This window comes from Streptomyces sp. NPDC002784 (genome assembly GCF_053592135.1).
Map to the genome: position 1 here is coordinate 56,188 of NZ_JBSFVD010000022.1, position 57,671 is coordinate 113,858.

Consider the following 57,671-nt stretch of genomic DNA (forward strand, 5'->3'; position numbering starts at 1 on the left):
TCCAGCAGATCGAGCTGCTCCGGCGTACGGGCCGCGGCCGCGAAGGCGCGCGCCCACGCGAGCTGGTGGTCGCTGCCCGCCTCGGCCGCCCGCAGATGCGCGAGCGTCGCCTCGGTCCAGCGGGACAGCAGGGAGTCCCGGGCGGCCGGGTCGGCGTACAGGTCGATCGCCAGCTTCACCTGCCGGTGCAGCGACTGCACGACACCGATGTCCGACTCCTTGCCGATGCCGGACAGGACCAGCGAGAGGTAGTCGCGGGCGGCGAGTTCGGCGTCCCGCGTCATGTCCCACGCCGACGCCCAGCACAGCGCGCGCGGCAGAGACGACTCGAAGTCGCCGAGGTGCTCGGTGACGAAGGCCAGCGACTCCTCGTCCAGCCGGACCTTGGCGTAGGACAGGTCGTCGTCGTTGAGCAGCACGACCGCCGGACGGCGCTTGCCCACCAGCTGCGGTACGGCCGTCAGCTCGCCGTCCACGTCCAGCTCGACCCGCTCCCGGCGCACCAGCTTGCCGCCGGCCTCGTCGCGCTCGTACAGGCCGACCGCGATCCGGTGCGGGCGCAGCGTCGGCTCGCCCTTCGCCCCGGTGGGCAGGGCGGGGGCCTCCTGGCGGATCGCGAAGGAGGTGATCAGGCCCTCCGCGTCCGTCTCGATCTCCGGGCGCAGGACGTTGATGCCGGCCGTCTCCAGCCACGCCTTCGACCAGGACTTCAGATCACGGCCGGAGGTCTCCTCCAGCGCGCCCAGCAGATCGCTCAACCGCGTGTTGCCGAACGCGTGCGCCTTGAAGTACGCCTGCACGCCCCGGAAGAACTCGTCCATGCCGACGTACGCGACCAGCTGCTTCAGGACGGAGGCGCCCTTGGCGTAGGTGATGCCGTCGAAGTTGACCAGGACGTCGTCCAGGTCGCGGATCTCGGCCATGATCGGGTGCGTGGAGGGCAGCTGGTCCTGGCGGTAGGCCCAGGTCTTCATGGAGTTGGCGAACGTCGTCCACGAGTGCGGCCAGCGCGAGCCGGGCGCGTACGCCTGGCAGGCGATGGAGGTGTAGGTGGCGAACGACTCGTTCAGCCACAGGTCGTTCCACCACTCCATGGTGACCAGGTCGCCGAACCACATGTGGGCCAGCTCGTGCAGGATCGTCTCGGCGCGGATCTCGTACGCCGCGTCCGTCACCTTGGAGCGGAAGACGTACTGGTCGCGGATGGTCACCGCGCCCGCGTTCTCCATCGCGCCCGCGTTGAACTCCGGCACGAACAGCTGGTCGTACTTCTGGAACGGGTAGTCGTAGTCGAACTTCTCCTGGAACCAGTCGAAGCCCTGCCGGGTGACCTCGAAGATCGCGTCCGAGTCCAGGTACTCGGCGAGCGAGGGACGGCAGTAGATGCCGAGCGGGACCGACTGGCCGTCCTTCTCGTAGGCGCTGTGCACCGAGTGGTACGGGCCCACGATCAGCGCGGTGATGTAGGTGGAGATCCGCGGGGTCGGCTCGAAGGCCCAGACGTCGTCCTTGGGCTCGGGCGTGGGCGAGTTGGAGACGACGGTCCAGCCGGCCGGCGCCTTCACGGTGAACCGGAAGGTGGCCTTCAGATCCGGCTGCTCGAAGGAGGCGAAGACCCGGCGGGCGTCCGGCACCTCGAACTGGGTGTAGAGGTAAGCCTGGTTGTCGACGGGGTCGACGAACCGGTGCAGGCCCTCACCGGTGTTGGTGTAGGCGCACTCCGCGACGACCCGCAGGACGTTGCGGCCCTCCAGCAGCCCGCGCAGCGCGATCCGGGAGTCCTTGAAGACCTCGGCCGGGTCGAGCGCGTCACCGTTGAGGGTGACCTCGTGCACGGCGGGAGCGACGAGGTCGATGAAGGACTCGGCCCCTCCCTCGGCGACGTCGAAGCGCACCGTGGTCGCGGACCGGTAGGTACCACCCTCCTGCGCGCCGGAGAGGTCGAGATCGATCTCGTACGAGTCAACGGTGAGCAGCTTCGCCCGCTGCTGCGCCTCTTCGCGAGTCAGGTTTGTGCCAGGCACGCGGTCATCTCCTCGTTATGTGTGGGTTCGGTCATCCTTCCATGGGATCTGTGTGGAAGGCGATGTCCGTTTACCGCCGGTGAACGGGGCCGGGGGACGGCAGCGTGGAGGCATGACGATCTACCGCGTACGACCCGTCCCCGCCCTGGCGCTCAAGGAGCTGCGCTCCCTCGACGACGCGGGGCGCCCGGCCGTTGCGCTGACCGACGAGGAGGGCGGGGCGCCGCTGCGCTGCTGTCTGCGCCGCAGCGCGCCCGGCGAGCGGATCGCGCTGGTCAGCTACGCGCCGCTGCGCCGCTGGGCGGCGCAGACGGGCGCGGACCCCGGCCCCTACGACGAACAGGGCCCGGTCTTCCTCCACGCCGAGGAGTGCGCGGGCCCGGACGAGGGCGGCGGCTATCCCTTCGCCCACGCCCACCGCACCGTCCGCCGCTACTCGGCCGACGGCCGCATCCTCGGCGGAGCGCTGGTCGCCGCCCCGGACGACGACGCCTTCCGCGACGCGTTCGACGACCCGGCCGTGGCACTCGTCCACGTCCGGGCCGTCGAGTACGGCTGCTTCCTCTACGAGGTCAGGAGGGCCTAGCCCTTCAGCTCGGCCGCCACCAGCTCCGCGATCTGCACCGCGTTCAGCGCGGCGCCCTTGCGGAGGTTGTCGTTGGAGATGAACAGGGCCAGACCGTGCTCCACCGTCTCGTCCTCGCGGATGCGGCCGACGAAGGAGGCGTCCTTGCCGGCCGCCTGGAGCGGGGTCGGGATGTCGGAGAGGACCACGCCGGGGGCGCCGGCCAGCAGCTCGGTCGCGCGCGCCGCGCTGATCGGGCGGGCGAAGCGGGCGTTGACCTGGAGGGAGTGGCCGGCGAAGACCGGGACCCGGACACAGGTGCCGGAGACCTTCAGGCCGGGGATCTCCAGGATCTTGCGGGACTCGTTGCGGAGCTTCTGCTCCTCGTCGGTCTCGTTCAGGCCGTCCTCGACGATCGACCCGGCCAGCGGCAGCACGTTGAAGGCGATGGGGCGCTTGTAGACCTGCGGGTCGGGGAAGTCGACCGCCTCGCCGTCATGGGTCAGCCGGTCGGCCTCGGCGACCACCTTCTGGGCCTGGCCGTGCAGCTCGGCCACGCCCGCGAGCCCGGACCCGGACACCGCCTGGTAGGTGGCGACGACCAGCGCCTCCAGGCCCGCCTCGTGGTGCAGCGGCCGGAGCACGGGCATCGCGGCCATCGTGGTGCAGTTCGGGTTGGCGATGATGCCCTTGGGCCGGTCGGCGACGGCGTGCGGGTTCACCTCGGAGACGACCAGCGGGACCTGGGGGTCCTTGCGCCAGGCGGAGGAGTTGTCGATCACGACCGCGCCCTGCGCGGCGACCTTCTCGGCCAGCGCCTTGGAGGTCGCGCCGCCCGCCGAGAACAGCACGATGTCCAGGCCCGTGTAGTCGGCCGTCGAAGCGTCCTCCACCGTGACACCGTCCAGGACCGTCCCCGCGGAGCGGGCCGAGGCGAACAGGCGCAGCTCCGTGACGGGGAAGTTCCGCTCCGTGAGGATCCTGCGCATGACCGTGCCGACCTGTCCGGTGGCTCCGACGATTCCGACCCTCACGGTGACTCCTTCGCTGTGGCGCATTGCGTGGCCTGGACGTTTCCATGATGCGTCCCCTCCAGGCCGTTGTGTCCAATCGTTTGCCCGAGGGATGGGACGCCATTCGCGTCAGGGCCGCAGTTCGATCACCCACCCGCCCAGCGCCCGGACGTGCAGGATTGCGCTCTGGATCCGGTACGGCCCGGAAGAACCCGTGATTTTCCGCTTGGGGAACAGGTTTTCGTCCAGTTCGTAGACGTGCGTGATCCCGCTCGACCCGGCGACCACCATCTCGGCCTCGGGCCCGGTGTGACGTACGACTCCGTATCCCTCGCCCTGGTTCCGCGGGCCGAGCCCGGTCGCCGCGCCGAGCGCCTCCGGCTCCAGCCGCCATTTCGTGCCGTCGGTGGCGTAGACGGACACGAAGCAGGAGCCGCCCGGGTCGACGAAGACGGGACCGAGCGAGGGGCGCCGGCGGCCGTGGGTGTCGACGACGATCACCGGCCTGCCGAACGGGTGGTTCACGGCGTACACGGACAGCTTCTCGTCCTTGCCCAGGGAGGTCTTGCGCACGGTCATCAGCGTGGGCGGCCCCGGGTACCGCAGGACCGTGGTGCCCTTGCCCTCGGCCGGGCCGGTGAGCAGCGGCGCCTCGTCACATGGTGACAGTGAGGACGATGTGAAGAAAAGATTCCGCGGTGCGGGCCGAACGTTTCCGCTCGGACCGGCGTCATAGGGGAAACGCGGCGAGGGGAGGGGTGGCTGTGCTGCGCGGAAAGACCCGCCGCGGCCAGGGGGACCCGGTGCGCGACGCACTGGACGATCCCCTGGACGCGGCTCAGGAGCGCAGGGTGCGGGCGGTGCTCGCGCTCGGCGGGGTGCCGCAGGCGGACCTGCCGGACGGGGTGCAGCAGGTCCGCCTGCGGCTGCTGGAGCGCGCCGCGAGCGGCCGGGAGGCGCCGCGGGACGTCTCGGCGTGGGCGGCGGTCGTCGCCTCCAACCTGGCCATGGACTGGCACCGGGCCAAGAAGCGGCAGGAACGGCTCGGCGAGCGGCTCGCGGCCCTGCGCCAGAGCGAGCACCCCTCCGGCGAGGACACCAGCCTGCTCTCCCTCGCCGTGGCCCAGGGCCTGGACGAACTGCCCGACGCCCAGCGCCAGGTGGTCGTCCTGCGCTTCTACGCCGACCTGCCGGTACGGGACATCGCCGAGCAACTCGCCGTCCCCGAGGGCACGGTGAAGAGCCGGCTGCACACGGCGGTACGGGCCCTGCGCGCCCGCCTGCACGAGGACGAGGTGGTGTAACGTGACCGCCGAACACGACGGCGTCGACGCGCTGATGGCCGCGCTCACCGGCGAACCCCTGCCCGAGGACGCGGACGCCGCCTGCCGCGCCGAACACCGCGCGGCCACCGCCGACATCACCGCACTGCGCGAGCAACTGGACCTCATCGGCCGGGCTTTGGGAGGGGATGCGCCCAAGCCCGCACCGGCGCCCGTACCCGTACGGCCGGTGCGGCGCCGTGCCTTTCGGCTCGCCGTCGGCTCCCTCGCGGTGGCCGCCGCGGCGACCGTGATGGCGGGGCTCGGCTGGCTGGTGGTGCAGGCCGACCCGGGGGCGGGCAGCGCCGACTCGGCCTCCGGCGCCGCGCAGGAGGCGCAGCAGGACACCAGCGAGGGCGTGCTGTTCGGCAGCCCCCGCTATCTCGCCTGCGCCTACCTGGTCGCCGAGGGCGAGGTCGGCTCCGCCGAACCGGTCCCCGCCACCGACCCGCGGCTGATCCGGGTGAGCGTGGAGCTGACGCGGGTCTACCAGCCCGAGAAGCCCGGACCGGAGAAGGGCGACGACCTCAGCTGGGTGATCGAGGAGAACACCGCTCCCGGCCTGCGCGCGGGCGACCACGTCCTGTTCGGCGTCCCGGAGAAGGGCGCCCCGCCGGACATGTGGGTCATCGGTGGGACGGAGGTCGCCCGGGAACGGGACCGGATCAACGGCTCGCTGGCCGAGGCCCGCTCCCTGGGCTGCGGATGAGAAAGGGCGGGCGCCCGTACGGACGCCCGCCCCTGGTACAGCCGTAGCGCTACGGCGTGACGTTCTCGATCTTCACGCTGCCGGTGCCCGCGACCGTGCCGCGCGCGTTGAGCAGTTCGACCTGGCCGAAGAACTCACGGCCCTCCGGCGCGGCGGCCGCGACGGTGACGCTCGCGGAGACCGTGGCGGAGTCGCCCGTGCCCAGCTTCACCGGCGCCGACCCGTCGACGCTGACCGAGCCGAGCGCGGCGGAGAAGAACACGTCCAGGTAGTCGTAGGCGGTGGAGCCGGACGGCACCGCGTAGCCCACGACCTCGATGGTGTACGTGCCGGCGGCCGGCTTCGGGAGCGAGACCGCCTCCTCCGAGTCGCCGTCCGCGGCCTGCGCGACCTGCTTGCCGTCCTTGTCGTAGACCGTCAGGTCCAGGTCGGCGGCCGTGTCGGAGACATTGCCGATGGCGACGTCCAGGGACGCGGCGCCCGCGGGCACCTCGACCGTGGTGGTGTGCGTCTCGTGGTCGGCGATGGTCGGCCGGGCCGACTTGGAGGAGCCGAGCGGACCGCCGGCCAGCTTGCCGTCGAGGGCGGCGAACTTGTTCGTCACCTTCCAGGACGCCTCGACCGGGGTGCCCACCTTGGCCTCCGGCACGGTCACGGTCTCCGGGTCGAAGACCGCGCCGAGCACGGTGACGTCCAGCTTGTAGGGGTTGTCGAGCAGCGGCGACGTACGGCGCGACTCGACCTCGATCTCCCAGACGCCGGGCTGCGGGTCGGCGTAGGAACGCACGTCCGGCCGGCAGCCGTTGCCGTCGAGGTAGTTGTTGTAGCAGTTCGGCGTGGACGTGGTGTCCGACGGAACGCCGTAGGGGTGGATGGCGATGAAGCGGGTCTGGCTGGTGGCCTTCAGCCCGCCGATCGCGACCTCCAGCGACTTGGCGCCCTCGGGCACGGTCACGAAGTACGACTTGTGGCTGTTGCGCTGCACCGAGCCGGACGCCGAGTAGGTGTACCGCAGCGGCGCGGAGACCACGACCGTGGACATGACCTGCTTGTCGATGCCCTCGGTGCGCGGGTCGTCGACCTCCAGGATCGCGCTCTTCAGCCCGGCGGACCTCGGCGCGGCCTGCACCTTGACGGTGACCGGCTGGTTCAGCGGCAGGTTCACCTCGTCGGAGCCGACGATCCGGAAGGTGTCCCCGGCGTTGTTCTCGAAGTGCAGCTCGTGCCGGATCGCGCGGTCGGCGCCGGACGTACGGGTCAGGGTGATCTCGTACGTCTTCTTCTGGCCGGCCTTCAGACCGCCCTCACGGTCGTACAGGCCGGTGCCGAAGCCCGGGGTCTTCAGGAACTGGTCGAGTGCGGTGTCGACCGGCGCCTTCACCGTGTAGGTGTGCGCGGTGGCGCCGTCCTTGATGGCGTCCCAGGCGTCCTCGACGTTGATCAGGCCCGCGCCTTCCTCGTACGCCTGGACCCCGCTGATGTGGTCGGCGGTCGAGGTGAGCGCGGTGCGCAGCTTGGCCGGGGTGAGCGCGATGCCCTTCTGCTCGGCGGCGCTCAGCAGCAGCGCCGAGGCGCCCGCGGCCTGCGGGGAGGCCATCGAGGTGCCCTGGAGCATGCCGTAGCCGGCCGGCAGCGAGTAGCCCGCCTCGGCGACCGGGAGGCCCGGCAGCCAGGTCTGGATGGTGTTGACGGAGGCACCCGGCGCCACGAGCGTCGGGGCGAAGCCGCCGTCCTCGCGCGGGCCGCGGGAGGAGAACGGCATCATCGCGTACGACTTCTGCACCAGCGAGCCGTAGTTGGACGCCCAGGTCTCCTTGGAGACGGACGCGCCGACCGAGATGACCTTGTCGGCCAGGGCCGGGTCGCCGATCGTGTTGGTGCCGGGGCCGGAGTTGCCCGCGGAGATCACCAGCTGGACGCCGTAGGTGTCGATCAGGCGGGTGTAGAGCTCGGCGCGCGCGTTGTTGCCGTCGTTGAGCGCCGGCAGACCGCCGATGGACATGTTGACGATGTCGACACCGCGGTTGACGACGAGGTCGATCATGCCCTCGGTCAGCGCCACGTTGGTGCAGCCGCCGGTCCAGGTGCAGGCGCGCGAGGAGACGACCTTCGCGCCGGGCGCGGCGCCGTTCATCTCGCCGCCGAACAGGCCGTTGGCGGCGGTGATGCCGGCGACGTGGGTGCCGTGCTCGGACTCGATGACACCGATGTTGACGAAGTCGCGCTTCTGCCCGACCCAGTCACCGCCGTAGGGGTCCATCGGGACGTCCTTGCGGATCTCCACGACGAACGGCTGGCGCTCGGCGACCTCGGTGCCGGGGTTGTCGGTGCCGAACCAGCCGATCTGGAAGCCGTCCTTGTACGGCTTCATCGGGGTGTCGTCACCGAAGTCGGCGTTGTTGTTCAGGTCGACCCGGACCGTGCCGGCCGCGGCGTCGTACAGCACGCCCCAGACGTCGGTGGTGTCCCCGTCCCGGTTGGCGTCGCCCTTGGCGTCGCCACCCGCGGTCACCGACTCGCGGAACACGTTGACCTGGTACGACCCGGCGGGTGCCGTCCAGGTGCGGCCGGAGTAGGTGAAGCTGGGCCCGGAGACGCTGGTGGTCATCGCGCGCCAGGTGGCGTCGCTGTCGACGATCGGGTCGGTCGCGGTGACCCAGTCGACGATCTTGCGCTCACCGGTGGTGGTCTTCTGGAGCGCCGGGTGGGAGAGGTCCACGCCCGAGTCCAGGACACCGATGGTGATCCCGCGGCCGTCCGCCTTCGGGTGGTCCTCGACGAAGTCGACGGCACCGGTCTCGAAGGAGGGGTTGTACGGGTTCTCGGCCGGGGTGTTCTTGCCGGGGGCCGGATAGGCGGCCGCGGTCGACGCCGACTCCTTGGTGTCGACGGCCGGGTCGTCCAGCGGGATCTCCTCGCGCAGGTCGATGCCGTGCACGGAGGAGAGCTTCGCCGCGGCGGCGATGGCGGCGTCCGCCCTGGCCGTCGGGACGGTGGCGCGGACGTAGCCGAGCTTGTCGTAGGCGCGGCCCACGGAGCCGCCCTTGACCGCGTCCAGGTCCGCGGCGACCTGCTCGGTCCGGCCGGGGGCGGTGGCGATCATCATCGTGACGTTCTTGTCGCCGGCCGCCTTGGCGTCGGCGAGCAGGTCCGCGTCGTCCGAACCGAGTTTGTCGTGCGCGGACTTGACGGCGGGGTCGGCCGCGGCCGGGGCGTCCTCGGCGAAGGCCAGGGGGATCGGTCCGGCGGCGGAGAGCGCGGCCACGAGCCCCGCGGCCACGGCTATCCGGGCCGCGCGTCTGGCACCCGATATGGGTTCGCGCTGGGGGGTGTGGGTCATCAGCATCCCTTGTAGGTAAAGGAACGAGCGTGGAGCGATCGCTCAGCCTTACCCAGGGGACAGATGTTTGGGGAGAGTTGACTCAAACGAAATCGAGGGATGGGGAAAACCCGCTATCCCTTTCCGGGTGATCCGTGGCGAACGGTACAAGTCGCCACGGCGCCTTCGTCCTCTTCGGGCCTTCTCGGGCCCTCAGTCCTCTTTGGTGCGCGCGTAGTGCCGGGACGCCTTGGCGCGGTTGCCGCAGGTCGCCATGGAGTGCCAGCGGCGGGTGCCGTTGCGTGAGGTGTCGAAGAAGTACAGGACGCAGGCCTCGTGGGCGCAGGCCCGGATCCGGTCCGGCGCGGTGGTGAGCAGCGTCAGGTAGTTCCGGGCGGCGAGCCAGGCCGGACCCCAGGCGGGGGAGGGGAACTCGGGCAGCTCCCCGGGCCCCTCGGCGGTGAGCGTGGCCCGGATCCGGCCGTGCGCGAGGACGGCGTCGACGAGCGGTGCCGCGTCCTGCGGCGAGCCGTCGACGGCCGCCTTCACCGCGTCCCGGGCCTGGAGGAGGTGGCGCAGGGTCGTGGCGTCGGCGTCGAAGGTGCCGTCCAGGCCGTTCGCGGCGAGCCAGATCGCGAGCCCCTCGGTGTCCGTCAGCAGGTCCTGGGGGGCTCCGTCCTGCATCCAGCGCGTGTTCAGCAGGTCCAGCGCGAGCGGCTCGCCGGTGTGCGGGCGGGGGTCGGGCCGGTGGGGGCGGGGGTCGGACATGCGGGGGGGGCTCCCTTCCGTGCTAACCGGTCAAGAGTAGATGACTGGTTGACACCCGCTGAATCTAACCACTAACCTCACTTACACAGGTTAGACACAGTGGAGGGAAACCCATGGCACTGCGCACCGGCCACACCGGCCTGAACGTCACCGACCTCGACCGCTCGCTCGCCTTCTACCGGGACGTCCTCGGCTTCACCCCGCTCGCCGAGGGCAAGGAGGAGGACCGGCGGTTCGCGCTGCTGGGGGACGGCGAGACGCTCGTCCTCGCGCTCTGGCAGCAGGCCGCGGGACCGTACGACGACAGCCGTTCCGGCCTGCACCACCTCGCCTTCCAGGCGGACTCCGTCGAGCGGGTCCGCGCCTACGAGAGCGCCCTGCGCGAGTACGGCGTGCGGTTCGCGCACGAGGGGGTGGTGGCCCACGCCGAGGGCGCCGGGTCCGGCGGCATCTTCTTCTACGACCCCGACGGCATCCGGCTGGAGATCTCGGTGCCGAGCGGCGCCGAGGGCGCCCCGGCGCCCTACGGTTCCGCGCCGACCTGCGGCTTCTTCTAGTCATGAGCGTCTACCACGCGGGCTCGCTCGCCGTGCAGGACCGGCTCGGCGTGCGGGACCTCGCCGACCACGTGGGCCGGTCCATCGGGGAGGGCATCAAGCCGGTGGCCGCCGCCTTCCTCGGCCTCCAGCCGCTGCTGGTGGCCGGCGCCGCCGACCCGGCGACCGGCAGGGTGTGGGCGGTGCCGCTGGCCGGCCCGCCCGGGTTCGTCCGGGCCACCGGGCCCCGGCGGATCTCCGTCGCTGGGGGTGTCTCCCACGCGTCGAGCAGTGGGGGAGGGGTCTCCCCGGCCTCCCCGCTCGCCGCGGCCCTCGCCACCGAGGGCGCCCCGGTCGGCACCATCGCCCTCGACCCGCGCACCCGGCGCCGGATGCGGCTCAACGGACGGCTCCGGCCCACCCCCGGCGGGCTCGCCATCGACGCGGACCGCGTCTTCGCCAACTGCCCGAAGTACCTCCAGCGGAGGGAGACCTACGAGATACTGCCCGACCGCAGGCCGGGGGAGCCCCTGACGGCCACCGAACTGTCCGACGCCCAGGCGCGGTTCCTCGCCGCCGCCGACACCTTCTTCCTGGCCAGCGTCCACGAGGGCGGCGCCGACGCCAGCCATCGCGGCGGCAACCCCGGCTTCGTACGCGTCGACTCACCGCGCGAACTGAGCTGGGCGGACTACCCGGGCAACTCCATGTTCCTGTCCCTCGGCAACCTCGCCGCCGACCCGCGCGCCGGACTGCTCTTCCTGGACTGGACGACCGGCACGGCACTGCACCTCACCGGCGAGGCCCGCACGGAGTTCGCTCCCGAACGACGTGTCCGGTTCACCCTGTCCGAGGCGACGGAGATCCCGGCCGCGGTCCCCCTGCGCTGGTCCGCGCCGGAGTACTCTCCCGCGAACCCGGGGCGGCCCTGAGCAGGGCCCGACACCCCCCGGTTACCCGCGAAGATGAACACGGAGCAACCGCCTTCCGGCCGCCCGAGGAGCGGCCGGGGGCGCACAGGGTAGCCCAAGATCCACGTACGGTGATCGGCGCTGCGCGTTGCCGCCTCGTTCACGCGCAGGTCATTCCCGGTGCCAACGATCCAGAGCGAGCGGGTTGTTCGCGTCAGCGACGCCCCGCGACCACTGCCGACGCGTCACGCACTCGGGGAGACCGCGCCATGTCGCGCATACGCTCTGTCGCCAGCTCCGCGCTGGGCGTCCACCGCCGTACCGTCCTCGCCGCCGCCGGGGCGGTGTCCCTCTCCGCCGGAGTCGGCTACGCCCTGCGGCCCACCGACAGCCAGGCCGCCACCTCCGGCGCCCCCGCGGACGCAGCCGCCCAGGAGGCGCCGGTCGCCTCCGGACGCCGGGCGCCCTTCCTGCCGCTCGCCCCCTACACCCGGGGCACCACCCTCGCGAGCGTCGCCGCCCCGCGCGGCACCTCCGGCTACCGCCGGCTCGCCAACGGCCGCGGCTGGCCCCGGGTGGTCCGCGGCGAGCTGGCCGCCCCCAAGTCGGGCCGCGCCGACCGCCGTACGACGCTCGCCGCGTTCGTGCAACTCACCGACCTGCACATCATCGACGCCCAGCACCCGATGCGCCTGGAGTTCCTGCGCTCCACCGACGTGCACGCCTGGCGCCCGCAGGAGGCGCTGACCGTGCACGGCGCCGTCTCGCTGGTCGAGCGGGTCAACGCGCTGCGGGGCGCCCCCGTCACCGGCGCCCCGCTCCAGTTCGCCATGACCACCGGCGACAACACCGACAACAACGCCCGCTCCGAGCTGGAGTGGTTCCTCACCGTCATGAGCGGCGGCCGGATCACCCCCAATTCCGGTGACCCCAAGCACTACGAGGGCGTCCTCAACAGCGGTCTCAAGCAGTACTGGCAGCCCGACTCGGCCGTCCGCGACGCCGACAAGCAGCGCGGCTTCCCGTACCTGGAGGGCTTCCTCGCCGCCGCCATGCGGGAGCTGCGCAGCCCCGGCCTGTCCATCCCCTGGTACTCCACGGTCGGCAACCACGACGCCATGCCGCTCGGCTGCTACGCCTCGCACCGCGACACCTGGCTCACCGACTTCGCCGTCGGCGGCAAGAAGCTGATGAGCCTGCCCGCGGCCGAGGCCAAGAAGCTCCAGGAAGCCCTGCGCAAGGCCAAGGACCCCGAGGGCGTGCAGTTCCGCGAGCTGCTCAAGGCGCACTCCCGGAACATGCGCTCGGTCACCGCGGACGAGCGGCGCGCGCCCTACACCCCGACCGAGTACATCAAGGCCCACCTCGACCCGGCGTTCCAGGGCGTCGGCCCGGCCGGGCACGGCTACTCCTCGGCGAACCTCGACGCGGGCACCCAGTACTACAGCTTCCGCATCGCCGACGACGTCATCGGCATCAGCCTGGACACCACCGACGCGGGCGGCCACTACGAGGGCTCCGTCGGCAGCGCCCAGCTGCGCTGGCTGGACCGGACGCTGCGGGACAACGCGGACTCGTACGCCATCGTCTTCAGCCACCACACCAGCAAGACGATGGACAACACCCGCCGCGACCCGGCCCGGCCGAACGAGCGGCGGCACAACGGCCAGGAGGTCATCGCCCTCCTCGCCCGCCACGACAACGTCCTGGCCTGGGTGAACGGCCACATCCACCGCAACGCCATCACCCCGCACCCGGCACCCGACGGGCGTTCCTTCTGGGAGATCTCCACCGCCTCGCACGTCGACTTCCCCCAGCTCGCCCGGGTCATCGAGCTGGCGGACAACAAGGACGGCACGATCTCCCTGTTCACCACCTGCGTGGAGGCCGCGGCACCGCACCGCACGGACTTCGCCGACCTCTCCCAGACCGGCCTCGCCGCCCTCTACCGCGAGATCTCCTGCAACGCCCCCGGCGCCCGGACGGACCTCGCGGGAGGCAGCGCCGACCGGAACACCGAGCTGGTGCTCAAAAAGGGCTGAGACTTACTCAACCGGCCCACTCCCGCTCAACCTTCCCCAACCGTCCCAGGTCTGCCCTTCCGACCGGCCCGGCGCACCGAGGCGCCGGGCGATGACAGGGGGAAGACATGACCACACGAGTACGGGCGATGCTGGTGGCGGCCACGGCCGTGGCGCTCTCGGCCGCCCTGGCGGGTCCCGCGGCCGCCCAGGGCGAGGGCGGCACTCACTCGGCCACCCGCGAGGCCATGAAGGCGGCGGTCAAGGACGGGGTGCCCGGGGTGACCGCCGGCGCGCGCACCGACGGCCGCACCTGGTCGGCCACGGCCGGCGTCGGCAACCTCAGGACCGGCAAGGCGCGGTCCGTGGACGACCGTTACCGCGTCGGCAGCATCACCAAGACCTTCGTCGCCACCGTGCTGCTCCAGCTGGAGGCGGAGGGCCGGCTGTCGCTGGACGACACGGTCGACACCTGGCTGCCGGGCCTGGTGGAGGGCAACGGCCACGACGGCCGCGGGATCACCCTGCGCCAGCTCCTCAACCACACCAGCGGCATCTCCAACTACACCGACGACCAGACCTTCGTGGAGACGTACGTCCTCAAGGACGGCTTCTTCCGGCACCGCTACGACACCAAGGCACCCGAGGACCTGGTCGCCATCGCCATGACCCACAAACCGGACTTCGAACCGGGCACGGACTGGTACTACTCCAACACCAACTACGTCCTGGCGGGCATGGTCATCGAGAAGGCCACGGGACGCGGGTACGGCGAGGAGATCCGCGACCGCATCCTCGCCCCGCTGGACCTGCGCGCCACCTCGGTCCCCGGCACCCGGGTCACCGTCCCCCAGCCCAGCAGCCGGGCGTACTCCAAGCTCGCCGAGTCGACGACGGGCCCGACGTACGACGTCACGAAGCTCAACCCCTCCCTGGCCTACGCGGGGGGCGAGATGATCTCCGGCTCGGCCGACCTGAACCGCTTCTACACGGCCCTGCTGAAGGGCCGGCTGCTGCCGCCCGAGCAGCTGAAGGAGATGAAGACCACGGTCAAGGCCGACACCATCCCGAACGCCCGCTACGGCCTGGGCCTGATCGAACGCGAACTGACCTGCGGCGTCACCGTCTGGGGCCACGGCGGCGGCATCCACGGCTCCACCTCGGAGGCGGTGACCACGGCCGACGGCCGGCACGCCCTGTCGTTCAACTTCAACGGTGACTGGTCCGGGGACGCCGACGCGGTCCTGGAGGCGGAGTACTGCGGCGAGTAGACCACCGGGGGAGCACATGAGGAGGGGCCGCCCGGCACGGTCCGGACGGCCCCTCCTCTCCCCTCCTGATGCCTCTGCGGTCCGTCACTACCGGGGCAGCACCACGACATAGGCGGCCGGGTCACGGTCCGCCGAGGCCATCAGCGCCGTGCGGATCACGGTCGCCTGCTGGTCCATGGTGTCCCTCAGCTTCTTCGGCGTCACGTACACGACCGTGATGCCGAGGCGCTCCAGGTGCTCGCGCTTGCGGGCGTACTCCGACCACAGCGCGTCGTCGTCCTGCCGGTGGCCTTGGCGGGAGGCGCGGGTGTCCAGTTCCACCGCCACTGCGTGTTCCGGCCAGTACGCGTCCAGGCCGCCGAGGTGCGGGCCGCCGGGCAGGCGCAGATCGACGTTCCACACCGGGTCGGGCAGGCCGTACTCGCGGACCATCGTGTACAGGCGGTCCTCCGCGATGGCCCGGCCCTCGGCGAGCAGGGAGTCCACGGCGTCCACGACATGCGGCCGGGACAGCAGCTTCGCCTGGCTCAACTCCTTCACCAGCGCCGCCGGTTCGCAGTGGCCGCCGCGGACGGCCTCGGTCAGCAGCCGGCGTACGGCGCCCGCGTCCGACAGTTCGGCGACCGCGTCGGCCAGGGCGCGCGCAACCGGCGCCACGGGCAGGCCCGTGACCTCCTCGGGGGCCGGCAGGGCGGCCGTACGGACGATGCGGGCGCAGCCCGTCGAGCGGAGCCGGCGCAGCCGGGGGACGAGGACGTCGATCGTGTCCAGGGCGGTGAGCGGAGGCGTCGCGGCGAAACCGTGCAGGGTCAGCGCCGCCAGGCCCGTGATCATCGACTCGGTGTACACCGGCCGGTGCGGCTCCTGCGCGCCCGGCTGCGGCGGCACCTGCACGTTCCGCTCCCGCGCCGCGTACAGCAGCACCGCGTGCAGCCGCTCCTCGCTGGTCGGGGGGCCGGGGTGGAGCAGGTACACACCGGGGAGCACCGGCTGCCAGGGGCCGCCGGCCCGGCACTGCTCGGTGATCTCGGCGGCCGGGACTCCGTGCGCCCGCAGCTGCGCGGCCGTCAGCACGCGCCGCCGGACGTCGGAGAGCTGGTGGAGGGGGCGGGGGGAGAGCGGGGTGTTGTGGTTCATGACGGGGGAATTCCCGCGTCCGGTCGGACTCTTAACCGCTGTTACACGCCCGTCGACAAATCCGGACAAGCTCGCCCTAAAGGGCGGGTGTTCGGATGCCGAGAAGGCACGGAAAACCCCTGGTCCGTTCGGGTGGGACCAGGGGTTACGGCTCCGCTTGGCTGAATTTCGTAACGGTCACGGAGGCGCCAAGCGGTGGCCAAAGGTCAGGCGTCGGCCGCCGCGTCGCACGCCTGACCGCGCAGCGCCCGCGCCAGATCGTCCCGCGCCTCCAGCACCAGCCGCCGCAGCGCGGGAGCGGCCTCCGGGTGCGCCTGGAGCCAGGCGTCCGCCGCGTCCAGCGTCTCCCGCGACTCCTGCAGGGACGGGAACAGCCCCTGCACGACCACCATGCCGATCTGGATGGACCGCTCAGCCCACACCCGCTCGATCGCCGCGAAGTACTTCTCGGCGTACGGCGCCGTCAGCTCCCGCTGCGAGGGCCGGGCGAAGCCCGCGAGGGTCGCCTCCACCAGCGCGTTGGACAACTGGTCCGACTCCACCACCTGCGCCCACGCCTGCGCCTTGACCGACGCCTGCGGACGCGCGGCGAGGCAGCGCACCAGGTGGCGCTTGCCGGACGCGGTGTCGTCACGGGCGAGTTCGGCGGCCAGCTCCTTGTCGCCGACGACGTCATGGGCGGCGAGCGCGTCCAGGAACGCCCAGCGCAGCTCCTGGTCGACGTCCAGACCGGGCAGGGTCACCGTGCCGTCCAGCAGCCCGGTCAGCATCTCGAAGGCGGGCGCCGCGTTCGCCACCCGGGCGAAGAACCGCGCCCACGCCAGCTGGTGCTCGCTGCCCGGCTCGGCGGTGGACAGGTGGAGCGCCGCGCTCTCGGCGAGCCGCTGGTCCGTCCGCTCGCGGTGGGCGGGGGCCGTGTAGTGCACCGCCGCCGACTCCGCCCAGGCGTGCAGCATCTGGAGCACGCCGATGTCGGACTCCCGGGCCGCGAACCGCAGCACCAGGTCGATGAACTCCCGGGCGGGCAGCAGCGCGTCCCGCGTCATGTTCCACAGCGCCGACCAGCACAGGGCGCGGGCCAGCGGATCGGTCATGTCGCCCAGGCCCTGGCGAAGCGCCGCCAGCGAGGTCTCGTCGAACCGCGTCTTGCAGTACGTCAGGTCGTCGTCGTTGACCAGCACCAGCTCCGGCGCCTCGGCCCCGGCCAGTTCCGCCACGACCGTCCGCGGTCCCTCGACGTCCACCTCCGCCCGCGCGTACCGCTCCAGCACCCCGCCGGTACGGCGGTACAGGCCCACCGCGACCCGGTGCGGCCGCAGTTCGGGGTGGGACTCGGGCGCCTCCTGCACCACCGCCAGCTCCGAGACCCGGCCGTCCGGGTCCAGCAGCACCTGCGGGGTGAGGGAGTTGACCCCGGCCGTCTGCAGCCAGGACCGCGCCCAGGCGCCCATGTCCCGGCCACTGGTCTCGCCGAGCACCGACAGCAGGTCGCCGAGCCGGGTGTTGCCGTAGGCGTGCCGCTTGAAGTAGCGGCGGGCGCCCTCCAGGAACGCGTCCTGGCCGACGTACGCCACGAGCTGCTTCAGCACGGAAGCGCCCTTGGCGTAGGTGATCCCGTCGAAGTTGAGCTTGGCGTCCTGCAGGTCGCGGATGTCCGCGGTGACCGGGTGCGTGGAGGGCAGCTGGTCGGCGCGGTACGCCCAGGCCTTGCGGCGGTTGGCGAAGGTGATCCAGCCGTCGGTGAAGCGGGTCGCGCCCACCGTCGCGAAGGAGCCCATGAAGTCGGCGAAGGACTCCTTCAGCCACAGGTCGTCCCACCACTCCATGGTGACCAGGTCGCCGAACCACATGTGCGCCATCTCGTGCAGGATGACGTTGGCCCGGCTCTCGTAGGACGCCTGGGTCACCTTGCCGCGGAAGACGTACTCCTCGCGGAAGGTGACGAGCCCCGGGTTCTCCATCGCGCCGAGGTTGTACTCGGGCACGAAGGCCTGGTCGTACTTCCCGAACGGGTACGGGTAGTCGAAGTGGTCGTGGAAGAAGTCCAGGCCCTGCTTGGTCACCAGGAACACGTCGTCGGCGTCGAAGTGCGGCGCGAGACCCTTGCGGCACATCGCGCCGAGCGGGATCCGCAGCGTCGTACCGTCGTCGAGGGTCCGGGTGTAGGAGTCCGTCACATAGTGGTACGGGCCCGCCACCACGCAGGTGATGTACGTCGAGATCGGCTTGGTCTCCGCGAACCGCCACACCCCGTCGGTCCGCTTGCCCACGCCGTTGCTCCACACCGTCCAGCCCTCGGGCGCCCGCACCTCGAAGCGGAACGGCGCCTTGAGGTCGGGCTGTTCGAAGCAGGCGTGGACGCGGCGGGAGTCGGCCGGCTCGTACTGGGTGTACAGGTACACCTCGCCGTCCTCGGGGTCGACGAAGCGGTGCAGGCCCTCGCCGGTACGGGAGTAGGCGCACTGCGCGTCGACGATCAGCTCGTTGTCGGCGGCGAGGTCCTCCAGGGCGATCCGGGAGCCGTCGAAGACCTCGCTCGGGTCGAGGTCCCGGCCGTTGAGCGTCAGGGCGGTGACGCCCGGCGCGATCAGGTCGGCGAAGGTGGTGGCGCCCGGCTCGGCGCAGCGGAAGCGGAGGGTGGTGACCGAGCGGAAGGTGCGCGGCCCGTCCGCCGGCTCGTCGCCGACCGCGGAGCGCAGGTCGAGGGACACGTCGTATCCGTCGACGGACAGCAGTGCGGCCCGTTCCCGGGCCTCGTCGCGGGTCAGGTTCTCACCGGGCACGGGGGGCGCTCCTCACAGCGTGTTCAGTATGCGGACAGGCCCGATCCTGCCATGGGCGCTCGGGCGGTGGCAGCCGGGAATGGGGGAGGCGGGGGCCGGTGTTGCGGCTGTCAAAGACCGCTTCCCTAGGAGAGCCATGTCCGAGACCGCGAAGACCCCTGTCGACTTCTGGTTCGATCCGCTGTGCCCCTGGGCCTGGATGACGTCCCGCTGGGTGCTGGAAGTGGAGAAGGTCCGCGACATCGAGGTCCGCTGGCACATCATGAGCCTGGCCGTGCTGAACGAGCCGAAGCTGGACGAACTGCCCGAGGAGTACCGCGACCTGCTGGAGACCAAGGCGTGGCAGCCGATCCGGGTGGTGACCGCGGCCTGGCAGAAGCACGGCTCCGAGATCCTCGGCCCGCTGTACACGGCGCTCGGCACCCGTATCCACAACGACGGTGAGGGCCCGACCCGGGAGGCCGTCGCCGGCGCCCTCGCCGATGTCGGTCTGCCGGCCGACCTGATCGACTACTTCGACCAGAAGGACTTCGAGTTCGACGCCGAGCTGCGCGCCTCCCACAAGGAGGGCATCGACAAGGTCGGCCAGGAGGTCGGCACTCCGGTGATCGCGCTGCCCGGTGACGACGGCGAGCAGATCGCCTTCTTCGGCCCGGTCGTCACCCCGGCCCCCAAGGGCGAGGAGGCCGCCCGCCTGTGGGACGGCACCCTCGCGGTCGCCTCGGTGCCCGGCTTCTACGAGATCAAGCGCACCCGCACCAAGGGCCCGGACTTCAGCAACCTGTGAGACCGCCGCGCCGAGCACGGGAAGCCCCCGCGAGTCACGTCCTCGCGGGGGCTTCCGTCATTCCGCCCGCCCGCGTGAAGGGTGAGAAGACGATCACGAGGCGGGACGAGTGAGGGGCGTCAGGGCGTCAGCAGCAGTACGTCCGCGCGGGACGTGGCGGCCGTGTGACGCCGGGCCACGTCCTGCCAGTTGACGACCTGCCACATGGCCTCGATGAAGTCGACCTTCTGGTTCTTGTACTGCAGGTAGAAGGCGTGCTCCCAGGCGTCGAAGACGAGGATCGGCACCGAGCCCTGTCCGACGTTGCCCTGGTGGTCGTAGACCTGCTCCACCACGAGCCGCCCGCTCAGCGGCTCGTAGGCGAGGACGCCCCAGCCCGAACCCTGCGTGGTGGCGGCGGCCTTGGTCAGCTGGGCCTTGAAGCCCGCGAAGGAGCCGAACGACTCGGTGATGGCGTCCGCGAGTTCGCCCACGCCGTCCACCGCGAGCGGCTCGCCGCCGCCCTCGCCGGTCATGTTCTGCCAGTAGATCGAGTGCAGGATGTGCCCGGACAGATGGAAGGCCAGGTTCTTCTCCAGCCCGTTGATCGTCCCCCACTGCTCCTTGTCCCGTGCCTCGGCGAGCTGCTCCAGCGTGTCGTTGGCCCCCTTCACATACGCCGCGTGGTGCTTGTCGTGGTGCAGCTCGATGATCTCGGGGCTGATCACGGGAGCGAGCGCGGAGTAGTCGTACGGCAGTTCAGGAAGCGTGTAGACGGGCATGGGTGAAGTCCCCTCCGACCTCTTATTGCAAGTGGCTTGCAAGTGCAGGCTAGCAGCAACAAGCGCGGAAGTGGGGGAGGCGGAGGGCCCGCAGGTGGCCGAAAACGAGAACGGGCGCTCGGACCCGAGCACCCGTTCGTCGCCTACGACCGTGACCGGCTCGCCACGTGGGAAGCCGAAGCGGAGACCTGATCAGCCCTTGGCCGCCCGGGCCCGCTGCCACGCGTACCCCGCCGCCGCCAGGAACACGGTCATCGCACCGGTCGAGTACAGCTGCACGCGGGTGTCCGGCTCCCGCGCCATCAGCACGAAGATCGCCACCATGCCGGCCAGCGCGACCCAGGTCAGCACCGGGAACGCCCACATGCGCACCGTCAGCTTCTCGGGCTCCTCGCGCTCCAGGCGGGCCCGGAGCCGGAGCTGGGAGACGGCGATGAAGATCCACACCACCAGGATCACCGCGCCGATCATGTTCAGCAGCCACGGGAACACGTCGTCCGGCCGCCAGTAGCTGAGCAGCACGCACACGAAGCCGAACACCGAGGAGGCGAGGACGGCGACGCGCGGCACACCCGAGCTCACCCGGCCGAGCGCCTTCGGACCCTGCCCCCGCTGGACCAGGGAGTACGCGATGCGCGAGGAGCCGTAGATGTTGGCGTTCATCGCCGACAGCAGCGCCACCAGCACCACCACGTTCATCAGCTGACCGGCGCCCGGGATGCCGAGCTCGTCGAGGGCCGCGACGTACGGGCCCTTCTCCACGACCGCCGCCGAGTCCCAGGGGACCAGCGTCACGATGACCGCCATCGAGCCGATGTAGAAGAGGGCGATGCGCCACATGGCGGTCCGCACCGCGCTCGCCACGCCCTTGACCGGGTTCTCCGACTCGGCGGCGGCGATGGTCACCGTCTCCATGCCGCCGTACGCGAAGACCGAGGCGAGCAGGCCAATGATCAGACCCTCGCCGCCGTTCGGCAGGAAGTCCGTCAGGTTCGAGGTGCCCGGCGCGTCCGTGCCGGGCAGGACGCCGAAGATGGCCAGGCCGCCGAGGATCAGGAACAGGCTGATCGCACCGACCTTCAGGGCGGCGAACCAGAACTCGAACTCACCGAAGTTCTTCACCGCGGCCAGGTTCGCCCCGCAGAACACCACCATGAACAGCGCCACCCACGCCCACTCCGGCGTGCCCGGCAGCCAGCCGGTGACGATCTTCGCGGCGCCGATGCCCTCCAGGCCGACCGCCGTGCAGAGCAGGACCCAGAAGGACCAGCCCGCGGTGAACCCGGCCCAGGGCCCGATCGCCCGCTCGGCGTGCGCCGAGAAGGAGCCGGAGGAGGGATACGCGGCGGACATCTCGCCGAGCATCCGCATCACCAGCATCACGAGGAGACCGGAGAGGGCGTAGGCGACGACGATCGAGGGACCCGCGGCGGCGATACCGGCGCCGGAACCGACGAAGAGTCCGGCGCCGATGACACCCCCGAGGGCGATCATCGACAGATGGCGCTGCTTGAGGCCGTGGGAGAGGGAGACGCCGTCCTGCTGCGGCGGCGTCTCGACTGTGGTGCTGGGCATGGGCGCGGCTCGTCCAATGCAGAGGATGGGCAAAATCGCCCACAGTCTGGGGGCCGTGTCCGCTCAGACGGAGGGGCCGCCCAGTATGCGGACAGGTACGCCACAGAGCGTACGGGACCCCTCACCGCCGCGAGTTTGGGGGAACCCTACAGACCCTCCCTGGCGCCCCTGCGTGACCCGTACGTCCTCACCTCAGTGACCGGCATCACGCCGTACCGCGTGTAACCGCTCCTCTTTGTGCGGAGCCCACCAAGCCGGTGATCCGGCCTTTGTCGACCAGTGACGGTGATCGGCTCCAGCCCCCTGGGATAGCGTCGCCGTGTCCCAGCCTGCCCCCACCTTCGCGGAGTCCCCATGAGCACCGCCGCTGTCGCCGCCCCCGCCCGCTCCGGACAGGTCCTCGCCGACCTGCTCCCCGTCTCCCGTGTCCGGGACATCGCGCTCGTGGCCGGCGGCGCCGCGCTCACCGGTCTCGCCGCCCAGATCGCCGTGCCGGTGCCGGGCACCCCGGTCCCGGTGACCGGCCAGACCTTCGCCGCGCTGCTCGTCGGCACCGCGCTCGGCGCCCGCCGCGGTGTCGCGGCGCTGGCCCTGTACGCGCTGGCCGGCCTCGCGGGCATGCCGTGGTTCGCCAACGGCAGCAACGGCTTCAGCGCCTCCTTCGGCTACATCCTCGGCATGCTCCTGGCCTCCGCCGCCGTCGGCGCCCTGGCCCGCCGCGGCGCCGACCGCTCGATGCCGCGCATGGCCGGCACGATGCTCCTCGGCGAGGCGATCATCTACGCCATCGGCGTCCCCTACCTGGCCTTCTCGGCCGACCTGTCCGCCTCCGCCGCCATCGCGGCCGGCCTCACGCCGTTCCTCATCGGCGACGCCCTGAAGGCGGCCCTGGCGATGGGTCTGCTGCCCACCGCCTGGAAGCTGCTCGACAAGTAGCCCTGCCGGAAGCACGTTTCGCCCCCTCGGCCGGGCGACCCGACACCTGCCGTCGGGTCGCCCGGCCGAGGTGTCTCGGGGCTCAGCTCTCCTGCCGGGCCGGCCGCCGCTGCCCGGACCACCACAGCCCGGCCGCGCCCGCCGCCAGCAGAGCCGCCCCGGCCGTCCCCAGCGGCAGGACGTCCCGCTCGGCGCCGGTCTCGGCCAGTTCGTCACCGCCGGGCGCCACCGGCTTGTTGTCGGTGCCCAGCAGCAGCGGGGTGGCCGGGGCGTTCGGCGACGGGTTCGTCGTACCGAACGGCACCGGGCCCTGCTGCCAGTACGTCTTGTCGCCCGACGCGGTCTGGACGGGCAGGCAGATCTTTCCCGTCCTGCCCAGGTCGTACGTCGCCTCGACGTCGTACGCTTTCGAGTCGCCGGCCGCGAGATTGTCCACGGCGCAGGCGAATCCGCTGTTCGAACCTTGCCGGTCCGTTGCGCCACATCCTGGCGGCCCTGCTGGAGAAGGAACCGGCGGCGCGCCCCACCCTGGGGGAACTGGAGAGCACCCTGCAGCCGATCGCGTTCCCGCCTCCCACGCCCACGGTGGCGGTGACGACGGCGGAGGAGAACCCGGAGCCCGTACGGGAGGAGCCCCTGGCCCTACCCCGGGACCCCAGGCAACCCGAGGCACCCGAGCCCGCCGAAGCGCACCGCCCCACCCAGAACTCCGGCCGCCGAAGCCCCGTCACCCCGGGCATCTCCCTCGCCCACAGGGAGCCCGAGCCGACGGGGGTGCGGCGCCATAGGCCCGAGCCCGCCGCGGTGCTGCCACAGGAACCCGAGTCGGGGGTGGTGCCGCGTCACGAGGCTGGCCCGGCCGTGGTGCGGCGTCATAGGCCCGAGCCCGCCGCCGTGCTGCCACAGGAACCCGAGTCGGCGGCGGTGCCGCGCCACGAGCCCGACCCAACTGCGGGGCTGCGGCAGGAACTCGACCCGGCCGCGGGGCTGCGGCACGCGCCCGAGCCAGCCGTGGTGCCGCGCCATGAGGCCGACCCGGCCGCCGTCCCGCGCCACGAGCCCCAGCCCCCCGCCGTCCCGCGCCACGAGGCCGAGACGGATCGGCGGCCGGGCCCCGCGCTCGTCCCCGGCCCGGGCGCCATGCCTCCGGGCGAGCTGCTTGCTCCCGACCCGGGCCCAACGCCCCCGGGCGAGCTGCCCGCCCCCGGCCCGGCCCCCACGCCCCCGGGCGAGCCGCCCGGTCCCGCGGTTCCCGTCCGTCCCCGCCCGGCGCGTCGCGGTCCCGTCCTCCTCGCCGCAGCGGGGCTCGTCACCGCCGGAGTCGTGGTGGCCGTCGTCCTGCTGATGAACTCCGGCGGGTCCTCCGAGGACGACAAGGCCGGCGGCCCGGCGGCCTCTTCCTCCGTGTACTCGCCCTCCCCCTCACCCACCGTGGAAGGCACCGCCCGCCCGCAGACCCTGCCGCCGGGAGCGCGCACGGAGGCCGGTGGGTTCGCCTGGGTGCCCCCCGAGGGCTGGCGGCGGGACGTGAAGACGGGCGCGGAGGTGCACTACACCTCGCCCGACGGCACACAGGAACTCGTCGCGAAGTCCTCCCTCGCCCACGGCGACCTCATGGAGACCTGGGAGACCTCGGAACAGAACGCCCACCAGGGGCAGGCGTACCAAAAGATCCGCTTGGAGGAGACGACGTTCCGGGGCTCGCCCGCGGTCGTCTGGGAGTACACCTTCACTCTGGAGGGAGTCCCTTGGCACGCAAGGCTGCTGGGCTTCAACGAGAAGGGGAAGTCGTACCAGATCAACACCTGGTACCAGCCGGACATCGAGGACCGGGCGCTGCGCACCTACGAGAAGGTCAAGGACAGCTTCACCCTCCTCTGAACACGGATGAACACGGTGAACACCGTGAACACGCAAAGGGGGCCCCGAGGGGCCCCCTTCGCGCACGCTGGAGCGGATCAGCCGGCCTTGACCTCGTCCGCGTCGCCCTGGAGCTTCTCCTTGACGAAGGCGATGGTCAGCACGATCGCCGCGACCAGCAGCGACAGCAGCACCGTCCGGCGTCCGTCGTGCTCGGTGTCGGTCAGCATGTAACCCAGGACGAACACGATCATCGCGGCCGTGGCCCAGGTCAGATACGGGTACAGCCACATCCGGACGACCAGCTTCTCCGGCGCCTCGGCCTGGATGATCTTCCGCATCCGCAGCTGCGAGAAGCAGATGGCCAGCCAGACGAACAGGGCCACCGCACCACTGGAGTTGAGCAGGAAGAGGAAGACGGTGTCCGGGTACTGGTAGTTGAAGAAGACGGCGACGAAGCCGAAGACGACGGAGGAGAGGATCGCCGCGAGCGGCACCCCCCGCCCGGTGGTCTTCGCGAACGCCTTGGGCGCGTCCCCGCGCCGGCCGAGGGAGAAGGCCATGCGGGACGCCGTGTACAGACCCGAGTTGAGGCAGGACAGCACCGACGTCAGCACGATGAAGTTCATGATCTGACCGGCGTGCGGGATGCCGAGGGAGTCGAGGGCGGCGACGTAGGAACCGTCCTCGGTGATCGACTCGCTGTCCCACGGGAGCAGCGTGACCACGACGAAGATGGAGCCGAGGTAGAAGACGGCGACGCGCCAGATGATGCTGTTGGTCGCCTTGGTGACGGCCCGCTGCGGGTCCTCGGACTCGCCGGCGGCCAGCGTGGCGATCTCACTGCCCATGAAGGAGAAGACGACGAGCAGCACACCGGTGAGGATCGCGCCGGGCCCGTTCGGCAGGAAGCCGCCGTGCTCGGTGAGGTTGCTCAGCCCGGCCTGTTCGCTGTCGACGCCGGGCAGCAGGCCGAACACGGCGAGCCCGCCGATCACGATGAACGCGGCGATCGCGACGACCTTGATACCGGCGAACCAGAACTCGAACTCGCCGTAGGAGCCGACGGAGACCAGGTTGGTGGCGGTCAGCACCACCATCACGATGAGCGCCCAGGCCCACTGCGGTACGGCCGGGATCCAGCCTTCCAGGATCACCGCGCCCGCGGTCGCCTCGACGGCCAGCACCACGACCCAGAAGAACCAGTACAGCCAGCCGATGGAGAAACCGGCCCAGCGGCCGAGCGCGCGGTCGGCGTGCGCCGAGAACGAACCCGAGGTCGGGTTGGCCGCGGACATCTCACCGAGCATCCGCATCACCAGCACCACGAGCGTGCCGACGAGCGCGTACGACAGGAGGATGCCGGGGCCCGCGGTGGCGATACCGGAGGAGGACCCGACGAAGAGTCCGGCGCCGATGACTCCGCCGATCGCGATCATCGACAAGTGGCGGTTCTTGAGCCCTGCCTGGAGGCCGTTGCCGGGATCGCCGGGGGCTCCAGGGTCCTTTTCAGCCTTCGACAGGGTCGGCTGCGAGGTCATAGGGGGAATTCCTTCGTGCCGGTGCCTAACAAGTTGGTCCAGTGAATCTGAGGCAAAGGATTAATTGAACCTTTGATTCCGGATCGTTACTTGAGGTTTGCCTGAGGTTCTGTAGTGTTGCTCAGGCTTTTCGGGATCAACCCCCGGGGCGGCTGCCCGTGGACAGGCGTGTCACACTCGTCGCATGCGCGTGTACCTCGGCTCCGACCATGCGGGCTACGAACTCAAGAACCACCTCGTCGAGTGGCTGAAGGCGGCGGGGCACGACCCCGTCGACTGCGGCCCTCACCTCTACGACGCCCAGGACGACTACCCGCCCTTCTGCCTCCGCGCCGCAGAGCGCACCGCCTCCGACCCCGACGCCCTCGGCATCGTGATCGGCGGCTCCGGCAACGGCGAGCAGATCGCGGCGAACAAGGTCAAGGGTGTCCGTGCGGCCCTGGCCTGGAGCGAGGAGACCGCGGCCCTGGGCCGCCAGCACAACGACGCCAACGTCGTAGCGGTCGGCGCCCGCATGCACACCCAGGACGAGGCGACGAAGTTCGTGGAGACCTTCCTCGCCACCCCGTTCTCGGGCGACGAGCGCCACATCCGCCGCATCGACATGCTGGCGGCGTACGAGACCACGGGCGACCTCCCCCCGATCCCCCCGCACCACCCGCAGCAGTAAGTCCTTTTCAGCCCCCCCGTCTGACATCTTCCAGCCCGTCCGGCGTTCGAGGACGAGGCCCGTTCAGGGCCGACGGGGGTACAGGGGGCACAGCCCCCTGGCGGGGTGGAAGGGGCGGAGCCCTTTCAGGACGGGACGGGCAGGGGCGGCGGGGGCGGAAAGCACCCCGCGCCGTCCGGCACAGCGCTGCCCGACACACGACAAGAGGAGCCACCGTGCCTGAGGGGCACACCATCCACCGGCTGGCCAAGGACTACGCCGCCGCCTTCGCCGGTACCGCCCCCCAGGCCACCAGCCCCCAGGGCAAGTTCTCCGACGCCGCCGCCCTGATCACCGGCACCGACCTCACCACCACCGAGGCCCACGGCAAGCACCTCTTCCTCGGCTTCCGCGACAGCGACTGGGTCCACATCCACCTCGGCCTCTTCGGCAAGGTCACCTTCGGCCCCGCCCCCGCGCCCCCGCCCACGGACACGGTCCGCCTCCGCCTCGCGAACACCACCGCGTACGTCGACCTCCGCGGCCCCACCACCTGCGCCCTGATCACCCCCGCCGAGAAGCAGGCCATACACGACCGCCTCGGCCCGGACCCGCTGCGCGACGACGCGGACCCGAAGACGGCCTACCGGCGCGTCTCCCGCAGCCGCAGCACGATCGCCGCCCTGCTCATGGACCAGAAGATCATCGCGGGCGTCGGCAACGTCTACCGCGCGGAGGTCCTCTTCCGGCACCGCATCGACCCCTACCGCGCGGGCAAGGACATCACGCCCCGGCAGTGGGAAGCCATCTGGACCGACCTCGTGGACCTCATGCACGAGGGCGTCCGCAACAACCGCATCGACACCGTCCGCCCGGAACACACCCCCGAGGCGATGGGCCGCCCGCCCCGCGTGGACGACCACGGCGGGGAGGTCTACGTGTACCGCAGGACCAACCTGCCCTGCCACATCTGTGGCGGCGAGATCCGCACCGCCGATCTCGCCGCCCGCAACCTCTTCTGGTGCCCCAACTGCCAGAAGCGGTAAGCCGGTTCCAGAACCCGTGAGCCGCTGTTCTGGAACCCCGTGAACCGCCGTCCTAGAACCCGTGCGGCAACCAGGGCGCGACGGCCGAGCCGAACCCCATCGACGCCTCCGCCAGCGCCCCCCGCCGGACCTCCCGTACCCGCCCGGCGGCCCCCAGCGACACCAGGCTCACCCCGCCGAGATACGCCGACCCCAACTCCCGTACGGACAGGGCCAGATCCGCCGCGTCCCGGGTCCGCTCGCAGGACGCCCCCTTCGCGTCCCCCGACAGCCGCCAACGCCCGGAGTTCCAGGGGCAGAACGCGTCCTCGACCTCCAGCACCACATCCACCGGCGCCTGATAGGTCCGGGCCGACAGCGCCGCCCCGACCTCGACCAGCCGGACGAACATCCCGTCCCGGTACCGCGGCCGGCACCGCCGCAGGTCCGACACCTGGTGCTGCCACGCCTCGTCCATCGGCCGCCCGTGCACCTTCAGCGTCGCCGTCAGGTCCAGGTCGAACAGGAACCGCCACAGCGCGGCCTGCGCCGCCGCGTCCACCCCGGCCAGCTCCCGCAGCTGCACCACGCCGTCGTTCCCGGCGACCCCCCACTCCGGCTTCACCGCGTAGCGGGCGTACCCGACGGTCTCCCCGTCCCGCTCCGCCAGCACGCACTGCAACGGCGACGCCCCGCCCCGCCCGCCCTCCGGATCGAGCACCCCCACCCGCTCCCAGCCGGGCCGCACCCGGGCCAGCATCCCGGGCCGGACGGGCACCAGCGCCGCGTACACCTGCTCGCACGCGTCGATGACGTCCACCGGCTCCGCGTACCGCAGCCGTACGTCGTCCGTCCCGGCCGGCACCGACAACCGCACCCGGGTCGTGTCGATCTCGGCGGCGAGCTGAAGGGTCGCCACGCCGTACCCGAACCGCCCGTAGATCGCGGGCTCGGACGCCGTCAGCACCGCCAGCGGCTCGCCCCAGGACCGCACGTCGTCCAGCTGCCTGCGCATCATCGACGTAAGGACCCCGCGTCGCCGGTGCGTGCCGGCGACCCCGACCATCGTCACCCCCGCCGCGGGCACCGACGCCCCGCCGGGCACGGTCACCCCGAACCGGAACGCCCCCGCCGACCCCACGCACAGGTCACCGTCCCAGGCGCCGACGAACCGGTCGAACTCGGTGAGCGCCCGGTACAGTTCACGCTCCTCGGAGGGCTCCGGCACCCCGCCGAAGGCGCGCAGCAGCACGTCGTACCAGATGTCCCAGTGCTCAGGCGCCAGCCGCCGCAGCTCGGTCGCGGAACCGGTCGTGAAGTGTGTCCCCATGCGCCATGCCTACCAGGGCGATGCGGGACGAGCCACGGAATTTCCGCCGGGGGGCCGCGCGATGGCTTCTCGTGAAGTTCACTGTGGAGTTGAGCCTCGGACGGGGGACAAGGTGGACCTCCCGTGCCAAGCGGCTGGTCCGATGGATAGGGTCCCGAACTAATGGCAGCAGGACGACAGCGGCGCGCGGCCGCCGACACGTTCGCGGCCCGGTTGCGTATCCAGTGGCACCGGGTCCGCGTCGGCCTGCGCAGAAGTGCCGTGGACTACTTCCGCGGCGACGGCTCCGACTGGGTCGCGCTGGCCGCGCTGCTGCTCACCGTCCCGCTCATCACCGCCACCACCCTGGCCAACTCGGTCTGGTGCGCTCCGGCCGCGCTGGTCCTGCCGATCGTCGCCGGCGGTCTGCTGCTGCGCCCGGCCAGCCTGCTCGGCCTGTACGCGGCCGCGGCCACCGCCCTGATCGTGGAGTCGGTGCAGCTCGGCCCCTACACCGAGGGCGCCGCCCGGGTCACCCCGGGCGTGGTCCTGGTGGTCGCGGCCTGCGGGTTCGTCGGCCTGCTGATCGCCCAGTTCCGCAGCCGCGTCGGCGTGCCCTGGCGGCGCGGCGGCACCATGCTGTTCGACCTGCGCGAACGCATCCGGGTGCAGAGCAAGCTGCCGCAGCTGCCCAACGGCTGGCACCGCGAGATGGCGCTGCGCCCGGCGGGCGGCCAGTCGTTCTCCGGTGACTTCGTTGTCGCGGCCCGCACGAACGGCGGCCGGACCCTGGAGGTCGTCCTCACGGACGTCTCGGGCAAGGGCATGGACGCGGGCTCGCGGGCCCTGCTGCTGTCGGGCGCCTTCGGCGGACTCCTCGGCTCGCTGCCCCCGCACGCCTTCCTCCCGGCCGCCAACGGCTACCTGCTCCGCCAGGACTGGGAGGAGGGCTTCGCCACCTCCATCCACCTGGTCCTGGACCTGGACTCCGGCGACTACGAGCTCTACTCCGCCGGACACCCGCCGGGCCTCCAGCTCAGCGCGGGCAGCGGCCGCTGGGAGGAGAAGGCCGCGGAGGGCCCGCTGCTGGGTGTGTACGACGGTGCCCAGTTCGACCCCGTGAAGGGCTCGTTGCGGCCGGGGGATGTGTTGATGCTGTTCACAGACGGTCTGGTGGAGACCTCCGACCGCGACATCGTCGAGGGCATCGACCGCCTCACCGGCGAGGCCGACCGCTATGTCGCGGGCGGCTTCCACGGCGCGGCCTGGCATCTCATCGAGGCGGTGGCCAAGGACGTCAACGACGACCGCGCGCTGCTGCTGATCTGCCGGGAGGGCCCTACGGTGACGTCGCAGGCGGGGGGCCAGGCGTGACGCTCGCCGTTTCCGAGGTCGAGGCCCTCGCCCGCGCCGCGCACGAGGGCCGGACGGACAAGGCGGGACGGCCCTACGCCGAGCACCTGCAGGCGGTGGCCGACGGCGTCCGTGCCCGGGGCGGCGACGACGACCAGATCGCGGCGGCCTGGCTGCACGACGCCGTCGAGGACGACGCCCTCACCGAGCGGTGGCTCCACGAGGCCCCGCTGAGCCGCCGTACGAAGGACATCGTCCTTGCCCTCACCAAGCGCGCGGGGGAAGCGCCGGAGGCGTACGCCGGGCGGATCCTCGCCACGCCGGGCGCGCTGCTGGTGAAGGAGGCGGACCTGGCACACAACGCGGACCCGGCCCGCCTCGCGGTCCTGGACGAGGCGACGCGCGTACGCCTGACCGAGAAGTACGCGCGCATGCGCGCACTTCTCGGCCTGCGGCCCTGAGCCGGGCACCGCACCCCTGAACTAGGCGGCGGCCTTCTGACGTTCGCGTTCGCGGGCCGCCTCCGCGGGGTCCCGCCGGAACGCCCACTTCATCTCGGGCTCCATCACCGCCCGGAACACCCGCCGCACCGGCGCGGTGCACAGCAGCGTCACGCCCGCCGCCGCGAGCACGGTGACGAAGATCTGGCCGAGCGGCCGGTGCAGCCAGTCGTGGTCGAACCAGCCCTGGTAGTCACCGGCCTTCACCACGAAGCCGTGCAGCAGATAGCCGTACAGCGTGCCCGCGCCCAGCGCCGTGAACCACATGTGCCGGCGCGGCACCCAGGCGAAGAAGCACGCCGTCAGCACCAGCGAGCAGCCGAACAGCGCGAACACCATGACGGGCCCGGTCCACCACGGCGCGCCCAGCTCCTGCGCGGAGTCACGGTGGTAGAACCAGCCGGTGTTCATGCGCGGCACCGCCCACCAGCTGACGGCGAGCGCCAGCGCGGACACCGGCACGGACAGGATCCGCACGGAACGCCGGCGCACCCACTGGAAGTGCTCGGCCTTCATGTGCAGCCCCAGCACGAAGAACGGCAGGAACTGCAGCACACGCTGGAGGTCGAGGTCGTCGCCGATCTCCGGGGTGACGGACGCCAGCACCGCGATGCCGAGCGCGACGGGCAGCGGCCGGCGGATCGACTTCCAGATCGGGGTGGTCAGCCGCCAGACGAACAGCGCGGCCAGGAACCAGGTGAGGTACCAGGGGTCGAGCAGGCTCACGGGCATGTCCGGGTCGTCGTCGATCGCCCGCTTGAACAGCGGATACGCGGTCTCGAAGACGATGTACGGCACGGCGACGCCGGTGATCAGCCGGCGCAGCCGGTCCGGGCGCATGTCGAAACTGCGCGAGAAGTAGCCGGAGATGATGATGAACGCCGGCATGTGGAAGGCGTACACGGCCATGTACAGGCCTTCGAGGATCCGGCTGTCGCCCTTCAGGGGCTCCCAGGCATGGCCGACGGCCACCAGCACGATCGCCAGGAACTTCGCGTTGTCGAAGAAGGCGTCGCGCTTGCCTGCTCTTGTGTTCGGTCTCTGCTGTTTCTCGGGGGAGCGCGGACTCGGCACTCCCGGGGCCTGCGACTGTGCGGGTGGCGAGGCAGCGTGGAACATCTGAGGCACCTTAGCGGCGGCTGTGCGGATGAGTAAAACGCGGGACGCCATTACCGCTTGGGTGCCTGCCTTGTGATGTTTAATCCACGCTAAATCGTACATAACGCAAGGCGCGGGCCGGAGTTGGGATCACCTGTGACGACAATTCGAATTACCCGCGAACACCCTGTGTGGGCATGGAAACGATCACGCCGAATTTCTCTTACGAGTGTCACTTCGAATTCCCGTGCGGAGTGCGCGGGGTGGCCCCCGCGGGGCACGAAGCCGCCCGCACCGGCCGGAGTTGTGACCACTGATGCCCCACCCGCCGCATACGGCGGGCCTGTTGGTGGCACGATGGTTCTGGCGGGGGTGCGCGGGGCAGGTACCCCCGGGCCGGGAGAGCGGACCGACCGAGGGTGTGATCAGTTGTGGCCATTTCGCTGTCAGTGGTGCTGCTGTTGGCGATCATCTTGGTGGTGTTGATCCGAGGTGGCTCCCTCAAGGCCGGCCCCGCGGTGGTCGCCGTCCTCTTCGGCTTCTTCCTCGCCTCCACCGGCATGGCCGACGACATCCAGCGGTTCCTCGACTCGCTGGCCGAGACGATCAACTCGATCCAGTTCTAGGACGCCGGACCGCACAAACGACGCCGGCCCGGTTCCGAGGAACCGGGCCGGCGGCCGAACTGGAGCGGGCGACGGGAATCGAACCCGCGTAGCTAGTTTGGAAGACTAGGGCTCTACCATTGAGCTACGCCCGCACAGGACGCGCCGCAGGTCAGCCGACCGCGGCACTGAAGGCATCGTAGCGGGTCGGCCCCCCTCGGCGCACACCCCATAAATGCGGCGGCCCCATGGCCTGCGGGCATGTACCCTACGTGTCGCACCAGACGGGGTGTGGCGCAGCTTGGTAGCGCGTCCGCTTTGGGAGCGGAAGGCCGTGGGTTCAAATCCCGCCACCCCGACCACCTGCCTGATCATCCAGGTGATCGCCTTTGGGTCGTTCAGCGGCTGCGGTTACTATGCAAGCTGCGCGCCCGTGTGTCTCTCACTTACCGAAGTCCTCCGGGCAGCGAATCCGCCGGACCAGTCTGGCCCGGCAAACCCAAGAAGTCAGCCACAAGGAGACCGAACCGTGAAGAGCGCCGTGGAGACCCTGAACCCGACTCGGGTTCGGCTCACTGTCGAGGTGCCCTTCGAGGAGCTCAAGGACAGCCTCGACGCGGCGTACAAGAAGATCAACCAGCAGGTCACGGTGAAGGGCTTCCGCAAGGGCAAGATTCCCGCCCGGGTCATCGACCAGCGGTTCGGCCGTGGCGCCGTGCTGGAGGAGGCGGTCAACGACGCGCTTCCGAAGTTCTACACGGAGGCGGTCAACGAGGCCGAGCTCAACGTCCTGGGCCAGCCCGAGGTCGACATCACGGAGCTGAAGGACGGCGAGACGCTGAACTTCACCGCCGAGGTCGACGTCCGCCCGGCCATCGAGATCCCGGACTACTCCGGCATCGAGGTCGAGGTCGACGCCGTCGAGGTCACCGACGAGGACATCGAGAAGTCGGTCGAGCAGCTCCGCGAGCGCTTCGCGTCGACCTCCCCGGTCGAGCGCCCCGCCCAGGACGGCGACGTCGTCACCATCGACCTGCAGGCCAAGGTCGAGGGCGAGGTCCTGGAGGACGGTGTCGCCGAGGGTGTCGCCTACACCATCGGCTCCGGCGAGCTCCTCGACGGCATCGACGACGCCGTGAAGGGCCTGGAGGCCGGTGGCGAGGCCACCTTCACCTCCGAGCTCAAGGGCGGCTCGGCGGCCGGCAAGGAGGCCGAGGTCACCGTCAAGGTCACCCAGGTCGCCGCGCGTGAACTGCCCGAGCTGGACGACGACTTCGCGCAGCTCGCCTCCGAGTTCGACACCCTCGACGAGCTCAAGGCCGACAGCCGCAAGCGCCTCGAGAACATGAAGCAGTACGACCAGGCCACGCAGGCCCAGGAGCGCGTCCTGGAGAAGCTGCTGGAGCTCGTCGAGGTGCCCGTCCCCGAGAAGCTGCTCGAGGACGAGATCAACACCCGCAAGCACAACCTGGAGCACCACCAGCTCGGCCAGATGGGCCTCGACCTCGAGAAGTACCTCGAGATCCAGGGCAAGACGGTCGAGGAGTTCGACGCCGAGACCAAGGAAGCCGCGGTCAAGGGCATCAAGACCCAGTTCGTCCTGGACGAGCTCGTCAAGCAGGAGAAGCTCAACGTCAACCAGGAGGAGCTCACCGAGCACCTCATGCGGCGCGCGGCCTCCTCCGGCATGTCCCCCGACCAGTTCGCCCAGGCCGTCGTCGAGGGCGGCCAGGTTCCGCTCCTGGTCGGCGAGGTCGCCCGCGGCAAGGCCCTGGCCGTCGTGGTCGAGAAGGCCACGGTCAAGGACACCAACGGCGAGATCATCGACCTGGACGACGAGGACGAGGCGGCCACCGACATCGCCGCCGAGGCCACGGAGGCCGACGCCACCGAGGCCGACGCCGACGAGAAGACCGAGGGCTGAGCACGCCTCGGCGCCTGTGACGCCGTAGGAAGGCCCCGGGGAGGACGATCCCCGGGGCCTTCCTGGCATCCGGCGGGCGGGGCGCTCCCGCGCGGTCACGGGGCGTAGGCGGCGGCCCACCCGCCGCGGGCTCTACGCCCCCGGCGAACACCCCCCGCTCCGGGATTCCCTGAAGGGACCAGCGCGTTAGGGTCCATGAGTACGGGGGCAGGGGAGTCGGCGAAACCGCCGGAGGCCCCCGGCAGGGAAACGTGAAGACGGCCCGGCGCCGTCGTAAGACGAGCAGGTGGATACGTGACGAATCTGATGCCCTCCGCCGCCGGCGAGCCTTCCATCGGTGGTGGCCTCGGCGACCAGGTCTACAACCGGCTGCTCAACGAGCGGATCATCTTCCTCGGCCAGCCGGTCGACGACGACATCGCGAACAAGATCACCGCACAGCTGCTGCTCCTTGCCGCTGACCCGGACAAGGACATCTACCTCTACATCAACAGCCCGGGCGGTTCGATCACGGCCGGTATGGCGATCTACGACACCATGCAGTTCATCAAGAACGACGTGGTCACCATCGCCATGGGCCTCGCCGCCTCGATGGGCCAGTTCCTGCTCAGTGCGGGCACCCCCGGCAAGCGCTTCGCGCTGCCGAACGCCGAGATCCTGATCCACCAGCCGTCCGCCGGCCTCGCCGGCTCGGCCTCGGACATCAAGATCCACGCCGAGCGGCTGCTGCACACCAAGAAGCGCATGGCCGAGCTCACCGCCCAGCACACGGGCCAGACGATTGAGCAGATCACCCGCGACTCGGACCGCGACCGCTGGTTCGACGCCTTCGAGGCCAAGGAGTACGGCCTCATCGACGACGTCATCCCCACGGCCGCCGGTATGCCGGGCGGCGGCGGTACCGGAGCGGCGTAGGGCCGGTACCGGCCCCGGGGACACCCCAGGGCCGTACGCGCCTCCACCCGCCCCCAGCCCCCGCCACAGCCCCTTTTTGGAGACACCGTGAACACCTTCCCCGGCAGCGGCTTCCAGGACCGCCCGCAGGCCGAGTACACCGGCCCTGTCGCCGAGTCCCGCTACGTCATCCCGCGCTTCGTCGAGCGCACGTCGCAGGGCATTCGTGAGTACGACCCGTACGCGAAGCTCTTCGAGGAGCGCGTGATCTTCCTCGGCGTGCAGATCGACGACGCCTCCGCCAACGACGTCATGGCGCAGCTGCTGTGCCTGGAGTCGATGGACCCCGACCGGGACATCTCGGTCTACATCAACAGCCCCGGTGGTTCCTTCACCGCGCTGACGGCCATCTACGACACGATGCAGTTCGTGAAGCCGGACGTCCAGACGGTCTGCATGGGCCAGGCGGCCTCCGCCGCCGCGATCCTGCTCGCCGCCGGTACCCCCGGCAAGCGCATGGCGCTGCCGAACGCGCGCGTGCTGATCCACCAGCCGTACAGCGAGACGGGCCGCGGTCAGGTCTCTGACCTGGAAATCGCCGCGAACGAGATCCTCCGGATGCGCGCGCAGCTGGAAGAGATGCTGGCCAAGCACTCCACCACGCCGATCGAGAAGATCCGCGAGGACATCGAGCGCGACAAGATCCTCACGGCCGAGGACGCCCTGTCGTACGGCCTGATCGATCAGATCATCTCCACCCGGAAGATGAACAACGCGGCCGTGCGCTGAGCCGGAGGCTGTATCGTCGGCCGCTCCTTGGCACGGTGCACGACAAAGTGAACCGTGCCAAGGGGGGCCCGAACACGGGCCCCGGCAAGGTACCGTCGGATGAAGGCAGCACCAGGAGCCGCTGGACCTAGGCGTCTCCCAGGCGAAGGGGAAGCACACCGTGGCACGCATCGGTGACGGCGGCGATCTGCTCAAGTGCTCGTTCTGCGGCAAGAGCCAGAAGCAGGTCAAGAAGCTCATCGCAGGGCCCGGTGTGTACATCTGCGACGAGTGCATCGATCTCTGCAACGAGATCATCGAGGAAGAACTCGCGGAGACCAGCGAGGTGCGCTGGGAGGAGCTCCCGAAGCCGCGCGAGATCTACGAGTTCCTCGAGGGGTACGTGGTCGGCCAGGAGGCCGCCAAGAAGGCCCTGTCGGTCGCGGTGTACAACCACTACAAGCGGGTCCAGGCCGGCGAGAACGGCGGTGGTCAAAGCCGCGAGGACGCCATCGAGTTGGCGAAGTCCAACATCCTGCTGCTGGGCCCCACCGGCTCCGGGAAGACCCTGCTGGCGCAGACGCTCGCCCGGATGCTGAACGTCCCGTTCGCGATCGCGGACGCGACGGCGCTGACGGAGGCGGGCTATGTCGGCGAGGACGTCGAGAACATCCTGCTGAAGCTGATCCAGGCGGCGGACTACGACGTCAAGAAGGCCGAGACCGGGATCATCTACATCGACGAGATCGACAAGGTCGCGCGGAAGAGTGAAAACCCGTCGATCACGCGAGACGTCTCCGGCGAGGGCGTCCAGCAGGCGCTGCTGAAGATCCTGGAGGGCACGACGGCCTCGGTGCCGCCGCAGGGCGGGCGCAAGCACCCCCACCAGGAGTTCATCCAGATCGACACGACGAACGTGCTGTTCATCGTGGGCGGTGCCTTCGCCGGTCTCGAGAAGATCATCGAGTCGCGGGCCGGTGCGAAGGGCATCGGGTTCGGCGCGACGATCCGCTCCAAGCGGGAGCTGGAGGCGAAGGACCAGTTCGAGGACGTCATGCCCGAGGACCTGGTCAAGTTCGGCATGATCCCCGAGTTCATCGGGCGTCTGCCGGTGATCACCTCGGTCCACAACCTCGACCGCGAGGCGCTCCTGCAGATCCTGGTGGAGCCGCGCAACGCCCTGGTCAAGCAGTACCAGCGCCTCTTCGAACTCGACGGCGTGGAGCTGGACTTCGAGCGCGAGGCGCTGGAAGCCATCGCCGACCAGGCGATCCTCCGCCAGACCGGCGCGCGCGGCCTGCGCGCCATCATGGAGGAGGTCCTGATGTCGGTGATGTACGAGGTCCCGTCCCGCAAGGACGTGGCCCGCGTGGTCATCACGGCCGACGTCGTCCACTCCAACGTGAACCCGACGCTCATTCCGCGGGACGCCCGGAACGGGCGGGGGCCGGGGGAGCAGAAGACGGCGTAGCGTTTCTCGAAGCGGCAGAGGGTGCCCGGCACAGGTGACTGTGCCGGGCATCGCGCGTTCCCGCCACGCGGTGCCGGTATCGAGTCGTTCTCCCGGTGCGCCCTGGCCTCGGCCGCAGCGTCTTGATCTTATGAACCCCGACCAAAACGGCCGTTTGTTCGATGACGACCCCATGAAAACGGGAGGGTTCCATGAGGAAGACACGGGGCGTGCTGGCTGCCGCGGGCGTGCTGGCCGCAGCGAGTGTTCTGCCTGTCGTGACGGCCGGTTCGGCGCACGCCAGCGCCGCGACGTGCCGGAGCTATCTGGCTCAGTGGTACACGGTCGGACCCAAGGTGACGGCCGCGTGCAATTTCGATGGGCCGCTCACCTGGCCCAGCCCGTTCTGCATCAGCTCCCTTGTGGCCCTGGACGTCACATCCGACCGGGCGCATAACGCCTGTGTGAAGGCATCCACCGGAAACTGAACGGCGTTGTCGCACCCAGCGTGAAGGGGCCCAGCCGAGTGGCTGGGCCCCTTTCGTGCGCGTCGAGCTGACGGGGTGGAGGATCAGGCCTTGACGCGGACTTCCTTGCGGACCTTCGCCGTCAGCTCGGCCGCGCCCTCTACATCGGCGGCCTTGCCGGCCATCGCGCTTGCCAGGTCGGCGTGGATGATCACGCCCAGCGTGCTGTGGTCACCCCAGATGCACACCGGCATGCTGATCTCGCTCGGCCCGGAGGAAGAAGCCGAGGCATCCTTGTACTTCGTCTCCTGGCACTTGAGCACCGCGCCGTCGAGGCCGTCCGGCGTGTACGCCTTGGGGCTGCCGACGACTTCGCCGTCCTCGTCCGTGGCGTTCTTCTTCATGTCGGCGAACATCGCGTCGACAACCGACTCGGGGTCCTCGATCTCGCCGTACACGCCCATGAAGTTGACCATCTTCATGGCAAGGGGGTTCTCCTCGTTCCCTGCCTGGTAACCGGCGTGCACGTCCTTGGCGTTCTTCACGCCGTGCTTCTCGGCTTCCTTGACGTCGCTCTTGTCGAAGCCCCCGCTGTCGGCGCCCTCGGCCTTGGTGTACTCGCCGCTGAGCAGCGTCGCCGGCGTCGTCAGCTTGTGCGGACCGTCATCGGCGACGTCCGACCCGCCGCCACTCCCACCCACCACGAAGTACACGCCCACGCCGATCGCCGCCACGACCGCTACCGCGCCCAGGATGAGGCCCGTCTTCTTCTTGCCGCCGCTCGGGGCCGGGGGCATGGGGGCGCCGTAGGGGGGCTGCTGGCCGTACGGGGGCTGCTGGGGCGGGACGCCGCCCTGCTGGGGGTAGCCGTAACCCGGCTGCGGGGCCTGCGGCTGCTGGGGGTAGCCATAGCCGGGCTGCGGAGCCTGCGGCTGCTGGCCGTACGGACCCGGCTGGCCGTACGGTCCGGGCTGCTGGGGCTGCCCGCCGTACGGGCCCGGCTGGTTGTAGCTCATTACTGGGTTCCCCTCCAGATGCTTATGTGGTCCTGACATCCTGGCCCAGCCGGGGGGCGCGCGGTGCATCGGGGCCCCCACCGTTACAGAACAAAGCCGTTTCGGGACACCGCCGCGACACCCCTAAACTGACCCCGTGACCGAGAACGCTCAGCAGCAGCCACCAGCGCCCCACACCGAACTGCCGACCCAGTACGCGCCGGCCGACGTAGAGGGGCCGCTGTACGAGCGCTGGGTGGAGCGGGGTTACTTCGAGGCGGACGAGAAGAGCGACAAGCCGCCGTACACCATCGTCATCCCGCCGCCGAACGTCACCGGCAGCCTCCACCTCGGGCACGCCTTCGAGCACACCCTCATCGACGCCCTGACCCGTCGCAAGCGCATGCAGGGCTACGAGACGCTGTGGCAGCCCGGCATGGACCACGCCGGCATCGCCACCCAGAACGTCGTCGAGCGCGAGCTGGGCAAGGAAGGCAAGTCCCGGCACGACCTCGGCCGCGAGGCCTTCGTCGAGCGCGTCTGGCAGTGGAAGGGCGAGTCCGGCGGCCAGATCTCCGGGCAGATGCGGCGGCTCGGCGACGGCGTCGCCTGGTCCCGCGAGCGCTTCACCATGGACGAAGGGCTCTCGCAGGCCGTCCAGACCATCTTCAAGCGGCTCTACGACGACGAGCTCATCTACCGCGCCGAGCGCATCATCAACTGGTGCCCGCGCTGTCTGACCGCCATCTCCGACATCGAGGTCGAGTACCAGGACGACGAGGGCGAGCTCGTCTCCATCCGGTACGGCGAGGGCGACGACTCCATCGTCGTGGCCACGACCCGCGCCGAGACGATGCTCGGCGACACCGCCGTCGCCGTCCACCCCGAGGACGAGCGGTACCGCCACCTCGTCGGCCGCGAGATCGAGCTGCCGCTCACCGGCCGCCGTATCCCCGTAGTCGCCGACGAGCACGTCGACCCCGAGTTCGGCACCGGCGCCGTCAAGGTCACCCCGGCCCACGACCCGAACGACTTCGAGATCGGCCAGCGGCACGACCTGCCCGCCGTCACGATCATGGACGAGCACGCCGTCATCACCGCCCACGGCCCCTTCCAGGGCCTGGACCGGCTCGAAGCCCGCTCCGCCATCGTCGCCGCCCTGCGCGCCGAGGGCCGGATCGTCGCCGAGAAGCGGCCGTACGTCCACTCGGTGGGCCACTGCTCGCGCTGCAAGACCACCATCGAGCCGCGGCTGTCCATGCAGTGGTGGGTCAAGGTCGGCCCGCTGGCCAAGGCGGCCGGTGACGCGGTCCGCGACGGCCGCGTCAAGATCCACCCCCAGGAGATGGAGAAGCGGTACTTCGACTGGGTCGACAACCTCCACGACTGGTGCATCTCGCGGCAGTTGTGGTGGGGCCACCGCATCCCGGTCTGGTACGGCCCGAACGGCGAGGTCGTCTGCGTCGGCCCGGACGACGAGGCGCCCACCGGCGAGGGCTGGCACCAGGACACCGACGTCCTCGACACCTGGTTCTCCTCCGGCCTGTGGCCCTTCTCCACCCTCGGCTGGCCCGAACAGACCGACTCGCTCGCGAAGTTCTACCCGAACTCCGTCCTGGTCACCGGCTACGACATCCTCTTCTTCTGGGTCGCCCGGATGATGATGTTCGGCCTGTACGCGATGGACGGCACCCCGCCGTTCCACACCATCGCCCTGCACGGCATGGTCCGCGACCAGTTCGGCAAGAAGATGTCGAAGTCCTTCGGCAACGCGGTCAATCCGCTGGACTGGATGGACAAGTACGGCTCGGACGCGCTCCGGTTCACGCTGGCCCGGGGCGCCAACCCCGGCGTCGACGTCCCGATCGGCGAGGACTGGGTCCAGGGCTCCCGCAACTTCGCCAACAAGATCTGGAACGCCACCCGCTTCGCGCTGATGAACGGCGCGACGCTGGAGGGCGAACTCCCGGACGCCTCCCGCATGTCGGCGACCGACCGCTGGATCCTCTCGCGCCTCAACTCCGTCGTCGCCGAAGTCGACGCGCTCTACGAGGACTTCCAGTTCGCGAAGCTCTCCGACGCGCTGTTCCACTTCGCGTGGGACGAGGTCTTCGACTGGTACGTCGAGCTGTCCAAGACCACCTTCCAGGCGGGCGGCGAGCCGGCCGCGGTCTCCCAGCGGGTCCTCGGCGAGGTCCTCGACGTCACCCTCAGGCTGCTGCACCCGGTGGTCCCGTTCGTCACGGAGACCCTGTGGACCACCCTCACGGGCGGCGAGTCGGTCGTCATCGCCGAGTGGCCCAAGGACAGTGGCTTCCGGGACGAGGCGGCCGAGCGGGAGATCGAGAGCCTCCAGTCGGTCATCACCGAGGTCCGCCGCTTCCGCGCCGACCAGGGCCTGCAGCCGGGCCAGCGGGTCCCCGCCCGGCTGAGCCTGGACGGCACGGCACTGGCACCGCACGAGGCCGCCATCCGCCAGCTCCTGCGCCTGCAGCCGGAGGGCGACGCCTTCACGGCCACGGCGACCCTGCCGGTCGCGGGCGCGGAGGTCGCGCTGGACCTCTCGGGCACGATCGACGTGGCGGCGGAGCGCAAGCGCCTCGCGAAGGACCTGGCCGCCGCCGAGAAGGAGAAGGCCCAGGCCACGGCCAAGCTCGGCAACGACGCCTTCCTGGCGAAGGCCCCGGACAACGTCGTGGACAAGATCCGCGGCCGGCTGGCGAAGGCGGACGAGGACATCGCCCGTATCCAGGCCCAGCTGGACCGGCTCCCCGAGGCGTAAGCCGTCGTAGACGCGTGCCAAGACCCCCGCAGCCACCCGGCTCCGGGGGCCTTGGCCACCGTCTGTCGGTCCCCCTCCGTAGACTGGCCCCGTGAGTGACAGCGACCCCTTCGACGAGATCATCGCGGAAGAGACCGACCGCGACCCCGATCTCGCGGTCATCGAGGCCGGCAGCCGTACCCTGCGCACCCAGGGCGGCCCGCCGCAGGCGGATGTACCGACGCGCCCCGAGGACCCCGAGGTCGACAAGGCCCTGCGCGACGTCGAAGCGGAGCTCGCCACCCGCTGGGGCGAGACCAAGCTGGAGCCGTCGGTCAGCCGGATCGCCGCGCTGATGGACGTCCTGGGCGAGCCGCAGCGCTCGTACCCCTCGATCCACATCACGGGGACCAACGGCAAGACCACCACCGCCCGCATGATCGAGGCCCTCCTCGGTGCCTTCGAACTGCGCACCGGCCGGTACACGAGCCCGCACGTCCAGTCGGTCACCGAGCGGATCAGCCTGGACGGCGCCGCGATCTCCGCCGAGCGGTTCATCGAGACGTACCACGACATCAAGCCGTACGTGGAGATGGTCGACGCCCAGCAGGAGTACCGGCTGTCCTTCTTCGAGGTGCTGACCGGCATGGCGTACGCCGCCTTCGCGGACGCGCCCGTCGACGTGGCCGTCGTGGAGGTCGGCATGGGCGGCACCTGGGACGCCACGAACGTCATCGACGGTGATGTCGCCGTCGTCACCCCCATCGACCTGGACCACACCGACCGGCTCGGCGGGACGCCCGCCGAGATCGCCGTGGAGAAGTCCGGGATCGTCAAGCAGGGTGCCACCGTGATCCTGGCGCAGCAGCCGGTGGACGCGGCGCAGGTGCTGCTGAAGAAGGCCGTGGAGGTCGACGCGACGGTCGCCCGCGAGGGCCTGGAGTTCGGGGTGGTCTCCCGGCAGGTCGCGGTCGGCGGCCAGCTGGTCGCCCTGCGGGGCCTGGGCGGCGAGTACGGCGAGGTCTACCTCCCGCTGCACGGCGCCCACCAGGCGCACAACGCCGCCGTGGCGCTGGCCGCGGTGGAGGCGTTCTTCGGGGTCGGCGCCCAGCGTGCCGAGCCGCTCGACCTCGACACCGTCCGCAAGGCCTTCGCGGCCGTCTCCTCGCCGGGCCGCATGGAGGTCGTACGCCGTTCGCCGACCGTCGTGCTGGACGCCGCGCACAACCCGGCGGGCGCCCGGGTGACCGCCGAGGCGGTCAGGGAGGCGTTCGACTTCAGCCGGCTGATCGGCGTGGTCGGGGCCAGCGGCGACAAGAACGTACGCGGGCTGCTGGAGGCCTTCGAGCCGATCTTCGCCGAGGTCGTCATCACGCAGAACTCCAGCCACCGCGCGATGGACGCCGACGAGCTGGCCGCCATCGCGGTCGAGGTGTTCGGCGACGAGCGGGTGCAGGTCGAGCCGCGGCTGCCGGACGCGCTGGAGGCCGCGATCACGCTGGCCGAGGAGGAGGGCGAGTTCGCGGGCGGCGGGGTGCTGGTCACCGGTTCCGTCATCACCGTGGGAGAGGCCCGGCTGCTGCTGGGGAAGGGCTGAGGTTTTCAAGGATGCGTACGCTCTGTGCGTCGACGCTGATCGGCGAGTTCTTCGTCATCGGGTTCGCCGGTCTGGTCGCCATGAAGGACCCCGATCTGTCCATGTCGACGGTGTGGACGGTCTGCGGGATCGCGATGTTCGCGTGCCTGCTGCTGTGCGGTCTGGTCACCCGGCCCGGCGGCATCGCCCTCGGCTGGGCGCTCCAGGTCGTGCTGATCGCCTCCGGGTTCGTCGTGCCGTCGATGTTCGTCCTGGGCGCGGCCTTCGCGGCCCTGTGGTGGGCGTCGGTGCACTACGGGAGGAAGATCGACGAGGCGAAGGCGAGGTTCGCGGCGCAGGCCGACGCCTCCGCCCCGGACGCGGCCTGATCCTCTCCGTCCGACGCGGCCTCCGTACCGGGCGCGGCTGATCCCCTACACCTGACGCTGCGTAACAGACGCCCGGACACGCCGGGTAACCTGCTCTTCCCGCACACCGTGATGCACTAAGGAGCCCGTCGTGACCCAGCGCACCCTCGTCCTCCTCAAGCCCGACGCCGTCCGTCGTGGCCTGACCGGCGAGATCATCAGCCGCATCGAGCGCAAGGCGGGCTGGCAGATCACCGCGCTGGAGCTGCGCTCCCTGGACCAGGAGACGCTGGAGCAGCACTACGGCGAGCACAAGGGCAAGCCGTTCTACGAGCCGCTGGTCGCGTTCATGTCCTCCGGGCCGGTCGTCGCGCTGATCGTCGAGGGCGAGCGGGTCATCGAGGGCGTGCGCGCGCTGGCCGGCCCGACCGACCCGATCGCCGCCGCGCCCGGCTCCATCCGCGGCGACTTCGGTGTGATCGTCCGTGAGAACCTCATCCACGCCTCCGACTCCGAGGAGTCGGCCGAGCGCGAGGTGAAGATCTTCTTCCCCGGTCGCGCCTGATATTCAGCGGCGGTTCGGAGAGCCCGGGGGTGCCGCCCCCGGACTTTCCGGCATATGCCGGGCGTTCGGGGGAACGACAGGCCCCAAACGCTCGTCTCCGAGAGCGAACCCGCACATCATCTGCTGACAATGGCGAAGGACCCTCACGCCGTGTTCGCGAAGGCGCGTCTACGATGGAACCCTTCACGTCACAGCACCCACCTCGCCGACCTGAAAAGCCCTCAAAAGCTCGTGGGAAGGCCAGACGAATCCTGATGGGGAACTCAATGTCGTTCATCGGCCGTGACATGGCTGTCGACCTCGGGACCGCCAACACGCTGGTGTACGTCAGGGGTCGCGGGATCGTACTCAACGAGCCGTCCGTCGTCGCGATCAACACCAACACCGGTGGCATCCTCGCGGTCGGCGCCGAAGCGAAGAAGATGATCGGGCGCACGCCGGGCAACATCGTTGCCGTACGCCCGCTGAAGGACGGCGTGATCGCCGACTTCGAGATCACCGAGCGGATGCTCCGCTACTTCATCCTGAAGATCCACAAGCGGCGGTATCTGGCTCGTCCGCGGGTCGTCGTCTGCGTGCCCTCGGGCATCACGGGCGTCGAGCGCCGCGCCGTCATCGAGGCGTCGTCCCAGGCCGGCGCCCGTCAGGTGCACATCATCGAGGAGCCCATGGCCGCGGCCATCGGTTCCGGCCTGCCGGTCCACGAGGCCACGGGCAACATGGTGGTCGACATCGGCGGCGGCACCACGGAGGTCGCGGTCATCTCCCTCGGCGGCATCGTCACCGCGCAGTCCATCCGCGTGGCGGGCGACGAACTGGACAACGCGATCATCCAGCACATCAAGAAGGAGTACTCGCTCCTGCTGGGTGAGCGCACGGCCGAGCAGATCAAGATCACGATCGGTTCGGCGTACGACCTCGACTCCGACGAGCACACCGAAATCCGCGGCCGGGACCTGGTCTCCGGGCTGCCCAAGACCGTGGTCATCTCGGCCGCCGAAGTGCGCAAGGCGATCGAGGAACCCGTCAACGCCATCGTCGACGCCGTCAAGACCACCCTCGACAAGTGCCCGCCGGAGCTGTCCGGCGACATCATGGACCGCGGCATCGTGCTGACCGGCGGCGGCGCCCTGCTGCGCGGCCTGGACGAGCGGCTGCGCCGGGAGACCGGCATGCCGATCCACATCGCCGAGGACCCGCTGGACAGCGTGGCGCTCGGCTCCGGCAAGTGCGTCGAGGAGTTCGAGGCGCTCCAGCAGGTCCTCGACGCCCAGCCGCGCAGATGACGCAACTCCTCGATTCCGCCGTACGAGACGATCTCCTCTCGTACGGCGGATCGTTGATATAGAGACAGTCGATCCAGAGACACAAGCTCCCGCAAAAGCAGCCCCCGGGCCTCCCTGGGGCTTCCCGAATTCCTATGAGGAAGGGCACGGCCGCCGCACGTGAGGGACACACGAGAGAGCCGGCTGCTCCTGGTGCTGCTGATCGCCGTCGCGTTCGCGCTGATCACGGTGGACATCCGCGGCGGGGAGGACTCCCCGGTCGACGGTGCCCGGCAGGCCGCGGCCACCGTCTTCGGGCCGATCCAGAACGGCGTCTCCAGCGCGGTCGACCCCGTCGGCAACGCGGTCTCCGCGATCCGCGACTCGGGCGAGCGGCACGACCGCATCGCCGAGCTGGAGCAGGAGAACGCCGCTCTCAAGGCGAAGCTCGGCAGCGACGACCGCAACCGCAGCAGACTCGCGCAGCTCGACAAGATCATGAAGATCGCGGGCCAGGGCCAGTACGGCATCAAGGGCGCCGAGGTCATCGCGATAGGAGCGGCCCAGGGCTTCTCCTGGACCATCACCATCGACGCCGGCGCCAACGACGGCCTCACGCGCGACATGACGGTCCTCAACGGCGACGGCCTGGTCGGCCGCGTCACCACCGTCGGCCCCGACACCGCCACCGTGCTGCTCGCCAGCGACCCCGACTTCACCGTCGGCACCCGGATGGAGGGCAACGACGAGCTCGGCTTCGCCTCGGGACAGGGCGACCGCCCGCTGCGCGTCGAACTCCTCAACGGCAAGGCGCAGATCAAGAAGGGCGACCGCCTGGTCACCTTCGGCTCGCAGGCCGACCGGCCCTTCGTGCCGGGTGTCCCGGTCGGCGTGGTCAACCGCGTCGACCCCTCCGGCGGCGACCTGACCCGCACCCTCTACGTCACGCCGTTCGTCAGCTTCACCAAGCTCGACATCGTCGGCGTCGTCGTCGAGGCCCCGAAGAAGGACCCGCGCGACACGGTGCTCCCCGACAAGCCCAAGCCGACCCCCAGACCGACGGTGACGGTGACGGTCACCCCGTCCGCCCAGGCACCGGTCGACGGCCAGTACCCGCAAGAAGAGCAGTAGGAGCTGAAGCCCCATGCGCGTCAACCGGATCCTGCTCTCCTCCTCGCTGGTCGTCGTCGCCCTGGTGCTCCAGGTCAGCGTCCTCGCCCGGCTCCACCTCCCCGGCGCCGTCCCCGACCTGCTCCTGCTGACGGTCCTGGCCCTCGCCATGGTCTACGGCCATGTCGGCGGCGCCCTCGTCGGCTTCGGCGCGGGACTCCTCGCCGACCTCGCCCCGCCCGCCGACCACGCGGCCGGCCGCTACGCCCTGGTGCTGTGCGTCATCGGCTACCTCGCCGGACTCATCAAGCCGGACAACGGCCGGCTGAAGTCGGCGACCGGACCCATGGTCGTGGTCGCCGCCGCGGCGGTCGGCTCCACGCTGCTCTACGCCGGCGTCGGCGCCCTCGTCGGCGACACCGCCGCCCGCCATGTGGGCCTCGGCAGCCTGCTGTTCACGGCGCTGCTCTACGACCTGCTGCTCGCCCCGTTCGTCGTCCCCGGGCTCATGGCCCTGGCCCGGCGCGCGGACAACGATCCGCTCGCCGAGACCAACTCCGCGGCGAAGGCCGACATCTCCACCGGCTGGCTCTCCGGCGGCACCGGGCTGCGCATCGGCGGCCAGCGCGGCGGCCTCGGCGGTCTGAAGGTGAAGGCGGCGCGGGCGCGCACCGCCCGCGCCGGCCGCATCAAGGGGGTCAAGCGACTGTGAGGGCACGCGGGTTCGAGTTCACCCGAACGGGTTCGCCGAGGCGGAACGCGGCCTCACCGGCCGGCCGTTCATCATTCGTACGCGCACACACTCCGGCGCACTGAGAGGGGGCGGCAGCCGCAGTGACCAACATCCCCGAGACCGGGCGGACCCCAAGGGTCCAGATCCGGCTCATCGTGATCCAGATCCTTGTCCTGTCCCTCCTCGGCACCCTCGGCGGGCGGCTGTGGTACCTCCAGATCCGGGAGGGCGACGAGTACGCCGAGGAGGCCTCCGGCAACCACGTCCAGCAGGTTGTCGACCCGGCCGTGCGCGGCTCGATCCTGGACGCCCGCGGCGTACCGCTGGCCGACAACGAGACCCGGCTGGTCGTCTCCGCCTCCCGCACCGAACTGCTGAAGATGAAGGACGACGGCAAGGGCGTCCTCACCAAGCTCGCCGGTGTCCTTGGGATGACGCCCAAGGAGGTGCGGGAGAAGGTCCGGCTGTGCGACGCCGAGACCCCCCAGCCCTGCTGGAACGGCTCGCCGTACCAGCCGATCCCTGTCACCGCCGAGGCGACCCCCCGGCAGGCCCTCCAGATCCGCGAGCGCGCCGAGGACTTCCCCGGCATCACCGCCGAACCGCAGGCCGTCCGCCGCTACCCCGGCCCCGGCGGCTCCAACACCGCCCAGGTCCTCGGCTATCTCTCCCCGGTCACCGACGAGGAGATCACCAAGGCGCAGAACACCGACTCGCCCTACCTCCGCTCCGACCAGGTCGGCCGCTCCGGCGTCGAGCGCCAGTACGACAAGCAGCTGCGGGGCAAGGCCGGCGTCACCCGCTACGAGGTCGACAAGCTCGGCCGGGTCATCGGCGAGGCCGAGGCCGACCCCGCCCAGCCCGGATCCAACCTCGTCACCAGCATCGACGCCCGCGTCCAGCGGGTCGCCGAGTACGAGCTGAACGAGGCGATGAAGGCGGCCCGCAAGGAGTGGGACCGCAACACCCAGGAGCGCTACAAGGCCGACGCGGGCGCGATCGTGGTGATGGAGGCCAAGACCGGCCGGGTCGTCGCCATGGCCTCCAACCCCACCTACGACCCGAACGCCTGGGTGGGCGGCATCTCCGCCAAGGACTACAAGCAGCTCACCGGCAAGGCGTCCAACTACCCGCTGCTGAACCGCGCCATACAGGGTCAGGCGGCACCCGGCTCCATCTTCAAGGTGGTCTCCACCGCCGCCGCGGTCCAGGCGGGCTACGACTTCGACGGCCGCTACAACTGCTCCAGCTCGTACTCCGTCGGCGGACAGGTCTTCAAGAACTTCGAGTCCCAGAACCACGGCCCGATCGACCTCGGCCGCGCCCTGGAGGTCTCCTGCGACACCGTCTACTACCAGCTCGCGCACAACGAGTGGAAGAAGGACGGCGGCATCAACCCCAAGGGCAAGCCGAAGGACTACTTCTACAAGGCCGCCCACCAGTTCGGCCTCGGCGCGGAGACCGGCATCGACCTGCCCAACGAGGTCACCGGCCGGGTCCCCGACCGCGAGTGGAAGCAGTCGTACTGGAAGGCCAACAAGGACGCCTGGTGCAAGACCGGCAAGAAGGACGGCGACTACGTAGAGAAGATCGCCTACGAGAACTGCCTCGAAGGCAACAAGATGCGCGCCGGTGACGAGATCAACTACTCCATCGGCCAGGGCGACACCCTGGTGACCCCGATCCAGATGGCCACCATCTACGCGGCCATCGCCAACGGCGGCACCCTCTACGACCCGACGGTCGGCAAGGCCATCGTCAGCGCCGACGGCAAGCAGGTCTCCGAGATCGAGCCCAAGGCGCACGGCAAGCTGCCGGTCAGCAAGCAGACGCTGGCCCAGATGGACGAGGCCCTGGCCGGCGTCGCCACCCGCGGCACCGCCGCCTGGCGGTTCGAGGGCTGGCCGCAGGACGAGATCCCGATGCACGCCAAGACCGGTACCGCCGAGGTCTACGGCAAGCAGACGACGTCCTGGTTCGCCACGTACACCAAGGACTACGCCATCGTCATGACGATCTCCCAGGGCGGTACGGGCTCCGGCGCCTCCGGCCCCGCCGTCCGCAACGTCTACGACGCGCTGTACGGCGTCTCCGACGACGGCGCCATCAACAAGAAGAACGCGCTGCTGCCGACCCCGCAGAAGAACCTGCCCAAGATCCAGACCGACGGGTCGATCCTCTCCCCGAAGGTCGCCAAGGACCCGGCGAAGGACCAGCGGGCCAGCCAGGAGGGCGTCCCCGAGGGAGGCGTCCCCGGCGAGGACGGACAGGCGGCGACCGTGGGGGCACCGACGACGGAGAACCGTGAGACGCGTCGCCGGCGGCAGCGCCGACGCGGCCCGAGGAGGCTGACGTGACCGGCGCCAACAGCTTCCAGGTATCCGGGTACGGCCCCGAGCGGGCGGGCTGGACCCGGCTGTTCGCCCGGGACTCGCTCGCCCGCCGACTGGACTGGCCGATACTGTTCGCGGCGCTCACGCTGTCGCTGATCGGCTCGGTCCTGGTCTACTCCGCGACCCGCAACCGCACCGAGATCAACCAGGGCGACCCGTACTTCTTCCTGGTCCGGCACATCCTGAACACCGGCATCGGCCTCGCGCTGATGATCGGCACGGTCTGGCTCGGCCACCGCACCCTGCGCACCGCGGTACCGATCCTGTACGGCGCCTCGCTGTTCCTGATCCTGCTGGTGCTCACCCCGCTCGGCACCACGGTCAACGGCGCGCACTCCTGGATCGCGCTCGGCGCCGGCTTCTCGCTGCAGCCCTCGGAGTTCGTGAAGGTCACCATCATCCTCGGCATGGCGATGCTGCTCGCCGCCAGAGTCGACGCGGGCGACAAGCCCTATCCCGACCATCGCACGGTGCTCCAGGCGCTGGGGCTCGCCGCCGTGCCGATGCTGATCGTGATGCTGATGCCCGACCTCGGCTCGGTCATGGTGATGGTGGTCATCGTGCTGGGCGTGCTGCTGGCCTCCGGCGCCTCGAACCGCTGGGTGTTCGGACTGCTGTCGGCCGGCGCGATCGGCGGCATCGCGGTGTGGCAGCTGCACATCCTGGACGACTACCAGATCGCCCGCTTCGCCGCCTTCGCCAACCCCAGCCTCGACCCGGCGGGCGTCGGCTACAACACCAACCAGGCCCGGATCGCGATCGGTTCCGGCGGACTGACCGGGTCGGGCCTCTTCAACGGCTCGCAGACCACCGGCCAGTTCGTGCCCGAGCAGCAGACCGACTTCGTGTTCACGGTGGCGGGGGAGGAGCTGGGCTTCGTCGGCGGCGGGCTCATCATCGTCCTGCTCGGCATCCTGCTCTGGCGGGCCTGCCGCATCGCCCGCGAGACGACCGAGCTCTACGGCACCATCGTCGCGGCCGGGATCGTGGCCTGGTTCGCCTTCCAGTCCTTCGAGAACATCGGCATGACCCTCGGCATCATGCCGGTCACCGGCCTGCCGCTGCCCTTCGTGTCGTACGGCGGATCGTCGATGTTCGCGGTGTGGGTGGCGGTGGGGCTGCTGCAGTCGATCCGGGTGCAACGGCCGATGTCCGCATAGCCGCTGGTCACCCCCCGTTTTTCCTGGGGTTGGACACCGGTGGCCCTGTTGTACCGCCATGACTCCGATTAGATTCGGGTCATGGCGGACACCAAGCGTGAGATCGAGCGAAAGTACGAGTCCGACGAGAGCGGTCTGCCCGACCTGACCGGCGTCGCCGGTGTGGCGACCGTCATCGACAGAGGCGTCGCCCACCTGGACGCCACCTACTACGACACCGAGGACGAACGCCTCGCCGCGTCCTCCATCACGCTGCGCCGCCGCACCGGAGGAACCGACGCGGGCTGGCATCTGAAGCTCCCCGTAGCTCCCGGCGTCCGCGACGAGATCCAGGCGCCGCTGTCCGGCACCATCCCCGGCAGCCTCACCGGCCTGGTCCGCTCCCGGGTCCGTGACACCGAACTGCTCCCCCTGGTCCGGCTCCGCTCCGACCGCGACCTCCGCCACCTCGTCGACGCCGACGGCCGGCTGCTCGCCGAGGTGAGCGTGGACGCCGTACGCGCCGAACGCCTCGGGACGGGAGCGAGCGCCCAGTGGACCGAGATCGAGGTCGAACTCGCCGACGGCGGCGACCCCGCCCTCCTCGACACGCTCGACAAGCGGCTGCGCAAGGCCGGGGTACGCCCCTCGGCAGCGGCCTCGAAGCTGGCCCGGGCCCTGGCGGAGACCGCCCCGAAGAAGAAGCGGCGCAAGGAGAAGACCCCCGAGGCACCCGCCACCGCGGGCGATCACGTCCTCGCCTATCTGCGCACCCAGCGGGACGCGATCGTCGCGCTCGACCCCGCCGTGCGCCGGGACGTCGAGGACTCCGTGCACAGCATGCGCGTCGCCACCCGCCGGATGCGCAGCAGCTTCAAGTCCTTCCGCGAGATCCTGGACCGGGACGTCACCGACCCGATCGCCGACGAGCTGAAGTGGCTGGCCGGCGAGCTGGGCGTGGACCGGGACCGGGAGGTGCTCAACGAACGCCTGTCGGCCGCCCTCGACGAGGTGCCGTCCGCGCTGGTCTCCGGCCCGGTCGCCGAGCGGCTGAACCGCTGGGCGGGGGAGCGGCCGGGCGGGGCGAGCAGCCGGCTGATCGGGATCCTCGACTCCCGCCGCTACCTGGCCCTGCTCGACGCCCTGGACGGCGTGCTCACCGATCCGCCGCTGCTGGAGGCGGCCGGGAAGAAGCCCGGCAAGGTGCTCGGCAAGGCGGTGCGGAAGGACTTCGGCAAGGTGTCCGCACTCGTCGAGCAGGCCCTGGAGCTCGACCCCGGCACCGACCGGGACACCACCATCCACGACGCCCGCAAGAAGACCAAGCGCACCCGTTACGCGGCGGAGGCCGCCAAGCCCGTCCTGGGCGCCTCCGCGAAGTCCCTGGTCAAGACCATGAAGGCGCTGCAGAACCTGCTCGGCGAGCACCAGGACAGCGTCATGGCCCGCCAGACTCTGCGCGAGCTGTCCGCCGTCGCGCACGCGGGGGGAGAGAGCGCCTTCACCTACGGGCTGCTGTACGGGCGCGAGGAGCAGCGGGCGGCGGCCGTGGAGGCCGAGCTGCCCGGGTTCTGGGCCGGGAACAAGGACGCTGCGGACGCCCTGTGAGCCTTCGGACGGACGGGGGGTGTCCACGGCCGCGTTAGGCTAGATGGTCACCCCTGTCCGTTCAGTCCAGCTCACGAAGGTACGCGACATGCCTGCCGAAGTCGCTGCGTCGGTGTTCCCGCAGCTCGAAGCCCTCCTCCCGCATGTGCAGAAGCCGATCCAGTACGTGGGCGGAGAGCTCAACTCCACGGTCAAGCCGTGGGAGAGCTGCGACGTCCGCTGGGCGCTCATGTACCCCGACGCCTACGAGGTCGGACTGCCCAACCAGGGCGTCATGATCCTCTACGAGGTCCTGAACGAACAGCAGGGCGTCCTCGCCGAGCGCACCTACAGCGTGTGGCCGGACCTGGAGGCCCTGATGCGGGAGCACGGCGTCCCGCAGTTCACGGTGGACAGCCACCGCCCGGTGCGCGACTTCGACGTGCTGGGCCTGAGCTTCTCCACCGAACTCGGCTACACCAACATGCTCACCGCCCTCGACCTCGCGGGCATCCCGCTGGAGTCCAGGGACCGCACGGTCGACGACCCGATCGTGCTGGCCGGCGGCCACGCGGCCTTCAACCCCGAGCCGATCGCCGACTTCATCGACGCCGCGATCATCGGCGACGGCGAGCAGGCCGTGCTCGACATGACGCGGATCATCCGCGAGTGGAAGGCCGAGGGCCGCCCCGGCGGCCGCGAGGAGGTCCTCTTCCGGCTGGCGAAGACGGGCGGGGTGTACATCCCGGCCTTCTACGACGTGGAGTACCTGCCCGACGGCCGGATCGCCCGTGTCGTACCCAACAAGTCGGGTGTCCCGTGGCGGGTGTCCAAGCACACGGTGATGGACCTGGACGAGTGGCCCTACCCCAAGCAGCCGCTGGTGCCGCTGGCGGAAACGGTCCACGAGCGCATGTCGGTCGAGATCTTCCGGGGCTGCACCCGGGGCTGCCGCTTCTGCCAGGCGGGCATGATCACCCGCCCGGTGCGCGAGCGCTCGATCACCGGCATCGGCGAGATGGTCGAGAAGGGCCTGAAGGCGACCGGGTTCGAGGAGGTCGGCCTGCTGTCCCTGTCGTCCGCGGACCACTCCGAGATCGGCGACGTGGCGAAGGGCCTGGCGGACCGGTACGAGGCGGACAAGATCGGCCTGTCCCTCCCGTCCACCCGCGTGGACGCCTTCAACATCGACCTGGCGAACGAGCTGACGCGCAACGGCCGCCGCTCCGGCCTGACCTTCGCCCCCGAGGGCGGCTCGGAGCGCATCCGCAAGGTCATCAACAAGATGGTCTCCGAGGACGACCTGATCAGGACGGTCGCGACGGCGTACGGCAACGGCTGGCGCCAGGTGAAGCTGTACTTCATGTGCGGCCTGCCCACGGAGACCGACGACGACGTCCTGCAGATCGCGGACATGGCGACGAAGGTGATCGCCAAGGGCCGCGAGGTGTCGGGGGCGAACGACATCCGCTGCACGGTCTCGATCGGCGGCTTCGTCCCGAAGCCCCACACCCCCTTCCAGTGGGCGCCGCAGCTCTCCGCCGAGGAGACGGACGCGCGCCTGGAGAAGCTCCGGGACAAGATCCGCGGCGACAAGAAGTACGGCCGCTCCATCGGCTTCCGGTACCACGACGGCAAGCCCGGCATCGTCGAGGGCCTGCTCTCGCGCGGTGACCGCAGGATCGGCGCGGTCATCCGCGCCGTCTACGACGACGGCGGCCGCTTCGACGGCTGGCGCGAGCACTTCTCCTACGACCGCTGGATGCGGTGCGCCGACAAGGCGCTGGCCCCCTTCGGCGTGGACGTCGACTGGTACACCACCCGCGAGCGCACCTACGAGGAAGTCCTCCCCTGGGACCACCTGGACTCGGGCCTCGACAAGGACTGGCTCTGGGAGGACTGGCAGGACGCCCTCGACGAGACGGAGGTCGAGGACTGCCGCTGGACGCCGTGCTTCGACTGCGGGGTGTGCCCGCAGCTCGACACCCACATCCAGATCGGCCCCACAGGCAAGAAGCTGCTGCCGCTGACGGTGACGAACTCGGCACCGACACCTGGCGGGCACACGCACTGAGGGTCTGCTGGGGCCCGGCTGGTGGGCGTCGATGTCGGCACACACGGCCGTGCCCGGGGCACCGGTGGTGCCCGTCGCGCCGCGGCACTTCGGCGGTGACCAGCAGCGTGAGGGAAGCCAGTACCCCGGTCTGCTGGAATCTCGGCCGGGCCAACGGCCCCAGTGGCGACGCGATGTGACGGCGTCTCATAGACATGCTCCTTGGTGCGAAACGGTCCGGGGAGTGCCGGATCTCAGTGCGAGAGCGCACCGGTGTTGTGACGGCATCGCAACCCGCGGGACGCATCCGCGTCGCGGGCCGTGGCGTCTTGGCCGGTATGGAACCGCAGAAGTCACTGCCCGAGCCCCGGCAGCCGGAAGGCTGCCTCGTCGCGGCGATCCGCCTCCCGGTGCGGATCGTCGTGCTGGTGCTGGTCGTGCCCGTGCGCATGGTGTGGGACGCGCTGGTCGTCGCCTGGCGGTTCCTGACCGACACCGTGTTCCGGCCCGCGGGACGGGCGCTGCTGTGGGTCGGGCGGGCGCTGTTCGTGTGGCCCTTCGTGGCGCTGTGGCGGTACGCGCTGGTGCCGCTCGGGCGCGGGCTGGCCTGGCTCGGGAAGGTGCTGGTCGTCGTACCGCTCGTCTGGACGTACCGCTGGGTGCTGACCCCGGTCGGGCATGCGCTCGCCTGGGCCGGGCGGTGGATCTGGGCCGGGCTCGCATGGGTCTACGCGCGCGTGCTCACGCCGATCGGGCAGGGCTGCATGTGGGTGCTGCGGGGGATCGGCGCCGGGCTCGCCGCCCTCGGCATCGGCTTGTACACCGCGGTCGCCTGGCTGGTGCGGTACCTGCTCGTCGTGCCCGCCCTCCGGTTCTACGCGTGGGTGCTCACGCCGCTCGGGCACGCCTTCCTGTGGGTCGTGCGGGGGATCGGGCTCGCGCTGTACTGGGTCACCCGGGTGCTGTTCGTGCTGCCCGCGCTGGCCGTGTGGCGCTGGGTGCTGGTGCCCGTGGGGCGGGTGCTCGCCGTGCTCGGGCGGGAGACCTGGGACGCGCTCGCGCATGCCTGGCGGGTGGCCGGGCGGATCTCGCTGGCCGTCGGACGGTTCCTCGGGACCCTCTTCCGGTGGATCTTCGTGGAACCGGTGCGATGGGTCTACCGGACGGTCCTCACGCCCGTCGGGCACGTCGTGCGGGACGCCGTGCTGCGGCCCTGCGCCGACGCCGCGCGCGGCGTGGGGCGCGCCTGCCGGCAGGCTCTCGCCGCGGCGCGGGAGTCCGCGCGTCAGGCCCGTGCCGACATCCGGCGGATGGTGTTCGGGGAGCCCCGTGAGCGGGCCGCGGTGGCCCGGCGGGAACCTCTCGGCGCCGAGGCACGTACTCTTGGTAGCAGTACGACCGCTCTCACGAAGGACTAGGACACTGGGCAAGCGACAGCCCGAAGGCCCGCCGCCCGCACCTGCGGTGCAGCGCATCCGACTGCGCTACACCAAGCGCGGCCGCCTGAGGTTCACCAGCCACCGAGACTTCCAGCGCGCCTTCGAGCGTGCGCTGCGCCGTGCCGACGTACCGATGGCGTACTCGGCGGGGTTCACGCCGCATCCGAAGGTGTCGTACGCCAATGCCGCACCCACCGGCACGGGCAGTGAGGCGGAGTACCTGGAGATCGCGCTCACCGCGGCGCGGGACCCGGAGCAGCTCCGGCGGACGCTCGATGAATCGCTGCCCGCCGGGCTCGACGTCATCGACGCGGTCGAGGCCCGGACCTCCGGGCTCGCCGACCGGCTGACCGCTTCCGTGTGGGAGCTGCGGCTGGACGGCGTGGAGCCGGCCCAGGCCGAACAGGCCGTGGCCGCCTTCAAGGCCGCCGAGTCCGTCGAGGTCCAGCGCATGACCAAGAACGGCGTCCGGACCTTCGACGCCCGCCCCGCGGTCGTGGATCTTGAGACGCGCAGTTCGACGGCTGATAGGCCGACCGACCGGCCCTGTGCGATACTGCGGCTGGTTGTTCGGCACGTGACGCCTGCCGTACGACCCGACGACGTCCTGTCCGGTCTCCGCGCCGTGGCCGACCTGGCGCCGCCGGTCCCCGCAGCGGTGACCAGGCTGGCGCAGGGGCTGTTCGATGCAGAGAGCGGCACGGTGACCGACCCGCTCGCGCCCGACCGCGAGGCGGCGGCGGCCCTAACGGCCGAATCCGCTGCCACCGCGAAGGCGTCGGCGTAAGGAAGGTCCCGCGAAGGGACGGACGTCGAAGCGCCGCCCTCGTACTCGGGAGCCACCTGGGTCGGGCAGCGCACCGACCACAAGACTTTCGCCAGGCCGTGCGCATTCGGCGTACGGAACCGGCGAGACAGGACACAGAGAGCTCCCGTGCGGCGCCCGCGCCCCGGACGGCGGCAGTCGCGCACGACGCGAGCCGCGGACGTCACCGGCACATCGCCGGACCAGGCGCGGCGCCCGGGAGCCTGACGGGAGAAACGCCCGCATGCTCGAGCCGATCGAACCCACAGAGGGTTCCGAACCGAATACCCCCAGCGACACCCTGCCGCCGCGTCGTCGGCGCCGGGCCGCGTCACGGCCGGCGGGTCCGCCCGTCGGCAAGGCGTCCGCCGGATCCGCGACCGAGGTCGCGCCGGCCATACCGGCCGACGAGAAAACCGAGGCCGAGGAGACCGTGGTCGCGGTGACTCCGGAGACCGCCGAGGCCGAGGCCCCGGCCGCCGTCGTCGAGGAGGCCCCCGTCGGCCGTACGCGTCGCCGTGTGGTGCGCCGGGCGTCCGCGCCCGCCGGGGCAGCCGCGTCCGCCGAGGCGGCCGAGACCATCGTGCCCGCGACGAACTCCGCGGAGGAGCAGGCGCCCGCCACCGAGAGCGTGGAGGCCGCCTCGTCCGCCGGTGCCGTCGAGGACGCCGCCCCGCGCCGCGCCCGCCGCCGTGCCACCCGCAAGGTGTCGGCGCCCGCCGGGGCGCCCGAGGCCGCGGAGGTCGTCGCCCCCGTGGAGGCCGCGCCGGTCGAGCGGGCCGTCGAGGCGCCGGCGGCCGAGGACGCCGAGCCGAAGCCCCGTACGCGTCGCCGTGCGACCCGCAAGGTGGCCGCGCCCGCCGAGGTGAGCGAGCCGATCGCCGAGACTCCGGCCGAAGAGGCCCCGGTCGAGGAGGCCCCGGTCGAGGAGGCCCCGGTCGCGGAGACCCCCGCCGCCGCGACCGCGGCCGAAGAGACCCCGGACGCGTCCGAGGACGTCG

47 protein-coding genes, 2 tRNA genes and 1 pseudogene (2 of these 50 only partly in view) are annotated in these 57,671 nt (G+C 70.7%); 35 read left to right on the forward strand and 15 right to left on the reverse strand.

Annotation, left to right across the window (positions count from 1 at the left end; all coding sequences use genetic code 11):
- On the reverse strand, nt 1-2,024 hold the 5' portion of the coding sequence (pepN, locus tag ACWD1Z_RS29600) for an aminopeptidase N (protein WP_451122709.1). The gene continues 556 nt to the left of window position 1, outside the view; only the first 2,024 of its 2,580 coding nucleotides appear in the window; it begins with the start codon at nt 2,022-2,024; its stop codon lies off the left edge, out of view.
- A 112-nt stretch (nt 2,025-2,136) separates the two neighbouring features.
- Between pepN (ACWD1Z_RS29600) and ACWD1Z_RS29605 the strand changes: the two genes are divergently transcribed.
- Nucleotides 2,137-2,610 carry a DUF1203 domain-containing protein gene (locus ACWD1Z_RS29605; protein ID WP_451122710.1) on the forward strand — a complete coding sequence of 158 codons (474 nt, stop codon included), beginning with the start codon at nt 2,137-2,139 and terminating at the stop codon, nt 2,608-2,610.
- Here the strand turns inward: ACWD1Z_RS29605 and ACWD1Z_RS29610 are convergent.
- On the reverse strand, nt 2,607-3,623 hold the full coding sequence (locus ACWD1Z_RS29610) for an aspartate-semialdehyde dehydrogenase (protein WP_451122711.1): 1,017 nt from the start codon (nt 3,621-3,623) through the stop codon (nt 2,607-2,609). The genes ACWD1Z_RS29605 and ACWD1Z_RS29610 overlap by 4 nt on opposite strands.
- A gap of 108 nt (nt 3,624-3,731) precedes the next feature.
- Entirely contained in the window at nt 3,732-4,175 is a 444-nt protein-coding gene (locus ACWD1Z_RS29615) for a hypothetical protein (RefSeq protein WP_451122712.1), read from the reverse strand.
- A gap of 191 nt (nt 4,176-4,366) precedes the next feature.
- Here ACWD1Z_RS29615 and ACWD1Z_RS29620 point away from each other — a divergent pair, with 191 nt between their 5' ends.
- On the forward strand, nt 4,367-4,906 hold the full coding sequence (locus tag ACWD1Z_RS29620; RefSeq protein WP_451122713.1) for an RNA polymerase sigma factor: 540 nt from the start codon (nt 4,367-4,369) through the stop codon (nt 4,904-4,906).
- A 1-nt stretch (nt 4,907) separates the two neighbouring features.
- Nucleotides 4,908-5,633: a hypothetical protein gene (locus ACWD1Z_RS29625; RefSeq protein ID WP_451122714.1), complete on the forward strand. Its 726-nt coding sequence runs from the start codon at nt 4,908-4,910 to the stop codon at nt 5,631-5,633.
- 49 nt (nt 5,634-5,682) lie between these two features.
- Here the strand turns inward: ACWD1Z_RS29625 and ACWD1Z_RS29630 are convergent, their stop codons facing one another.
- Together ACWD1Z_RS29630 and ACWD1Z_RS29635 are read right to left on the reverse strand one after the other, a co-directional pair.
- Nucleotides 5,683-8,973 (reverse strand): S8 family serine peptidase, encoded by a 3,291-nt coding sequence (locus ACWD1Z_RS29630; protein WP_451122715.1) that lies wholly within the window; start codon nt 8,971-8,973, stop codon nt 5,683-5,685.
- Nucleotides 8,974-9,165: 192 nt separating this feature from the next.
- Nucleotides 9,166-9,720 carry a CGNR zinc finger domain-containing protein gene (locus ACWD1Z_RS29635; protein ID WP_451122716.1) on the reverse strand — a complete coding sequence of 185 codons (555 nt, stop codon included), beginning with the start codon at nt 9,718-9,720 and terminating at the stop codon, nt 9,166-9,168.
- A gap of 113 nt (nt 9,721-9,833) precedes the next feature.
- On the opposite strand from ACWD1Z_RS29635, the gene ACWD1Z_RS29640 reads away from it, so the two are divergent.
- The 4 genes from ACWD1Z_RS29640 to ACWD1Z_RS29655 all read left to right on the forward strand — a co-directional run bounded on the left by ACWD1Z_RS29640 (nt 9,834) and on the right by ACWD1Z_RS29655 (nt 14,459).
- Nucleotides 9,834-10,277 (forward strand): VOC family protein, encoded by a 444-nt coding sequence (locus tag ACWD1Z_RS29640; protein ID WP_451122717.1) that lies wholly within the window; start codon nt 9,834-9,836, stop codon nt 10,275-10,277.
- Between the two features lie 2 nt (nt 10,278-10,279).
- On the forward strand, nt 10,280-11,188 hold the full coding sequence (locus ACWD1Z_RS29645; protein ID WP_451122718.1) for a pyridoxamine 5'-phosphate oxidase family protein: 909 nt from the start codon (nt 10,280-10,282) through the stop codon (nt 11,186-11,188).
- A 248-nt stretch (nt 11,189-11,436) separates the two neighbouring features.
- Nucleotides 11,437-13,209 (forward strand): TIGR03767 family metallophosphoesterase, encoded by a 1,773-nt coding sequence (locus ACWD1Z_RS29650; RefSeq protein WP_451122719.1) that lies wholly within the window; start codon nt 11,437-11,439, stop codon nt 13,207-13,209.
- Between the two features lie 107 nt (nt 13,210-13,316).
- Entirely contained in the window at nt 13,317-14,459 is a 1,143-nt protein-coding gene (locus tag ACWD1Z_RS29655) for a serine hydrolase domain-containing protein (RefSeq protein WP_451122720.1), read from the forward strand.
- An 87-nt stretch (nt 14,460-14,546) separates the two neighbouring features.
- Here the strand turns inward: ACWD1Z_RS29655 and ACWD1Z_RS29660 are convergent, their stop codons facing one another.
- Nucleotides 14,547-15,596 (reverse strand): hypothetical protein, encoded by a 1,050-nt coding sequence (locus ACWD1Z_RS29660; protein WP_451122721.1) that lies wholly within the window; start codon nt 15,594-15,596, stop codon nt 14,547-14,549.
- Nucleotides 15,597-15,802: 206 nt separating this feature from the next.
- Entirely contained in the window at nt 15,803-18,379 is a 2,577-nt protein-coding gene (pepN, locus tag ACWD1Z_RS29665) for an aminopeptidase N (protein ID WP_451122722.1), read from the reverse strand.
- Between the two features lie 136 nt (nt 18,380-18,515).
- Here pepN (ACWD1Z_RS29665) and ACWD1Z_RS29670 point away from each other — a divergent pair, with 136 nt between their 5' ends.
- Nucleotides 18,516-19,166: a mycothiol-dependent nitroreductase Rv2466c family protein gene (locus ACWD1Z_RS29670; protein ID WP_389416021.1), complete on the forward strand. Its 651-nt coding sequence runs from the start codon at nt 18,516-18,518 to the stop codon at nt 19,164-19,166.
- A gap of 119 nt (nt 19,167-19,285) precedes the next feature.
- On the opposite strand, the gene ACWD1Z_RS29675 is transcribed toward ACWD1Z_RS29670, so the two are convergent.
- Nucleotides 19,286-19,927, reverse strand: a complete 642-nt coding sequence (locus tag ACWD1Z_RS29675; protein ID WP_451122723.1) for a superoxide dismutase — start codon at nt 19,925-19,927, stop codon at nt 19,286-19,288.
- Nucleotides 19,928-20,119: 192 nt separating this feature from the next.
- Entirely contained in the window at nt 20,120-21,502 is a 1,383-nt protein-coding gene (locus ACWD1Z_RS29680) for an amino acid permease (RefSeq protein WP_451122724.1), read from the reverse strand.
- Between the two features lie 354 nt (nt 21,503-21,856).
- Between ACWD1Z_RS29680 and ACWD1Z_RS29685 the strand changes: the two genes are divergently transcribed.
- Entirely contained in the window at nt 21,857-22,438 is a 582-nt protein-coding gene (locus tag ACWD1Z_RS29685) for a biotin transporter BioY (protein ID WP_451122725.1), read from the forward strand.
- A gap of 82 nt (nt 22,439-22,520) precedes the next feature.
- Here ACWD1Z_RS29685 and ACWD1Z_RS29690 read toward each other — a convergent pair.
- Nucleotides 22,521-22,904, reverse strand: a pseudogene (locus ACWD1Z_RS29690) (hypothetical protein); the annotation flags it as partial.
- An 8-nt stretch (nt 22,905-22,912) separates the two neighbouring features.
- Here ACWD1Z_RS29690 and ACWD1Z_RS29695 point away from each other — a divergent pair.
- Nucleotides 22,913-24,319: a hypothetical protein gene (locus ACWD1Z_RS29695; RefSeq protein ID WP_451122752.1), complete on the forward strand. Its 1,407-nt coding sequence runs from the start codon at nt 22,913-22,915 to the stop codon at nt 24,317-24,319.
- A 77-nt stretch (nt 24,320-24,396) separates the two neighbouring features.
- Here ACWD1Z_RS29695 and ACWD1Z_RS29700 read toward each other — a convergent pair whose 3' ends face one another.
- Nucleotides 24,397-25,839: an amino acid permease gene (locus ACWD1Z_RS29700; protein ID WP_451122726.1), complete on the reverse strand. Its 1,443-nt coding sequence runs from the start codon at nt 25,837-25,839 to the stop codon at nt 24,397-24,399.
- Between the two features lie 184 nt (nt 25,840-26,023).
- Here ACWD1Z_RS29700 and ACWD1Z_RS29705 point away from each other — a divergent pair, with 184 nt between their 5' ends.
- Together ACWD1Z_RS29705 and ACWD1Z_RS29710 are read left to right on the forward strand one after the other, a co-directional pair.
- Nucleotides 26,024-26,509, forward strand: coding sequence for a ribose-5-phosphate isomerase (locus ACWD1Z_RS29705; RefSeq protein WP_451122727.1), 486 nt, complete (start codon nt 26,024-26,026; stop codon nt 26,507-26,509).
- Nucleotides 26,510-26,724: 215 nt separating this feature from the next.
- Nucleotides 26,725-27,534 carry an Fpg/Nei family DNA glycosylase gene (locus ACWD1Z_RS29710; protein ID WP_451122728.1) on the forward strand — a complete coding sequence of 270 codons (810 nt, stop codon included), beginning with the start codon at nt 26,725-26,727 and terminating at the stop codon, nt 27,532-27,534.
- A gap of 52 nt (nt 27,535-27,586) precedes the next feature.
- Here ACWD1Z_RS29710 and ACWD1Z_RS29715 read toward each other — a convergent pair whose 3' ends face one another.
- A complete protein-coding gene (locus ACWD1Z_RS29715; protein WP_451122729.1) occupies nt 27,587-28,843 on the reverse strand; it encodes a GNAT family N-acetyltransferase in 1,257 nt (418 codons plus the stop codon).
- A 162-nt stretch (nt 28,844-29,005) separates the two neighbouring features.
- On the opposite strand from ACWD1Z_RS29715, the gene ACWD1Z_RS29720 reads away from it, so the two are divergent.
- Together ACWD1Z_RS29720 and ACWD1Z_RS29725 are read left to right on the forward strand one after the other, a co-directional pair.
- Nucleotides 29,006-30,196 carry a PP2C family protein-serine/threonine phosphatase gene (locus ACWD1Z_RS29720; protein WP_451122730.1) on the forward strand — a complete coding sequence of 397 codons (1,191 nt, stop codon included), beginning with the start codon at nt 29,006-29,008 and terminating at the stop codon, nt 30,194-30,196.
- Nucleotides 30,193-30,636, forward strand: coding sequence for an HD domain-containing protein (locus ACWD1Z_RS29725; RefSeq protein WP_451122731.1), 444 nt, complete (start codon nt 30,193-30,195; stop codon nt 30,634-30,636). Before ACWD1Z_RS29720 ends, ACWD1Z_RS29725 begins: the two co-directional genes overlap by 4 nt.
- Nucleotides 30,637-30,657: 21 nt before the next feature.
- On the opposite strand, the gene ACWD1Z_RS29730 is transcribed toward ACWD1Z_RS29725, so the two are convergent.
- Nucleotides 30,658-31,794, reverse strand: a complete 1,137-nt coding sequence (locus ACWD1Z_RS29730; RefSeq protein ID WP_451122732.1) for an acyltransferase family protein — start codon at nt 31,792-31,794, stop codon at nt 30,658-30,660.
- A gap of 410 nt (nt 31,795-32,204) precedes the next feature.
- Here ACWD1Z_RS29730 and ACWD1Z_RS29735 point away from each other — a divergent pair, with 410 nt between their 5' ends.
- A complete protein-coding gene (locus tag ACWD1Z_RS29735) occupies nt 32,205-32,399 on the forward strand; it encodes a hypothetical protein (protein ID WP_250079220.1) in 195 nt (64 codons plus the stop codon).
- 60 nt (nt 32,400-32,459) lie between these two features.
- On the opposite strand, the gene ACWD1Z_RS29740 is transcribed toward ACWD1Z_RS29735, so the two are convergent.
- A tRNA-Gly gene (locus ACWD1Z_RS29740) sits at nt 32,460-32,533 on the reverse strand.
- Between the two features lie 130 nt (nt 32,534-32,663).
- On the opposite strand from ACWD1Z_RS29740, the gene ACWD1Z_RS29745 reads away from it, so the two are divergent.
- The 6 genes from ACWD1Z_RS29745 (at nt 32,664) to ACWD1Z_RS29770 (ending at nt 37,902) form a co-directional block, all read left to right on the forward strand.
- Nucleotides 32,664-32,740: transfer RNA gene (locus tag ACWD1Z_RS29745), tRNA-Pro, on the forward strand.
- Nucleotides 32,741-32,907: 167 nt separating this feature from the next.
- Nucleotides 32,908-34,302 carry a trigger factor gene (gene tig / locus ACWD1Z_RS29750; protein ID WP_451122733.1) on the forward strand — a complete coding sequence of 465 codons (1,395 nt, stop codon included), beginning with the start codon at nt 32,908-32,910 and terminating at the stop codon, nt 34,300-34,302.
- Nucleotides 34,303-34,608: 306 nt separating this feature from the next.
- A complete protein-coding gene (locus ACWD1Z_RS29755) occupies nt 34,609-35,217 on the forward strand; it encodes an ATP-dependent Clp protease proteolytic subunit (RefSeq protein ID WP_250079236.1) in 609 nt (202 codons plus the stop codon).
- An 87-nt stretch (nt 35,218-35,304) separates the two neighbouring features.
- Entirely contained in the window at nt 35,305-35,985 is a 681-nt protein-coding gene (locus ACWD1Z_RS29760) for an ATP-dependent Clp protease proteolytic subunit (RefSeq protein ID WP_250079215.1), read from the forward strand.
- Nucleotides 35,986-36,145: 160 nt separating this feature from the next.
- A complete protein-coding gene (gene clpX / locus ACWD1Z_RS29765; protein WP_133926274.1) occupies nt 36,146-37,435 on the forward strand; it encodes an ATP-dependent Clp protease ATP-binding subunit ClpX in 1,290 nt (429 codons plus the stop codon).
- A 191-nt stretch (nt 37,436-37,626) separates the two neighbouring features.
- Nucleotides 37,627-37,902 (forward strand): hypothetical protein, encoded by a 276-nt coding sequence (locus ACWD1Z_RS29770; protein WP_451122734.1) that lies wholly within the window; start codon nt 37,627-37,629, stop codon nt 37,900-37,902.
- 83 nt (nt 37,903-37,985) lie between these two features.
- Here the strand turns inward: ACWD1Z_RS29770 and ACWD1Z_RS29775 are convergent, their stop codons facing one another.
- The gene (locus tag ACWD1Z_RS29775; RefSeq protein WP_451122735.1) at nt 37,986-38,897 is read right to left on the reverse strand and encodes a hypothetical protein; all 912 of its coding nucleotides are present in this window, start codon (nt 38,895-38,897) and stop codon (nt 37,986-37,988) included.
- Nucleotides 38,898-39,033: 136 nt separating this feature from the next.
- Between ACWD1Z_RS29775 and ACWD1Z_RS29780 the strand changes: the two genes are divergently transcribed.
- The 14 genes from ACWD1Z_RS29780 to ACWD1Z_RS29845 all read left to right on the forward strand — a co-directional run.
- Entirely contained in the window at nt 39,034-41,658 is a 2,625-nt protein-coding gene (locus tag ACWD1Z_RS29780; RefSeq protein WP_451122736.1) for a valine--tRNA ligase, read from the forward strand.
- A gap of 91 nt (nt 41,659-41,749) precedes the next feature.
- The gene (gene folC / locus ACWD1Z_RS29785) at nt 41,750-43,234 is read left to right on the forward strand and encodes a bifunctional tetrahydrofolate synthase/dihydrofolate synthase (RefSeq protein WP_451122737.1); all 1,485 of its coding nucleotides are present in this window, start codon (nt 41,750-41,752) and stop codon (nt 43,232-43,234) included.
- 11 nt (nt 43,235-43,245) lie between these two features.
- Nucleotides 43,246-43,602, forward strand: coding sequence for a DUF4233 domain-containing protein (locus ACWD1Z_RS29790; RefSeq protein WP_451122738.1), 357 nt, complete (start codon nt 43,246-43,248; stop codon nt 43,600-43,602).
- Nucleotides 43,603-43,732: 130 nt separating this feature from the next.
- The gene (gene ndk, locus ACWD1Z_RS29795) at nt 43,733-44,146 is read left to right on the forward strand and encodes a nucleoside-diphosphate kinase (RefSeq protein ID WP_451122739.1); all 414 of its coding nucleotides are present in this window, start codon (nt 43,733-43,735) and stop codon (nt 44,144-44,146) included.
- 266 nt (nt 44,147-44,412) lie between these two features.
- Nucleotides 44,413-45,432: a rod shape-determining protein gene (locus ACWD1Z_RS29800; protein ID WP_004001297.1), complete on the forward strand. Its 1,020-nt coding sequence runs from the start codon at nt 44,413-44,415 to the stop codon at nt 45,430-45,432.
- Between the two features lie 159 nt (nt 45,433-45,591).
- Nucleotides 45,592-46,542 carry a rod shape-determining protein MreC gene (gene mreC / locus ACWD1Z_RS29805; protein ID WP_451122740.1) on the forward strand — a complete coding sequence of 317 codons (951 nt, stop codon included), beginning with the start codon at nt 45,592-45,594 and terminating at the stop codon, nt 46,540-46,542.
- Between the two features lie 13 nt (nt 46,543-46,555).
- Nucleotides 46,556-47,233, forward strand: coding sequence for a rod shape-determining protein MreD (gene mreD, locus ACWD1Z_RS29810; protein ID WP_451122741.1), 678 nt, complete (start codon nt 46,556-46,558; stop codon nt 47,231-47,233).
- 122 nt (nt 47,234-47,355) lie between these two features.
- Nucleotides 47,356-49,611 carry a penicillin-binding protein 2 gene (gene mrdA / locus ACWD1Z_RS29815; RefSeq protein ID WP_451122742.1) on the forward strand — a complete coding sequence of 752 codons (2,256 nt, stop codon included), beginning with the start codon at nt 47,356-47,358 and terminating at the stop codon, nt 49,609-49,611.
- Entirely contained in the window at nt 49,608-50,807 is a 1,200-nt protein-coding gene (gene rodA, locus ACWD1Z_RS29820; RefSeq protein ID WP_451122743.1) for a rod shape-determining protein RodA, read from the forward strand. The genes mrdA and rodA overlap by 4 nt, the downstream gene beginning before the upstream one ends.
- Nucleotides 50,808-50,888: 81 nt before the next feature.
- Nucleotides 50,889-52,394, forward strand: coding sequence for a CYTH and CHAD domain-containing protein (locus ACWD1Z_RS29825; protein WP_451122744.1), 1,506 nt, complete (start codon nt 50,889-50,891; stop codon nt 52,392-52,394).
- 88 nt (nt 52,395-52,482) lie between these two features.
- Nucleotides 52,483-54,447 carry a TIGR03960 family B12-binding radical SAM protein gene (locus tag ACWD1Z_RS29830; RefSeq protein WP_451122745.1) on the forward strand — a complete coding sequence of 655 codons (1,965 nt, stop codon included), beginning with the start codon at nt 52,483-52,485 and terminating at the stop codon, nt 54,445-54,447.
- A gap of 317 nt (nt 54,448-54,764) precedes the next feature.
- Nucleotides 54,765-55,844 (forward strand): hypothetical protein, encoded by a 1,080-nt coding sequence (locus ACWD1Z_RS29835; protein ID WP_451122746.1) that lies wholly within the window; start codon nt 54,765-54,767, stop codon nt 55,842-55,844.
- Between the two features lie 46 nt (nt 55,845-55,890).
- Nucleotides 55,891-56,652: a TIGR03936 family radical SAM-associated protein gene (locus tag ACWD1Z_RS29840; RefSeq protein WP_451122747.1), complete on the forward strand. Its 762-nt coding sequence runs from the start codon at nt 55,891-55,893 to the stop codon at nt 56,650-56,652.
- A 262-nt stretch (nt 56,653-56,914) separates the two neighbouring features.
- Nucleotides 56,915-57,671 carry the 5' end (the start) of an Rne/Rng family ribonuclease gene (locus ACWD1Z_RS29845; RefSeq protein ID WP_451122748.1) on the forward strand. 3,290 nt of this gene lie beyond the right edge of the window, so only the first 757 of its 4,047 coding nucleotides appear in the window; the start codon lies at nt 56,915-56,917; the stop codon falls past the right edge of the window.

Bases quoted from the DNA above. Each gene is read 5' to 3' on its own strand.
- ACWD1Z_RS29655 (WP_451122720.1), top strand. From the start codon at position 13,317: ATGACCACACGAGTACGGGCGATGCTGGTGGCGGCCACGGCCGTGGCG.
- ACWD1Z_RS29755 (WP_250079236.1), top strand. From the start codon at position 34,609: ATGCCCTCCGCCGCCGGCGAGCCTTCCATCGGTGGTGGCCTCGGCGAC.
- ACWD1Z_RS29730 (WP_451122732.1), bottom strand. From the start codon at position 31,794: ATGTTCCACGCTGCCTCGCCACCCGCACAGTCGCAGGCCCCGGGAGTG.
- ACWD1Z_RS29830 (WP_451122745.1), top strand. From the start codon at position 52,483: ATGCCTGCCGAAGTCGCTGCGTCGGTGTTCCCGCAGCTCGAAGCCCTC.
- ACWD1Z_RS29705 (WP_451122727.1), top strand. From the start codon at position 26,024: ATGCGCGTGTACCTCGGCTCCGACCATGCGGGCTACGAACTCAAGAAC.
- ACWD1Z_RS29720 (WP_451122730.1), top strand. From the start codon at position 29,006: ATGGCAGCAGGACGACAGCGGCGCGCGGCCGCCGACACGTTCGCGGCC.
- ACWD1Z_RS29700 (WP_451122726.1), bottom strand. From the start codon at position 25,839: ATGACCTCGCAGCCGACCCTGTCGAAGGCTGAAAAGGACCCTGGAGCC.
- ACWD1Z_RS29800 (WP_004001297.1), top strand. From the start codon at position 44,413: ATGTCGTTCATCGGCCGTGACATGGCTGTCGACCTCGGGACCGCCAAC.
- ACWD1Z_RS29790 (WP_451122738.1), top strand. From the start codon at position 43,246: ATGCGTACGCTCTGTGCGTCGACGCTGATCGGCGAGTTCTTCGTCATC.
- ACWD1Z_RS29660 (WP_451122721.1), bottom strand. From the start codon at position 15,596: ATGAACCACAACACCCCGCTCTCCCCCCGCCCCCTCCACCAGCTCTCC.
- ACWD1Z_RS29775 (WP_451122735.1), bottom strand. From the start codon at position 38,897: ATGAGCTACAACCAGCCGGGCCCGTACGGCGGGCAGCCCCAGCAGCCC.
- ACWD1Z_RS29635 (WP_451122716.1), bottom strand. From the start codon at position 9,720: ATGTCCGACCCCCGCCCCCACCGGCCCGACCCCCGCCCGCACACCGGC.
- ACWD1Z_RS29685 (WP_451122725.1), top strand. From the start codon at position 21,857: ATGAGCACCGCCGCTGTCGCCGCCCCCGCCCGCTCCGGACAGGTCCTC.
- ACWD1Z_RS29680 (WP_451122724.1), bottom strand. From the start codon at position 21,502: ATGCCCAGCACCACAGTCGAGACGCCGCCGCAGCAGGACGGCGTCTCC.
- ACWD1Z_RS29675 (WP_451122723.1), bottom strand. From the start codon at position 19,927: ATGCCCGTCTACACGCTTCCTGAACTGCCGTACGACTACTCCGCGCTC.
- ACWD1Z_RS29670 (WP_389416021.1), top strand. From the start codon at position 18,516: ATGTCCGAGACCGCGAAGACCCCTGTCGACTTCTGGTTCGATCCGCTG.
- ACWD1Z_RS29605 (WP_451122710.1), top strand. From the start codon at position 2,137: ATGACGATCTACCGCGTACGACCCGTCCCCGCCCTGGCGCTCAAGGAG.
- ACWD1Z_RS29770 (WP_451122734.1), top strand. From the start codon at position 37,627: ATGAGGAAGACACGGGGCGTGCTGGCTGCCGCGGGCGTGCTGGCCGCA.
- ACWD1Z_RS29630 (WP_451122715.1), bottom strand. From the start codon at position 8,973: ATGACCCACACCCCCCAGCGCGAACCCATATCGGGTGCCAGACGCGCG.
- ACWD1Z_RS29715 (WP_451122729.1), bottom strand. From the start codon at position 28,843: ATGGGGACACACTTCACGACCGGTTCCGCGACCGAGCTGCGGCGGCTG.
- ACWD1Z_RS29835 (WP_451122746.1), top strand. From the start codon at position 54,765: ATGGAACCGCAGAAGTCACTGCCCGAGCCCCGGCAGCCGGAAGGCTGC.
- ACWD1Z_RS29640 (WP_451122717.1), top strand. From the start codon at position 9,834: ATGGCACTGCGCACCGGCCACACCGGCCTGAACGTCACCGACCTCGAC.
- mreD (WP_451122741.1), top strand. From the start codon at position 46,556: ATGCGCGTCAACCGGATCCTGCTCTCCTCCTCGCTGGTCGTCGTCGCC.
- ACWD1Z_RS29650 (WP_451122719.1), top strand. From the start codon at position 11,437: ATGTCGCGCATACGCTCTGTCGCCAGCTCCGCGCTGGGCGTCCACCGC.
- ACWD1Z_RS29645 (WP_451122718.1), top strand. From the start codon at position 10,280: ATGAGCGTCTACCACGCGGGCTCGCTCGCCGTGCAGGACCGGCTCGGC.
- ACWD1Z_RS29825 (WP_451122744.1), top strand. From the start codon at position 50,889: ATGGCGGACACCAAGCGTGAGATCGAGCGAAAGTACGAGTCCGACGAG.